Raw genomic sequence first — 57,671 nt, forward strand, 5'->3', positions numbered from 1 at the left:
TCGTGATTACCTTGAAAAGTTCCCAATAACATAAAGTCTTTTATTTTCAGTGGTTAAAGTTCGATCCCGCCCTTTCATTTCCATTGAAACGGGCACATTGCATAAACCAATACTCTTTACTTTGGTGTACTTACTGACCGCTTCGGAAACTAAACCCGCTGGGTTGGTGAAATTGAGCATCCATGCGTTTGGAGCCAACTCTTCAATGTCTTTACAGATATCAAGAATGACCGGAATGGTTCGCAGTGCTTTAGCAAAACCACCAGGGCCCGTTGTTTCTTGGCCGATGACGTCGTACTTGATTGGGATTCGCTCATCGTTAGCGCGTGCAGCAAGGCCACCAACACGAAACTGCGTCATCACAAAATCCGCATCTTTTATCGCAGCACGGCGATCGAAACCGGCTTTTATCTCAATTTTTGCTCCGGCTTTATCGACCATTCGCTGAGCCAATCCTTTGATGATCTCAAGCTTCTCAGCTCCTGACTCAATGTCCACAAAATGGATTTTCTTAACGGGTAAATATTCTAAGCGCTTAATAACCCCTTCAACCAATTCCGGGGTATAGCTACTACCACCGCCAATAATGGCAAGTTTGATCGCCTCTCTAGACATTTTCATCCCCCTTTACTTGTTCGAGATTTTTTTGTTCAGTGCGACGATTTCTACAGCCATCTCTTGAGCCAAAATCGTAGTCATCAGGTGATCTTGAGCATGCACCATCACTAACGTCATCGGGACTTTCCCTTCTCCCTGATCTTCTTCAATAAGCTGAGTCTGTATTAAGTGGGCTTTATTAATGCACTCTCTTGCTTGAGAGAGCTTCTCGTCAGCCGCTTCAAAATCTTGTTCTCGAGATAAACGCAATGCCTCGTAGCTTAAACTTCTGGCTTCACCAGCATTGCAAATGATCTCCATCACAACCAATTCTTGTTCCATCATTTTCTCTCCGAAAATCGGGCCGCGGTAATTGCGGCCCATTAAGCACAGTTAAGCAGTAACGCCTTCGCCTGACGGCTGCGTGTCACCTTTAGTTTCCTTCGTCGTTGGTAGTTCTTGCTCCAACATTTGCTTCTCAAACATTTTGAAGAATGGGAAGTAGATGATTAGATCAAGAATCAATAAACCAATGACGAGCAATACTGGCGCAAAGGTCCAACCGCTACCCCACGAAGCACCTATCAGTGCCGGTGTTGTCCAAGGTGTTGTAGCGACACCCATACCCACAAAGCCGACATGCACAGCAAAATACGCAATCGTAGCGTTGATGACTGGAGCGAAGACGAACGGGATAAACAAGGTCGGGTTCATCACAACTGGGCTACCGAAGATCACTGGTTCGTTGATTTGGAAAAAGCCAGGCACCGAACTCATTCGACCAATGCTCTTAAGGTGAACAGAACGGCTAAACGACATCAGCATAACAAGAGCAAGTGTTGCACCAGAGCCGCCAATAAAGATGTAAAAATCCCAGAACGGTTGAGTAAATACATTTGGAATCGGTTCACCTGCAACAAAGGCTTCAATGTTGGCACCAATGTTGGTCAAAAAGATTGGAGAAAGCAGTCCAACAACAATTGCAGCACCATGAATACCCGCAAACCAAAGCAGCTGGCAAAGCAATAAAGCGCCAATAATGGCAGGCAATGAGTTAGACGCACTAATTAGCGGTTTAAAGATAGCCATAACAGCATCTGGAATCAGCATGTCGTACTGGGTTTGTACGAAAAGGCTAAGTGGATATAAGGTAATGAATATCGCTAAGACTGGTAGCAATACTTCAAATGATCGCGCAATCGCCGGTGGCACCTGCTCTGGCATGCGAATCGTAATATTGTGCTTTTTCATAAAACGGTAGAGCTCCACCGAGAAAAATGCACACATCACTGCGGTGAAGATCCCGGTTCCGCCCATGTGAGACATAGACAACGCGCCATCTTTAGCTGGGGCCGCAATGAGTAAAAAAGACATTAGTGACAATACAGCACTCGTGATCCCATCCATCTTGTAAGCCTTCGCTAAACTATAAGCAACGCCCAGCGAAACAAAAATGGTCATGATCCCCATCGACATGTTGTAGGGCATCATTATGGTATCAAAATGTGTAGTGGCGAAATCGAGCCAAATTCGACCAAAAGTAAAGGTTGTATCTTCGGCAAATGGGGGGAATGCAAAAATCAAAATGAAACTACCGACAATAATAAACGGCATTGCGACAATAAAACCGTCTCTCATTGCGCGAACATGGGGCTGATTCCCCACTTTAGCTGCTATAGGGGCTATATGCTTTTCGACTGCGCCTATAATTGCGTCATAAAGCTTCATAGAATCCATCCTTATTTTAGGCAAAAGAATCCCGCATCAAATATTTATATTTGATGTACAGTTATCTTTTTAATTTAAAACTATAGTTTAGTTAATTAATTCTAATGCTTGCTCTAGTACTTCTTCTCCCTTCATCATTCCATAATGCTGAGGAGAAATAGCATCAATGTTTTTACCATGCTCTTGCGCCGTTTTTCTTAGCTCTTCTAGCTGAAAACGTACTTGAGGCCCGAGAAGACAAACATCGTACTCTTTAATTACATCTTCAAACGCATTCACTGACATTGCATCAATTTTGCACTCAATTCCTTTATTTTCAGCAGCTTGCTCCATTTTCTTAACAAGCATACTGGTTGACATCCCTGCGCTACAGCATAAAAGGATCTTTTTCATAGCCTTACTCCCGTTGTGTAAATTTCAACCTGTAAAAACTGTAGCAAAAATAACCAAGACAAAAAAGCGCAACCGGTTGCATTATTCGTGAACACAATCCCAATTTAGAAAATACCACCTATTTTTTTGTAATTATTTAGGTCTAGGATAAAAGTCATAAAATAATTTAAGACATCACATTAAGTTTCAAATTATCAATATTTTACTACTGACAACGTCGTTATTAATTTCTTAAAAGGAATAGAGAATGAAATTTAATAAATTGGCTATTGCAGCGCTTGTAAGTGCCGCACTATCACAGCACTCATTTGCTCAAACCGACTCTAAAGGCACCATTTATCTAACGTTTGATGATGGACCAATCAATGCATCTATTGACGTTATTCAAGTACTTAACCAGGAAGATATCAAAGCGACGTTTTACTTTAATGCTTGGCATTTAGATGGAATTGGTGATGAGAATGAAGACCGTTCGCTAGAAGCCTTAAAGCTCGCATTAGACACTGGTCATATTGTCGCGAACCATAGTTACGATCATATGGTTCATAATTGCGTTGATGAGTTTGGACCGAACAGTGCTGCGGAGTGTAATGCGACCGGGGACCACCAGCTTAACTCGTATCAAGACCCTGTTTACGATGCCTCAATGTTTACGGAAAACTTATCTGTGTTAGCAAAGTATTTGCCGAACATTACAAGCTACCCGAACTACAAGGCAACAGAGTTTGCTAGACTGCCCTACACCAACGGTTGGCGCGTGACGAAAGACTTCAAAGCAGATGGGTTATGTGCCACGTCTGATGACCTGAAACCTTGGGAACCAGGATATGTATGCGATACATCCAACCCATCCAACAGTGTAAAAGCAGCTATCGAGGTTCAAAATATCCTAGCGAATAACGGCTATCAAACTCACGGTTGGGATGTGGACTGGGCACCTGAAAATTGGGGCATTGAAATGCCAGCAAACAGCCTTACAGAAGCAGAAGCATTTCTTGGATATGTGGATTCCGCGTTAAACACTTGTGCACCAACAACGATTAACCCGATCAACTCCAAAGCTCAAGAGTTCCCATGTGGTACACCTTTACACGCCGATAAAGTTATCGTTTTAACTCACGAGTTCCTATTTGAAGATGGTAAGCGTGGCATGGGGGCAACGCAAAACTTACCTAAGCTCGCTAAGTTTATACAGTTAGCAAAACAAGCGGGTTATGACTTCGACACAATGGATAACTACACACCGAACTGGCAAGTTGGTCATAACTACGACGCTGGCGATTACGTCTTACACCTAGGTACTGTATACCAGGCTGTAACAAACCATACTGCACAACAAGATTGGGCACCGTCTCCAACCTCTAGCCTCTGGACAAATGCAGACCCAGCCACTAACTGGACTCAGAATGTTTCCTATAAACAAGGTGATGTGGTGACTTATCAAGGTTTGCGTTATCTAGTTGATGTACCGCACGTGTCCCAAGCAGACTGGACTCCGAACACTCAAAATACCTTGTTCACAGCTCTATAGGCTGTTCCTACTATCACCATGTAGTAGTTTGCGCGAGGCATACCCCTCGCGCTTTTTTGTTTTGAAGATCCAGATACAACAAAGCCCCGACTTTCATCGAGGCTCTGTCTTAAAATATGGTACCGGTGGACGGAGTTGATTGGACTGGCATTCCTGCCGTCACCGCGAAGGCAACGCTAACTTCCTTTTGATATTTACGAGCACCTAAAACGACGAAAGGCCGCTATAAAAGAGACCTTTCTGATATGGTACCGGTGGGCGGACTTGAACCGCCACGCCCGAAGGCAACGGATTTTGAATCCGTCGTGTATACCAATTTCACCACACCGGCATCTTTGGGCTATTGCCCTTTGATGGTTGGCATTATACGTAAGCTTTTGACCTGCGCAAGCAGAAATACCTTAAATAACTATCGTTTGCTGATAATTTCGCCACAAAGTGTGACAAAGCTGTACTCATAAGAAACGTACGCTCCATTTTCTACTACTCTTCCAGATGAAAGTGAGTATACGAAACTCTTTTTAAATTCTATTCACTGTAATATCAGAAACATAACCATTCCCAATGCTCGACAACGCATTATGGAGCATCTCTGCGGCATCTTCTGCTTGCATGAAGTAACTCGTGTCCATCGTATTGCCGCTTGTTTTCCAGAATTCCGTATCCATTCCACCAGGATAAACCGCGATAATTTTCATAGGTTTTCCTTTTAGCTCCAAACGAACCGACTCAATTAATCCTTTGACGGCCCATTTCACTGCACAATACGTAGACTCTTGCGCTTTAGGTTGTTGCGCGGCTGTGGACATGATCATGACCACTTTTATTGGATGATCTTTGTAACGCTTTACTAACTCTCTTAACACATGAATCGCAGAATTCAGGTTGTTATCAATCAACTTTTGAATCTCTTTCGGCTCCTGCTCTTCCAGTAAGCCAAAATAACCACTTCCTGCACTATGAATGACCATTTCAGGCGGCTGTTTCATCCCATCAAAGAGCTGTTTCACACCTTGATGTAATGAGAGGTTGCAAGCTTGATAGCCGACGTTATGAGAGAGTTGTTTTGCTAGTGCGGATAGTTTTTCTGTATTTCTTCCTATTACATACGTCTCTTTGCCTTCCGCATCATAACGCTTTGCTAGTTCCGCCCCTAAGCCGCTACTTGCACCTGTAATTACAATCATGCGCTACCTCTTTTCAATCACATACTTTTAATTCATCTATCAATTAAGGTAACAGAATCGTGGTAATTCACACCTCAAGAGCACCATTCTTTGAAGCAAGCAGCTTTCTTACTTTCGTGATGCATGAAATATCAAGCAGAACGACGGGCATTTAACCTATGCTTAAGCAAGAATAACTTTCTGAATTTTCTATCGACTTTCTAGTGAGAACTGAATAGGAGCAAAGAATGACTGGGTCAAAATGGCAGTGGTTACTGAAACAGATGACACGAAAACTGTGGGTCCGGACGTCACTCTACGCATTACTAGCTGTTGCTACCGCCTTAATGTCGATTGTTTTAAACCAGTTCATTACTCTGCCCCCTGCCATCAACGTCAGCAAGGATTTGTTGAACAACATATTAAATATCCTCGCAACCTCCATGCTTGCAGTGACTACATTCTCTCTCAATATTATGGTCTCAGCGTACAGTGCCGCTAGTGCAGGGGTAACGCCGCGAGCGACAAAACTGTTGATGGAAGACAGCACAACACAAAATGCCTTAGCAACCTTTCTTGGCTCTTTTCTATTTAGTTTGGTAGGAATTATCGCGCTAGGTATTGGGGCCTATCATCAACAAGCACAAATTTATCTATTCATCGTGACTATCGCCGTAATCGTGATGATCATACTCACTCTGTTACGTTGGATTCAGCACCTTTCCGTACTAGGAAGGGTCAGTGAAACCACTTCATACGTAGAGCAAGCCTTGTTAGATGCGATAAGAAAACGGGGTAAAGAGCGCTGGCTAGGTGCTCACCCGTGGAGCCACCCAGAACATAAACCCAGAGGAAGTAAACCTATTTTGAGCCAAGAAATTGGCTACTTACAGCATGTTGATATGCATCATCTCGATAGTATTGCTGAAGCAAACCAATGCACCATCTATCTTGAGCGACAACCGGGAAGTTTTGTGTACGTAGGTCAACCATTGGCTTGGGTTTGTGGAGAGTTGCCAGACGAAAGCGAAGTAACGGCAGCCTTCACGATTCGAACGGAGCGTTCATATGATCAGGACCCTCGCTTTGGTTTAGTCGTTATGGCGGAAATCGCCTCACGAGCACTATCTCCGGCTGTAAATGATAATGGCACCGCGATTGACGTTCTTGGGCGTTCTGTACGAGCACTTTCATTATGGGGAGACCTACTCAGCGAGCCGCCTACCAAAACTCGATACCCTAGACTATTTGTGCCCGCATTAAGCTGCCAGGATTTGTTCGATGATGTCTTTTTGCCGATAGCACACGATGGTGCAGCGCAACTCCAAATACAGATTCGCCTACAAAAGGCCTTGCTAGCTCTCTCTAGTATGCACCCTAAGTTATTTTTGTCACCAGCAATCAAGCTGTCAGAAAAAGCTTTAGAGCTTTCATTAAGCCAACATTATACCGAAGATGAGAAACACCAACTCTCTCAGCTATCTAATCTGGTCACAGACCAAAAAGCCAATGGTTAAGAGAGTCGAATTCAGTTGAAACATATTGCTGCACGGCCTCGTGTATCATGACATGTGCTGATAACGTAGGGCAGAAAAGTCTCTTCGTTTATACACAATTAAAGACTCTGTGCGTTAGGTCTCTTTTCTCTTGGTGAGGGAATCTATATTCTGACGCACAATTTTTAAGGTAAGTGATGGAATAATGACAACGTCTACAACTCTTCCACCTGCTGGTCTCTTTCGTCGACTTGCAGCGTTGATTTACGACACATTGATTATTATCGCAATTGAAATGATGGCCGCAGGTATTGTTATGGCCGTTGTGTTTGCACTAAATGCAGCAGGATTGTTGAGCTATGGCGAGTACGCTGATGCCGCAGATATGCTCGGAAAACACCCTGTATTGAGCCCTCTATTTACACTTTATCTTGCGGGTGTGTGGATATATTTCTTTGTGTTCTTCTGGACGCGAGCAGGACAAACTCTTGGGATGCGCGCTTGGAAACTTCGAGTTCGCAATGCCAAAGACGGAGCACCAATTACGGTAACTCAAGCTCTGATTCGTATTTCGACATCTGGCTTTGGCTTGGCAAATTTGACTGTACCGATTGATCCGAAGAGACGTGGTTTCCACGACATTTGGGCCAAAACAGAGGTTGTTGTATTACCCAAGGCAAACTAACTTGTCTAGGAACACAAAAAAGGAAGGCGTAATGCCTTCCTTTTACATTTGGTTCGGTAAAACTTGGTTTATTCGATGATGCTTCAGTTATAGCTTTCTTCGTAGTAGTGCAATCGCAATAGCTAAGAACACCAAACTCGGGGCCAAAGCACCAAACACTGGGGATATGCCATACACCAAGCTTAATGGGCCAAAGAACTCACTGGATATGTAAAAAGTAAACCCGGCAACCACGCCCGACAATACCCTTGCCCCCATGGTCACGCTTCTGAGTGGACCGAAAACAAAAGATAGCGCCATTAACATCATCACAGCAATTGAAAGCGGCTGAGTCAACTTACGCCAAAACGCCAACTCATAGCGAGATGCATCTTGTTCCGATGCTTTTAGGTAAGTCACATAATCATACAAACCGCTCAGTGACAGTTCTTCTGGCTTCACGGTCACCACAGCTAGCTTATCCGGTGCCAAAGAGGTGTGCCACTCCATCTGTTCGATGTCTTGCTTTGAAATTACGTTTTCATTTTCCATGTCCGTAATTTGTACGTAGCGCATCAGCCAGTTGTTATCTTGTTGGTAGTCGACTTCTTCGGCGAAAATAACTTTTTGTAGATTCTTATCATCATCAAAACGCCACATATTTAAAGCATAAAGCTTGTCGTCTTCGACTTTACCTATAAAGATAAAGTCGTTTGCGTCACGAGCCCACACACCTGAGCGCACAGACACAATGCTACCACCTGATATCGCAAACGCACGTAAGTCACGGGCCATCTTCTGGGCCTCAGGAGCGCCCCATTGACCTAACGCCATAACAACAATCATGAGCGGGACGGCCGTTTTGAGTACCGATAACCCGATATCCAGCTTAGAGAAACCAGCAGCTTGCATCACCACCAGCTCAGAGCTTGAAGCCAACATACCTAAGCCGATAAGGGCACCGAGTAATGCCGCCATTGGAAAGAACATTTCGATATCACGCGGCACACTGAGTAACACAAAGTACAACGCATGAGTGAGGTCGTACACACCTCGCCCTACTTTACGTAGCTGTTCTACATATTTGATGATGCCCGATAAGCCAACAAACGTCGCTAAAACCAAGGCAGTGGTAGAGATGATGGTTCTACCGATGTAAAGGTCTAAGATTTTGAACACAGCTTACGCGAGCCTCTTCTTGCGGAATTTGTCTTTTATTCGTCTAGCAGCAACGCTATCCATCATATTCGCCATGATAGCAACAATCAGCAACATCGCATTGATTGGCCACATACCAATAGCAGCCGGGATGTCACCATCTTCTAATGCAGATTTGGTTGCACTGATCGCCAAGAAATACGCTAGGTAGATCAGGATCGCAGGCCCCATTTTGGCAAACCGTCCCTGACGCGGATTCACCGCAGACAAAGGAATAACGAGCATTGTTAAGAGTGGAATGCACACAAATAACGAAATTCGCCATTGTAGCTCCGCTTGCGCCTCTGGATCTGGGTGACCTATCAAGTCAACCGTTGGGTATGCTTCCCAGTCTCGCCCTTTCTTTTTGACCTCACGTTGGCCGATAACACCTTCGTATTCATCGAATTTCGTGATCATATATTCAACGCGAGTAGGCACACCTTCATAACGCGTACCTTCTTTCATAGTGATGATCTGACGACCGTCCGAAAGCTCTTTTACTTCACCAGAAGATGAGAACATCACACTCGGTAACACTGAATCTCGAGGGCGCATCTGCGCAACAAAAACGTTGCTCAAGGTATTGTCTTTAATGTCATCGATGAACACAACCGATGAACCGTCTGGTGTACCTTGGAACTGACCTTTTTTAAGTAGGTCAACGCTGTTTTCTGACGCTACCTGCTCATAAAGCTGCTCAACGCGGTCTTGAGACCACGGCGATAGCCACAACGCATTGAAAGCCGCCACCGCTGAAGTAATCAACGCTAGGTATAAGGCCGCTTGAACCAAGAATTTATTACCAATACCTGTCGCGTTCATTACGACAATTTCGCTCTCTGCATACAGACGACCAAATGTGATCAATATGCCGATATACAGACTTAAAGGCAGCATTAACAGACCCATTGCTGGCATGTTCAAACCAACAATCGAGAAAATCAATCCAGCAGGAATATCCCCATCAGAAGCATCAGCAAGAACACTTATGAATTTCTGGCTTACAAACACCAAAAAAAGTACGAAAAAAATCGCAAATTGGCTCTTGAGTGTTTCGCGGATCAAATATCTAACAATAATCACGCTGAAATTACCTATACAAAACTTGTTTTTTTGGTCGAATCACTATAGTTTCCCGTTGAACCATTTATTTTTTTAAAAATTATAAACTAGATGTTAGTCGCTTAATCAGCTCTGCATGTAAGCCTGGAGCTAAAATTCAACAAGTAAGCGATCATTATCTAACATTTAGAGCAATTTGTCTTCAGGATGTAGGAGTACGCATGGAGTTCAGTGTAAAAAGTGGCAGTCCAGAGAAACAACGTAGCGCATGTATCGTTGTTGGTGTGTTTGAACCACGTCGCCTTTCTCCAGTAGCCGAACAACTTGATAAAATCAGTGACGGTTACATCAGTTCACTACTTCGCCGTGGTGATCTAGAGGGTAAACCTGGTCAGATGCTGCTACTGCATCAAGTACCAGGTGTTTTGTCAGAGCGCGTTTTACTTGTCGGTTGCGGCAAAGAGCGTGAACTTGGCGAGCGCCAGTACAAGGAAATCATTCAAAAGACGATCAGCACACTTAACGAGACAGGCTCAATGGAAGCGGTATGTTTCCTAACTGAACTGCATGTTAAGGGTCGTGATACATACTGGAAAGTGCGCCAGGCTGTAGAAGCGACTAAAGATGGTCTATACACATTTAATCAATTCAAGAGCGTGAAACCTGAGACTCGCCGCCCACTGCGCAAGCTTGTTTTCAACGTACCAACGCGTCGTGAATTGAACTTGGGTGAAAAAGCAATCACTCATGGTCTTGCTATCGCATCAGGTGTCAAAGCCTCAAAAGACCTTGGCAACATGCCGCCAAACGTAGCTAATCCAGCTTACCTTGCTTCTCAAGCTCGTCGTCTAGCGGACGATTACGAAACCGTAACCACCAAAATCATTGGTGAGCAAGAGATGGAAAAACTGGGTATGACCTCTTACCTAGCAGTAGGCCGTGGTTCTAAAAACGAATCTATGATGTCTATCATCGAGTACAAAGGTAACCCTGACTCAGATGCAAAACCGATTGTGCTCGTAGGTAAAGGTCTAACCTTCGACTCAGGCGGTATCTCTCTAAAGCCGGGCGAAGGTATGGATGAGATGAAGTACGACATGTGTGGTGCGGCATCGGTATTCGGTACAATGAAAGCGCTAGCGAAGCTAAACCTACCAATCAACGTTATTGGTGTTCTAGCGGGCTGTGAAAACATGCCTGGCAGCAACGCTTACCGTCCAGGTGACATCCTAACGACCATGTCTGGTCAAACTGTAGAAGTTCTGAACACGGATGCTGAAGGCCGTCTTGTTCTTTGTGACGCACTGACTTACGTAGAGCGTTTCGAACCAGACTGCGTGGTTGACGTTGCAACGCTAACTGGTGCTTGTGTTATCGCACTAGGCCACCATATCAGCGGCGTAATCTCTAACCACAACCCTCTTTCTCATGAGCTAGTAAACGCTTCTGAGCAAGCGAGTGACCGTGCATGGCGTCTACCAATGGCAGACGAGTACCACGAACAGTTGAAGAGCCCGTTTGCGGATATGGCAAACATTGGTGGTCGCCCTGGTGGCACAATTACTGCGGGTTGCTTCTTATCTAAGTTCGCGAAGAAGTACAACTGGGCACACGTCGATATCGCAGGTACCGCGTGGAAATCAGGCGCAGCGAAAGGCTCAACGGGCCGTCCTGTCTCAATGCTTGTCCAATTCCTTTTGAACCGCAGCGGCCAAGAGACAGAAGAGTAATTTCTGAACAGAATCTAAAAGGGCCGCAAGGCCCTTTTTTATTATCCTAATTTTCTAAAATGAAAGTGGGACTTAAGATGGTCTTAGGAAGAGACCCAAGGCAAGTGAGAGAATGATGCAAACTGCAACCTTCTACATCATTAACGAAGAGAGCCCGCAAGCAACGGTGGCTGGCTTTGAAGAATACATCGTGTTTTTGGCTCAGCACTTTGCTCGCCAAGGCGCTAAAGTGTATTTAAACTGCCAAGACAAACCACACGCCGAGCAGCTCGCTGAAGCCTTTTGGCAAGTTGATGCAGACAAGTTCATGGCACATAACCTCGTAGGCGAGGGACCGAAATACGCCACCAATATTGAAATCGGCCATGAAGGTGTAAAACCTAATTGGAACCGTCAGCTGGTAATTAATTTGGCGGAAAATGAGACAACCTTTGCGAACAAGTTTGCTCAAGTGGTAGACTTCGTGCCCTGCGAAGAAAAAGCTAAACAACTCGCAAGAGAAAGATATAAAATTTACCGTCAAGCAGGTTACCAGCTGCAAACGATCGAAATTCAATATCCTTAACGGTCAATCCTTATAGTTAAGGCGATCTTGTTAAGATCCCTCACTTATAAAGATTGACTAAGATTCAACCATCAACGTATCCATTAAAAGAGCGCTATGGAAAAGACATACAACCCAACTTCAATCGAACAAGCTCTGTATCAGACTTGGGAAGAGAAAGGCTACTTTAAGCCACACGGTGACACTACTAAAGAATCATACAGCATCATGATCCCGCCACCGAACGTCACTGGTAGCCTACACATGGGCCACGCGTTCCAAGATACGATCATGGATACGCTTATCCGTTGTGAACGTATGAAGGGTAAAAACACCCTTTGGCAAGTAGGTACTGACCACGCTGGTATCGCAACTCAGATGGTTGTTGAGCGTAAGATCGCTGCAGAAGAAGGCAAAACAAAACACGATTACGGTCGTGAAGCTTTCATCGACAAAATCTGGGAATGGAAAGGCGAATCTGGCGGCACTATCACTAAGCAGCTTCGTCGTCTTGGCGCATCTGTAGACTGGGATCGTGAACGCTTTACGATGGACGATGGTCTATCTAACGCCGTTCAAGAAGTCTTCGTACGTCTATACGAAGACGATCTAATCTACCGCGGTAAGCGTCTGGTTAACTGGGATCCAAAGCTACACACAGCGATTTCAGATCTAGAAGTAGAGAACAAAGACACTAAAGGCCACATGTGGCACTTCCGCTACCCACTAGCAGATGGCGCTAGAACAGCCGATGGCAAAGACTACATCGTTGTTGCAACGACTCGTCCAGAGACCGTGCTAGGCGATACGGGTGTTGCAGTTAACCCAGAAGATCCACGTTACAAAGATCTTATCGGTAAAGAAATCATCCTTCCTATCGTTGATCGTCGCATCCCAATCGTGGGCGATGAGCACGCAGATATGGAAAAAGGTACTGGCTGTGTGAAAATCACACCTGCGCACGACTTCAACGACTACGAAGTAGGTAAGCGCCACCAGCTACCAATGATCAACATTCTGACTTTCGACGCAAACATCCGTGATGCTTCTGAAGTATTCAACACCAACGGCGAAGCAAGCGACGCTTACAGCACTGAGCTACCAGCTAAATACCACGGTATGGAGCGTTTTGCCGCTCGTAAAGCTATCGTTGCTGAATTCGACGAGCTAGGCCTACTTGAAGAAGTGAAAGATCACGATCTACAAGTTCCTTACGGCGACCGTGGTGGCGTGGTTATCGAACCAATGCTAACTGACCAATGGTACGTACGTACTGCGCCTCTAGCGAAAACTGCAGTTGAAGCAGTAGAAAACGGCGACATCCAATTTGTTCCTAAGCAGTACGAAAACATGTACTTCTCTTGGATGCGTGACGTTCAAGACTGGTGTATCTCTCGTCAGCTATGGTGGGGTCACCGCATCCCAGCTTGGTACGACAACCAAGGTAATGTTTACGTAGGTCGCACTGAAGAAGAAGTTCGTAAGAACAACAACCTAGAGTCAGTCATTGAACTGCACCAAGACGAAGACGTACTGGATACGTGGTTCTCTTCTGCACTATGGACATTCGGTACTCAAGGTTGGCCAGAGCAAACTGACGACCTGAAAGTATTCCACCCTTCAGACGTTCTAGTAACTGGTTTCGACATCATCTTCTTCTGGGTTGCGCGCATGATCATGATGACCATGCACTTCGTGAAAGACGAAAACGGCAAACCACAAGTACCATTTAAGACGGTTTACGTTACTGGTCTAATCCGTGATGAAAACGGCGACAAGATGTCTAAGTCGAAAGGTAACGTACTTGACCCAATCGACATGATCGATGGTATCGACCTAGAGTCTCTAGTAGAGAAGCGTTGTGGCAACATGATGCAACCTCAGCTAGCGAAGAAGATCGAGAAGAACACTCGTAAGACGTTTGAAAACGGTATCGAAGCATACGGTACAGACGCACTACGTTTCACTCTTGCAGCAATGGCATCAACAGGTCGTGATATCAACTGGGATATGAAGCGTCTTGAGGGTTACCGTAACTTCTGTAACAAACTATGGAACGCAAGCCGTTACGTAATGATGAACACAGAAGAGCAAGATTGTGGCTTCAACGGTGGTGAGATTGAATACTCACTAGCAGACAAATGGATCGAGTCTCAGTTTGAACTTGCAGCGAAAGCGTTCAACAACCATATCGACAACTTCCGTCTAGATATGGCTGCGAACACGCTTTACGAATTCATCTGGAACCAATTCTGTGACTGGTACCTAGAGCTAACTAAACCCGTTCTATGGAAAGGTACTGAAGCGCAACAGCGTGGTACTCGCCGTACACTAATCACGGTACTTGAGAAGACTCTACGTCTGGCTCATCCTGTGATTCCTTACATCACTGAAACTATCTGGCAAAGCATCAAGCCACTAGTTGAAGGTGTAGAAGGTGAGACAATCATGCTTCAAGCACTGCCTCAATTCGACGAAGCAAACTTCAACCAAGAAGCGCTAGATGATATCGAATGGGTGAAGGCGTTCATTACCAGCATCCGTAACCTACGTGCTGAATACGACATCAACCCTGGTAAGCCGCTTGACGTTATGCTGAAAGCAGCAAATGCAGAAGATGCCTCTCGTCTAGAAGCAAGCAAGCAAGTACTGATGTCACTAGCGAAGCTAGAAGCAGTACGCGTGCTTGAAGCTGGCGAACAAACTCCTGCATGTGCGACAGCACTGGTTGGTAAGTCTGAGCTGATGATCCCAATGGCAGGTCTGATCGACAAAGATGCTGAGCTTGCTCGTCTAGATGGCGAAATCAAGAAGACTCACGGCGAAATCAAGCGTATCGAAGGCAAACTTGGCAACGAAGGCTTTGTAGCGAAAGCACCTGAAGCTGTTGTTGCTAAAGAACGTGAGAAGCTTGAAGGCTACAAAGAGACACTAGCTAAGCTAGAAGAGCAGAAGACAACGATCGCTGCACTTTAAGCCTCAGTGAAAGAGAAGAACTAACACTTCTCACTTTGAATCCAAAGGTTGGCCATCATGGTCAACCTTTTTTGTATATCTTTCACCAAAAACCATCATCAATAGCTTTCCCCTATCGCAACAATACTCATCATCCATTAGCATTAATGAGAATTATTATCGATAATGAACTCATCGAAACAAACACGATTGAGTAATTATCATGAAAAAGACACTAACTTTCGCAGCACTGCATTTTACTATCGCATTTAGTGTCGCTTACGTACTCACAGGCGACATTCTAATTGGTAGTTTAATTGCCATGATTGAGCCTTCAGTGAACACCGTAGCCTTCTACTTTCATGAAAAGGCATGGGCAAAAGTCCCAGCACTTAAAGCTCGTCAGTGGATGACCAAATTAAAAACCGCAAGCTTTGCGACCGTGCACTTCAGCGTCGCTTTTACCGTGGTTTACTTACTAACAGGTGATGCATTTGTCGGCGGCGTAATGGCGATGTTAGAGCCGAGTTTGAACACGGTGGCTTACTACTTCCACGAGAAAGTATGGATGCGTAAATCATCAGAAAAAGCTCCAGCACCGCAGTTTTGTTTACATCACCACGCTTAAACATGGAGGCTCACTACGTCTCCTAACGAGAAAAATGACATTTACCATTGACAAGGTTGCGCACCGCAATTAATTTAATTGCGGTGCGCAACTTTATTTAATTGCGGTACGCAACTTTATTTTTAGAGGTAAGTGATAATGAACGCTCGTCAACTTCGACACTACTCCCGTCAAGCCGTCCGATTGCTTGGTATGCTTGATAAACAATGCGGCGATGTCGCTCTCACTCCAGTGCAAGCGCACGCATTGGGTGAAATCCAATTGCAGCCATTGACCATCAATCAGCTGGCACAGCAGCTTAATGTCGACAAGTCCAACGCGAGCCGAACCGTTACTGGTTTGATTAAATTAGGTTTGGTCGAGAGCATCGAAAACCCAAAAGACAAACGTAGTCAACTCGTCGCGATTACAGAGCAAGGCCAACTGGCGTTATCGCAACTGGACCAACAGCAAAACCACTTCTTTGAACAACTGCTTACCCAACTCGATGACAGCGAGCAAGAGCAACTCAAACTTGGTCTAGAGACTTACCTAAAAGGGCTAACAAAAGTGTGTCAGTCTGAGGAATACGTTCTTCGACCTCTTACTAAAGCAGACAACCCGCAAGTCGCAGATGTGATTCGTAAAGTCTCTGCTGAATACGGCTTAACCGCAGACAAAGGTTATGGTGTGGCCGATCCAACGCTTGATGATATGTATTCGGTGTACAATCAAAACAGGGCCGCCTATTGGGTCATTGAACATCGCGGAGAGATCGTTGGTGGCGGTGGCTTTGCCCCTTTAGCTGGCGAGCCAAATGTGTGTGAACTACAAAAGATGTACTTCTTACCTCAAACACGAGGACACGGTTTAGCCAAACGCATCGTCGCATTGAGCTTACAATTGGCGAAACAATTTGGGTATCAGCAGTGCTATTTAGAGACAACTGAATGTCTGAGAGAAGCGGTAAGCTTGTATGAAAAGCTAGGCTTTGAGCATCTCGATGCCCCGCTTGGACAAACAGGGCATGATGCATGTGAAGTCGTAATGCTTAAGATGCTGTAATAGATAATATTATTAGACGTTAAAGCACAACATGGGTAACACAAAGCTCCTGGCTCAAGGCAACAGTGAAGTTTTGGTGCTGCCCATCCAACTCAACAGACAACTGGTAGAGATCACTTGGATCAGGATCAGTAAGATCGGCATACTTTGGCGCTTCGATCTGGAATAAAGCGCTCGCATGCTCCGCTCGGACATCAATAGGAATATGGTAAGTCATACCATTAAACTTAACCGATGCAGAGACCAGACCCGGCGCAAAAGTTTGATAGTACAAGTCTACTTTAAACTCGCAACCACCACCGTGGTGCCAAATCTGCTCGGTTGCCACGCGGTCTAAACGTACATTGCGAATGAACTGCAGATACGGCTCTTGCCATACCCCTAAGCGCTCGTCACTCTTTTGGTATTCATGATCTGCAAGTGAACACAACTCCGGTTTATCCTCATCCAACAGAAGATCTTCTTCTTCCTCAAGGAATAGGATCTCAAAACGGTTGCGCCCCATCTGCATGAACGGGCGAATGTCTTTCTTGTAGACATTTTGAGAACCGTCACAGTCAAACAATGCTACTCCGTTCAAACGCACTTCTGCATGGTAATCCACACCACCCAACACCATTTCTACCGCTGGGAATGCCATCATGGATTCGTCCACTTCAATGTCATGCATCAGGTGCCACTCTTGCTGACGAATTGCTTCTTCTGTCAGTTCAGCTGGCAATACCTGACTCAAAGGAGCAGGGAAAGTAATGTCATCCTGTGGGATAGAAAGGTCCGTCAGTGGAGAGACTTGCCATAAACCGGCGAGTGAGAGTTGCATATACACCTTGAGCTAGATCAATTTTCACGCATTATAGGGAGAAACCCCCTATAAACTCAATGTGAATTATTTATCGCCTCCACATTCGTCAGTTTTTCAAGGTATAAAAAAACCAGCGTTAAACGCTGGTTTTTCCAAAAGTAGTGAGCTTTGATTACTCGTCGTCTTCATCTTCTTCAGGGTAAAGCGCATCTTCGCCTTCGTAGTACGTACCCCAACCGTCATAGATTATGTCGTATTTTTCTGCCAAGTGAATCAATTTTTCAACTTGCGCATCAATCGCTTCTGCGTCTAGTGCGGACTCCATAGTCGCATCACAGCAAAGCAACTTGTTACCATCTTCATCTTCAGTTTCTTCTGCTTCAAGAACTTCAAAGCCCATCTTGAATGCTTCAACTACCGCTTTTTCTAGCGTGTCAAAATCTTCGGCAAACAGGTGGTGCTCAATTTCGTATAGCGAATCTGGATCGCTGCCATCTTCTAGCAATGCTGCAATGATATCGCGAGTCTCTTCCTTTTGAATCTCAATTAATTCTTCTACTGATAGATATTCATCTTCGTGAGACATGTTTTGGCTCCAGATTAGTTACTTGATGGAAACACAATACCCGATACTGAGTATGCTGATCCGGTGAAATATGGCATGGATTGCGATGAAAAGCCACAAACAAACATCATACCACTGCGATTCTTATCGGTTATTTGAATCTAAATATTAAACCGACCACACAAAGAAACAAAAAATTAACAAAGAATGGCATTTTTTAATATTCAGAACATCCTAATTGACACTTAATGTGGTTATTTTCTCTTTCTATGCGTGTTTATGATGCTTTCTTGAATACACTCACGTGTAAAACGAAGAAGCATAACGAATAAATTCACTTTAATAATGCATAATTTAGAATAAAAATGCACGTTTTATGCACTGTGCGTGTATTCTTTCTCAACGGGAAAATTAGAATAAAAACGCACGCACTCTAATTTTAGCAAAATAGCATTTATATCTAATAATAAATTTAATAAGAATCAAAATAAAAATAAAAAACTCACAAAACCAGAAACACCAGAATATAAACAAAGCTTGATAACTTGCATCTTTCTAGGAAGCTTGTCATAACTAATGGCTGGAAAATTTGTAAGGATACAAAATGAGCAAGCTGTACGTTGGATCAGAAGTTGGTCAACTTCGACGAGTTCTATTAAATCGCCCTGAACGCGCCCTAACCCACTTAACTCCGTCAAACTGTCATGAGTTGCTATTTGATGACGTTCTTGCTGTAGAAGCGGCAGGTGAAGAGCACGATGCATTCGCACGTACGCTGCGCGAGCAAGACGTTGAAGTGCTTCTCCTCCACGATTTACTGGTCGAAACCCTCGCCGTTCCAGAAGCAAAACAATGGCTGCTGAACACTCAGATTTCTGACTTTCGTTACGGGCCAACCTTTGCGCGAGACCTACGCCAATACTTTTCAGAAATGGATGATGAACACCTTGCCTGCATCTTTTTAGGTGGCTTAGCTTACTCAGAGCTACCGATCTCCTCATCTTCTATGCTGCCAAAAATGAAGCGTCCTCTCGACTTTGTTATTGAGCCACTGCCTAATCACCTCTTTACTCGTGATACCTCATGCTGGGTTTATGGTGGTGTATCGCTCAACCCAATGATGATGCCTGCACGCCAACGTGAAACAAACCACTTACGTGCGATTTATCGTTGGCACCCAATTTTTGCTGGCCAAGATTTTATCAAATACTTCGGTGACGATGATCTGCATTATGATAATGCGAATGTCGAAGGCGGTGATGTGTTGGTTATTGGTAAAGGTGCAGTTCTTATCGGTATGTCTGAGCGTACGACTGCTCAAGGTGTAGAGAACCTTGCAGCGAGCCTATTTAAAGCAGGCCAAGCTACCGAAGTTATTGCAATTGATCTGCCTAAACACCGTTCATGTATGCATTTAGACACTGTGATGACCCATATGGATGTAGATACTTTCTCTGTCTACCCAGAGATCATGCGCAAAGATCTCGACACATGGCGCTTAACACCAAAAGGCAACGGTGAAATGCATGTTGAAGCCTCACATAACTATCTGCACGCGATTGAGTCCGCTCTTGGCTTAGATCAGCTGAAAATCATCACCACGGGTGGTGACAGCTATGAAGCGGAACGCGAACAATGGAATGATGCCAATAACGTTCTAACTGTAAAACCGGGCGTAGTAATTGGTTACGAACGCAATGTATACACCAACGAAAAATACGATAAAGCTGGCATCAAAGTACTGACAGTACCTGGTAACGAGCTTGGTCGTGGTCGCGGTGGCGCTCGCTGTATGAGCTGTCCAATAGAACGAGACGATATATAACTTACTCGTCCCTTTACATTAGGTGAATCAAAACTAAGGTTGATGTGAATACATCAACCTTTTTTAGCTTTAATTAAAAATAATTATTCACAATAAAAGCATTTATATGTTTTAATGAATTCTATTAATCTAATCACATGTACTAAGGGACGAGCTATGGCTTTCAATTTACGTAACCGCAACTTTTTGAAGCTATTGGACTTCTCAACCAAAGAAATCCAGTTTTTGCTCGAACTGTCTGCAGAGCTAAAAAAAGCTAAATATGCAGGAACAGAGCAGAAGAAACTTCAAGGTAAAAACATCGCACTAATCTTTGAGAAATCTTCGACTCGTACCCGATGTGCGTTTGAAGTCGCTGCCTTTGACCAAGGTGCTCAAGTCTCTTACATCGGCCCTTCTGGCTCGCAAATCGGTCATAAGGAATCGATGAAAGACACCGCTCGCGTCCTTGGTCGTATGTATGACGGGATTGAATACCGAGGCTTTGGCCAATCCATTGTTGAAGAGCTTGGTACTTATGCTGGTGTTCCAGTGTGGAATGGTTTAACGGATGAGTTCCACCCAACCCAGATCCTTGCTGACTTCCTGACCATGCAAGAGCACGGCCGTGGTAAACAGCTACATGAAGTAACCTTCGCTTACCTAGGTGATGCGCGCAACAACATGGGTAACTCACTTATGGTGGGCGCAGCGAAAATGGGCATGGATATTCGCCTTGTCGCGCCAAAAGCGTTCTGGCCTGAAGAAGATCTCGTGGCAACTTGTCAAACTATCGCGCAACAAACCGGTGCAAAAATCACGTTAACAGAAAGCGTTGAGGAAGGTGTGAAAGGTTGTGACTTCCTATACACCGACGTTTGGGTGTCTATGGGTGAGTCTGCCGAGGCATGGGATGAACGTGTAGCGTTAATGACACCTTATCAAATCAATATGGACGTGATTAAGCAAACGGGTAATCCACATGTGAAATTCATGCACTGCCTTCCAGCTTTCCACAATGATGAAACCACCGTCGGCAAAGAAGTCGCTGAAAAATACGGTATGAAAGGCCTTGAAGTAACAGAAGAGGTATTTGAATCGGAATACTCCATCGTATTCGACGAAGCTGAAAACCGTATGCATACCATCAAAGCCGTGATGGTTGCGACGCTAGGAAGCTAAACCAGCGCGCAAAAACAGCCGATAAAAACCATGATGTAATCGCTTGCGCTCACGAAAGTTAAGCGTATAATGCTCGGCAATTTGTCTGAGGATTAAGAAATGACCACGCTGATTGCTGACGTAAAAACGCGATTTGCTCTCGCTAAGCGACTACGCTTACGTGGTGTTATTTTCGTTAATTCTATTGAATTTTAAAACCTCCCCATTGGGGAGGTTTTTTTATGTCCAAAATTCCTTTCGGTTATTTGGATGTAGTCATCAATGTTATAGGGAAGAAGATCATGGCGAACTCGCTTTACCAGAAGCACATCATCTCTATTCCAGAGCTTTCACGCGAAGAACTGGAACTTATCGTAGAAACAGCAGGTAGCCTTAAAAAAGCACCTCGACCAGAACTGATTAAAAACAAAGTCGTTGCAAGTTGTTTCTTTGAACCATCAACACGTACACGTTTATCGTTTGAAACAGCGATTCAGCGCATTGGTGGTGACGTGATTGGCTTTGATAATGATGGTAATACCTCTCTGGCGAAGAAAGGCGAAACACTCGCAGATTCAGTACAAGTCATCTCTTCTTACGTCGATGCCTTTGTGATGCGTCATCCACAAGAAGGCGCCGCTCGCTTGGCATCTGAATTTTCAAATGGCGTGCCAGTGATCAACGCGGGCGACGGTGCAAACCAACACCCAACTCAAACGCTACTCGACCTATACACCATCGCGGAAACACAAGGGCGTCTAGACAACCTGAACGTCGCATTCGTAGGTGACCTAAAATATGGCCGCACAGTGCACTCACTGACTCAAGCCTTAGCAAAGTTTAACAACATCCGCTTCTTCTTTGTTGCACCAGATGCGCTGGCAATGCCAGATTACATCTGCGAAGAACTAGACGAAGCTGGCATTCAATATAGCCTACACACAGACATGGAAAGTGTGATTCCTGAACTGGATATTCTGTACATGACACGCGTACAGAAAGAACGCTTTGACGAATCGGAATACGCACATATTAAGTCGGCTTACATCCTAACGGCGGCACTACTAGAAGGCGCGCGTGAGAACTTGAAAGTACTGCACCCACTACCACGTGTGGATGAAATCACAACTGATGTTGATAAAACGCCTCATGCTTACTTCTTCCAGCAAGCTCAAAATGGCGTGTATGCTCGCCAAGCATTGCTGGCGCTTGTTCTAAACGAAACACTGTAATCGAGGGGAAAAATCATGGCTAAAGAAACTCAATTGCAGGTAGAAGCAATCAAAAATGGTACGGTCATCGACCACATCCCTGCGCAAATCGGCATCAAAGTATTAAGACTGTTCGATATGCACAATTCATCACAACGCGTAACGATTGGACTGAACTTGCCATCATCAGCACTCGGTCATAAAGATCTACTCAAAATCGAAAATGTGTTTATCAATGAAGAGCAAGCGAGCAAGCTAGCGTTGTATGCTCCTCACGCGACCGTGAATCAAATCGAGAATTATGAAGTGGTGAAAAAGCTCGCGTTAGAGCTTCCTGAGCGCATCAATGATGTATTTGAATGCCCGAATTCAAACTGTATTTCTCATAATGAACCAGTAGAAAGCAGCTTTAGCGTGTTCGAGAAGAAACAAGAAATCCGCCTAAAGTGTAAATACTGCGAGAAAGTGTTCTCACGCGAGATCGTAACCGAGCGATAAACACGCCGCACGACTAGGCTGTGATACGTTTAAAATACCCTGCAATGTCAGGGTATTTTGCTCTTTACCTACCGAGGGTTTAGAGGCAAACTGAGAATCTTTATTCCCTACAACTGATGGAAAAATCAAATGACGAAAGTACTTCACGCTGAGTCTGCACCAGCAGCAATCGGTCCTTACGTTCAAGGCGTAGATCTAGGTAACATGGTTCTTACTTCAGGCCAAATCCCAGTAAACCCAGCGACAGGTGAAGTGTCTGCTGATATCGCAGAACAAGCTCGTCAGTCTCTAGAAAACGTAAAGGCTGTAGTTGAATCTTCAGGTCTTAAAGTATCTGATATTGTAAAGCTAACGGTTTTTGTTAAAGACCTAAATGACTTTGGCACAGTGAACGAAGTTTACGGCAAATTCTTTGATGAGCACGGCGTAGCAAACTACCCTGCACGCTCTTGTGTAGAAGTGGCTCGCCTACCAAAAGATGTTGGCATCGAGATTGAAGCAATCGCTGTTCGCAAATAATTGCACTTGCTGACAAACATAAAAAAACGGATAGCTCAGGCTACCCGTTTTTTTATTGTCTTTTCGTGATGATATCGCAGTAAAACTTAAGCAGCGTTGCGCTGTTTGACTTCTTCATCTAACGATTCAAGCTTCTCTTTCATCTGTTCACGACAGATATTCGCTAACTCGCGAATGCCCTCTTTACCATAGCCTTCAGTGCTGATTGGAGGTAGCATTTCAACAATCACATGACCATTGTTCCAACGGTTCAGCTTAATTTTATTCGTCGAGCTACATACGATAGGAATGATTGGCACACCTGCACCAATTGCCGCATGAAAAGCACCTGTTTTGAATGGCAGCAAACCACGCCCACGAGAACGCGTGCCTTCTGGGAACATCCACACCGAAACATCACTTTCTTTCATGCTGCTCACGACCTGATCGATAGTCCCTTTTGCTTTAGAGCGATTCGCTCGGTCAATCAGAATGTTACCCGTAAGCCAGTAAAGCTGACCAAACAGTGGCATCCAAGCCAAGCTCTTTTTACCTACTGTCACAACTTTCGGAGTCACAGCCGCAGAAACAGTAAACATGTCCCAGTTGTTCTGGTGGTTAGCAATGTAAACATGTTGGCCGCGTGAATACGCATCTTCAGGGATACGCAACTCTAACTTAATCCCAAACACACGAGACATCTTGGCAAACAAACGGCCAAAAGTGAAAACGTGCTTAGGGTTTCTAGGGCTTAATAGGCAGTAACCACAACCACCAATAAACATAACAATCGCAAAGATAGCGACAGCAAATACACGTAACAGTGCAATCATTCTTGTTCTCCAGGAACCGGCTTTTGCCAGATACAGCTATTAATATCTCTCTTTCCATAAAGGGAAAATATGGTCATGAGAGTGATATAAAAAAGCCGAAACTCAGGTTTCGGCTCTCTTGATATCCAAGTTACCTGCGGTGCAGTTTAACTTGCCTAGCTCACTCGCTCAATATTTGCGCCAAGTGCAGCCAGTTTATTTTCGATTTTGTCGTAACCACGGTCGATATGGTAAATACGATCAACGACGGTTTCGCCTTTAGCAATGCAACCTGCAATAACCAAACTAGCCGAAGCTCGTAGATCGGTTGCCATCACTTGCGCACCGCTGAGTGACTCAACATCACCACAGATAACCGTATTGCCTTCGATCTCAGCTTTAGCGCCCATACGCATGAGTTCTGGTACGTGCATAAAGCGGTTTTCAAAGATAGTCTCAGTGATTACGCCTCCACCTTTCGCCATCATGTTCAGTAGCGTAAATTGAGCTTGCATATCCGTCGGGAAACCAGGATGTGGCGCAGTACGTACACTTACCGCTTTTAGCTCGCGGTCGGTCATATCAACGGAGATCCAATCTTCACCCGTTTCGACAAACGCGCCAGCTTCTTCCAGCTTGGCGAGAACCGCTTCAAGCAAATGAGCATTAGTGTTGCGACATACCACTTTACCGCCAGATACTGCTGCTGCGACAAGGAATGTTCCCGTCTCAATACGGTCAGCAACCACGTTGTGTTTACAACCGCCTAGGCGCTCAACACCTTCAATCGTAATGGTATCTGTGCCAGCGCCAGAGATTTTTGCGCCAAGCTTATTTAGGAAATCAGCGGTATCGACGATTTCAGGCTCACGCGCAGCGTTATCTAGTGTTGTTGTGCCTTCCGCCAGCGCTGCGGCACACATGATGGTGATCGTCGCGCCTACGCTGACTTTATCCATCACGATGTGCGCGCCTTTTAGACGACCATCCACTTCTGCTTTCACATAACCATCTTCTAATGTAATGGTTGCGCCAAGCTGCTCTAAACCAGAAATATGTAGATCCACAGGACGAGCGCCAATAGCACAACCGCCTGGTAAAGAAACCTGACCTTGACCAAAGCGCGCCACCAAAGGACCCAAAGCCCAAATAGAAGCACGCATGGTTTTCACCAAGTCATAAGGCGCACAGTATTCTGTAATACTGCTTGGATCAACATGAACAGAGCCATTGCGGCTTACTTTCGCGCCTAAACGCTTAAGCAATTCCATGGTTGTATCGATATCACGAAGGTGTGGTACGTTTGCCACTTCTACTGGCTCTTCCGCCAAGATAGACGCAAATAAAATCGGCAGTGCTGCGTTTTTTGCACCTGAAATGGTCACTTCACCAACTAGTGGTTTATCTGACCCAATAACTCGAAACTTTTCCATCAATAAACCTTAAAGCGACATCAATTTCTTATCACGAGCCCACTCTTCTGGTGTGAACGCTTTGATTGATAATGCGTGAATGTCGTTACGCTGGATGTATTCCATCAGAGGAGCATAAATTAGCTGCTGCTTCTTAACGCGGCTCATTCCATCGAAACAAGCATCAACAGCAACCACTTCATAGTGGCTACCTTCACCTTTCACATGCACTTCTTGAAGGTTTAGTGCTTCTTCTAATAACTGTTGTACTTTTGCGCTATCCACAATTTACCCCTGATAATTCTGTATGTGTTTGGCCACTAAAGATTCAACATTGCTCAGTTGAAACAAAGTGCGCAGTTGCGCCGGCACGAAACTGAGCATTATATGACAGTTTTGCTTTTTTGCATGCTCTAATAAGTGGATTAACATCACCATTCCTGCAGAGTCGACGCGCTCTATCTCTTTTAGCGAGCATTCCAGCTCCGATTGAGCAGGTTGCCATTGCTGTGCATACGCCCACAATGAAGGCACTGTATCTCTATCAAGTGCCCCTGTTAGCTTAAGAATGTTTTGATCCAATTGCCACTGAGCGGGAGTCTGGGCCATTATTTCTTAGCCTCGAAGCGGATCGGTTCTGCGGCCAATTTTTCTAGGTCTTTAGCAACAGATAGAATACCTTCTTGACGAATTTTACTGTTCCATTCGGATTGTTTACTAGAAAGCAAACTAATGCCCTCTGCAATCATATCGAATGCTTCCCACTCACCAGACTGGTTGTCTTTACGCAGTTTAAACTCAAGTTTGATGTTTGGACGCGGAGTATCGATGATATCAACTTTAATGCTTGTAATACGCTTAGAGTCATCAATGCTAGGCTCAGGACCAAACTCAATTTTTTGGTCAGAGTATTGCGTCAACACTTGTGCATAAGACGCAATCAGGTACGCACGAAATGCATCGATAAACTCAAGTACATCTTCACGCTTAGCACCTTTTAAGTTTGGACCAAGAAGTTTTAACCCTGCATAGCGGTAGTTGACGTAAGGCATTAGCTCTTCTTCAACGATCACTTTAAGTAAATTTGGATCTTGTTTGATTTTCGGCTGTTCGGCTTTCAATCTTTCGAACGTGACTTCAGCTACCTGCTTCATCATCTTATAAGGTTCAGTTTTATCCACCTCTGCTGCTGTTGCTCCAAAGACGCTAAACACAGCACAAACTGAAAGTAGTAATCTCGCTAACATAGTTATTCCTTACTTGAGTCGTCTGAACCACCTACGCTGTATAGTACTTGACCAATTAAGTCTTCAAGCACAAGCGCCGATTTGGTGTCTTCGATGGTATCACCATCCACCAGCATGACTTCATCATCAAAAACGAAGCCAGGTACTAAACCAATGTATTGCTCACCAATCAGGCCAGATGTCAAAATTTGTACGCTCGACGTTTCTGGGAACTGATTGTATTTGCTATTGATAGATAGTGTTACAACTGGCAATAAGTTGTCTGGGTTAAGCGAAATACTACTTACTCGACCAATCACAACGCCCCCCACTTTTACGGGAGAACGAACTTTTAAACTGCCAATATTATCGAACTCGGCTTTGAGGGTATAAGTATCACCAGAGCCAATGCTTTTTACGTCAGCAACTTGAAAAATCATCACAAGAATCGCGCAAATTCCCGCTAATACAAAGCTGCCAACCCATAATTCAGTTTTACGTGTTTGTTGCATGATTAATTCCCAAACATCAATGCGGTCAGTACAAAGTCTAATCCTAGTACTGCTAAAGAAGAATGCACAACAGTGCGCGTAGTTGCTCGGCTGATCCCTTCCGATGTTGGAATAGCATCATAACCGTTAAATAGAGCGACCCAAGTAACCGTAATTGCAAACGCAAAACATTTGATCATACTGTTACCAATGTCTTGCCCTAGCTCAACAGAGGACTGCATCGCTGACCAAAAACTGCCGTGATCAACGCCTTTCCAGTCAACACCAACAAGCTGAGCGCCCCAAATTCCCACAGCCATGAAAATCATAGCCAGTAAAGGCATTGAGATAACCCCAGCCCAAAACCGTGGTGCAATCACTCGTTTCAATGGGTCTACCGCCATCATTTCAAGGCTAGACAGTTGTTCCGTTGCTTTCATTAGACCTATCTCTGCGGTTAACGCAGAACCGGCACGACCAGCAAACAAAAGTGCAGTAACAACGGGTCCTAATTCACGGAGTAACGAAAGCGCTACCATTTGCCCCAAACTGCCTTCTGCGCCGTAATCCACCAACACAACATAGCCTTGTAGACTCAAAACCATTCCAATGAACAGACCAGATACGACGATGATCGCCAGCGACTGAACACCAACAGAATAAAGTTGCTTAACAAGCAGAGGAAAGCTTCTGATCGGTTGTGGCTTAGAAAATAGCGCCCCAATCAACATGAAAGTCGCACGACCAAATGCTCCGCAAATAGAAAGCGTGCGTCGACCCAGCGAGGCGACAAAGTGAATGAAGTTATCGACCATCAAATAAGTCCTTTTCGATACTTTGAGAAGGGAAACGAAACGGTACAGGACCGTCGGCATCACCTTGTAAGAACTGCTGGACACGAGGATCAGAGTTTTGAGTCAGCTCTTCTGGCGTACCATAGGCGATGATTTTTCCATCGGCCATCAGGTATACCCAGTCAGCAATACTCATGACTTCAGGTACGTCGTGAGAAACCACAATAGAGGTCAAACCTAACGCTTGGTTTAGATTGCTAATTAGCTCAACCAAAACGCCCATAGTGATTGGGTCTTGCCCCACAAACGGCTCATCGTACATGATCAGGTCAGGATCAAGTGCGATTGCACGAGCCAAAGCAGCGCGTCTTGCCATACCACCTGAAAGCTCACTCGGCATTAATTGCGCCGCGCCGCGTAGACCGACAGCTTCGAGCTTGAGTAACACCATGGTGCGAATCAAATCTTCCGATAAATCGGTATGCTCTCTCAATGGAAAGGCGACATTATCAAAAACATTCAAATCAGTGAATAAAGCCCCTGACTGGAACAACATGCTCATTTTCTTTCGAGCATGGTAGAGTTTTTTACGCGAGAGAGAGGGAATATTGTCGCCATCAAACCAGATCTCTCCTTGCTCGGGATACAACTGACCACCAATCAAACGCAGCAGTGTTGTTTTACCAATTCCCGATGGTCCCATAATGGCCGTCACTTTGCCCTCAGGAACATGCAGATCAATATCATCAAAGATCATGCGTTCTCCCCGTGAAAAAGTGAGGTTGTTCACGGTGACTAAATCGTTGTTCGACATATCATCTCTTCTACTGTAGGAGCGTTGCAACTCACGGAATCATCAAGCAGATACTCATCGGAGTTGAATTCTACGTTTAATAAAGTAACGTCGGTACATTTATTAGGCTGCAATCATAAGCACATTGGCGTTGAATTTAAAGCACTGTTCAATTAAATAAAGTCGAGTATATCCCTGCAATTTCTCATGGTTTATGACCTAATTAGCACGAAGTGTTTAAATCCTAGACCAGAATTGCTCATTTAAATGAGTGAGATTTACATACATTTTCGTTACTAACCTTTAATTTATTCTTCGTTTATCTTCCATTTTAGGCCGCAAAAGGTCAAAATTAGCGGTTATTCATTTTACTTATTTAATACTTAGGAATTCTCATGCTCGAAGCCGTTGCGTTGCTTATAGTCGGTCTTGTTTTGCTTGTTTGGAGTGCAGATAAACTTGTTTTTGGCTCTGCAGCGATAGCCCGCAACGTCGGTATTTCCCCGCTTGTCATCGGCATGACAATCCTTGCGATGGGCTCATCCGCCCCTGAGATGATGGTATCTGCAACCGCCGCTTGGGATGGCAAAACAGATACAGCGGTGGGTAACGTATTAGGCTCAAACATAGCGAACATTGCGTTAATCCTAGGTATTACAGCGCTGATCAAGCCTTTGTCGATTAGCTCCGCCGTCATCCGCCGAGAACTTCCACTCATGATAGCCGTAACCGTACTCGCTGGTATTCTGCTTTGGAATAGCCATCTCGGTTTTTATGAGGGTGTCTTATTGTTTGTACTCTTTGGGGCATTTTTATTTGCTATGTTGCAAATCAGCCGCAAAGAGCAAAAATCAGGTGATGTTTTTCTTGATGACCAAGAGTCAGAGATCCCAGAAGGCGTCAGTAACCCTAAAGCAATCATGTGGGTGGTTATTGGCTTGATACTGCTTCCTTTGGCAGCCAGCATGCTGGTTGATAACGCGGTAATTATTGCTAAACACTTTGGTATGAGCGACCTTGTTATCGGTCTAACTATTATCGCCATTGGCACTAGCCTGCCTGAACTGGCCGCATCACTTGCGGGAGTTTTAAAAGGTGAAGACGACATGGCTGTCGGTAACATTATCGGTTCGAATGTGTTTAACATTCTGGCGGTAATGGGGATTCCTGGCATCATTAATCCATCGGTGCTCAGTGAGTACGCGATGGGACGTGACTTCTGGGTCATGTTAGGCGTTTCATTGTTACTTGTCGCGATGTGTTTGGGTAAATCACGCAGTATTAACCGTATTGAAGGTGCCATCTTGTTTGTGTGCTTCTTAGGTTACCAAGTGTACTTATTCGCAAACATGACCGCTTAATTACCACGATCAATAAGTAGAGATCTGATATGTCCAATCAATTTGATTTTCGCGCTGCTGCTAAACAAGTTCTTGATATCGAAGTTGCTGCTCTGCAAGAGCTAGATACCTACTTTGATGATCAATTTGAAAAAGCGTGTGAACTTATCCTTTCCAACAACGGCAAAGTTGTCGTTATGGGTATTGGCAAGTCAGGCCATATTGGTAACAAGATTGCCGCCACTCTGGCAAGCACTGGGACTTCGGCGTTTTTCGTTCATCCAGGCGAAGCCGCACATGGTGACTTGGGTATGATCAGCCCTGGTGACATCGTGCTGGCAATTTCTAACTCTGGTGAATCAAACGAAATTCTGTCTCTATTTCCAGTATTAAAGCGCCTAAATATTAAGATCATCAGCATGACAGGTAAGCCAGAATCAAATATGGCCAAGCTGTCTGACTTACACCTGCAAATTACGGTACCTCAAGAAGCTTGTCCGTTAGGCCTGGCGCCAACTAGCAGTACGACTGCCACATTAGTGATGGGAGATGCATTAGCCGTAGCTCTGCTTCAAGCTCGTGGTTTTTCTGCCGAAGATTTTGCCCTATCTCACCCAGGTGGTGCACTGGGGAGAAAACTGCTACTTAAGTTGTCTGATATTATGCACTTTGGAGAAGCGTTACCTAAAGTTTCTCCTGACGCATTAATTCGCGATGCCCTGCTTGAAATTTCAGAAAAGGGGTTAGGCATGACAGCCATCGTCGATGAGCACGATGCTATGCTTGGTATATTCACCGATGGTGATTTACGTCGTACCTTAGACAAGCGTATCGATATTCATACGACGGCAATTGGCGAGGTCATGACGACAAACCCAACCACAGCACACCCTGATATGCTGGCGGTTGAAGGTTTGAACTTGATGCAGAATAAAAACATTAACGCTCTGATTTTATGTAAAGACGAAAAAATTGTGGGTGCACTGAACATGCACGATTTACTAAAAGCTGGCGTGATGTAATATCAGCACAAACATTTAAATCATTTATTAGACGAATAAAGGCAATGGTCAGGGAAGTACTGAGCTAAACGATAGGCCTTCATTATATGAGTTTTACTCGCCTTATTTATTTGCTCTTGATCTTCGTTGTAGCGTGGTGCGGTTATTACCTACTAACCCCTAAAGGCAACGACGCAATTCAAGTAGCACCAGATTCTGAACTGCCCATGTTCAGTGGTTCTGGATTAGAAAACATCACCTACGGTGAAGATGGTGTCCGCAGTTACATCATTCGCTCCACTAACTTAGACCATTATGCTAAGAGTGGAGATACTATTTTTAATAACCCGACTTTGATGGTTTACCGTGAAGGTAGCGTCATTGAATGGAAGGTGACTGCCACAAGAGCAGTGTTAGATGAAGACCAAGTTTTGACTTTATATGACAAAGTCTTAATGCAAAATCTTCTGCCTGGTGCGAGTTTTGATACCATGGCAACAGACAAATTGGTCATTAATCTAACCAATCGTGATTTTAAAGCTGACCAACAAGTGATGTTGGTTGGACCACAATTTGAAACTACTGGAGGCGCAATGCAAGGCAACTTAAAACAGCATACTGCGACTCTGACAGATGAAGTTCAAGGTCGATATGAAACCGTTACACCTTAGCCTACTGGCACTGGTATTGGCGGCGCCTCAAGCGCTGGCACTCAAGTCGGATACTCAACAGCCGGTTTACATAAACTCTGACACCCAACAGGTTGATATGAAGAGTAACCAGGTTGTTTTTGAAGGCGATGTATCTCTTAAGCAAGGGAGCATCAATATCGATGCTGATAGAATCGTGGTAACTCGCGATCCTAAAACCGAAGCAATTAAACAGATTCAAGCATTTGGTAAACCTGCGAAGTTTTCTCAGCTGATGGACGATGGTAAAACACTTAGTGGTCAAGCTACGGAGTTGGATTACCGTATTTCTACAGACGAACTGACCATGAAAGGTCAAGCGCAGCTGGCACAAGACAACAACACCATCAAAGGTTCTTCGATTCGTTACCAAATTGGTAAACAAAAGTTAGTCGCAGATAGCTCTAAGGAAGAGCGCGTTACGACCATTTTGCAACCCAATCAGATAGAGAACTAATATGGCAGTACTGAGTGCGAAAAACTTGGCGAAAAGCTACAAAAAACGCAAAGTCGTCACTGATGTTAGCTTAGAAGTTGAATCTGGTCAGATTGTTGGGCTACTCGGTCCAAACGGTGCGGGTAAAACCACCTCGTTTTACATGATTGTCGGCTTAGTACCTCGCGATGAAGGCACCATTACCATTGACGACAATGACATCAGTATTTTGCCGATGCATAGCCGTTCACGACTTGGCATTGGCTATCTTCCGCAAGAAGCGTCGATTTTCCGTAAGCTTTCAGTAGAAGATAACATCATGGCCGTACTTGAAACTCGTCAAGAAATGACGAGGGAAGAGCGCCAAGATAAACTGGAAGATTTGTTGGAAGAATTCCACATCCAGCACATCAGAACCAGTGCTGGTATGGCACTATCAGGGGGTGAGCGACGCAGGGTGGAAATCGCTCGAGCTTTAGCGGCCAACCCTCAGTTCATTTTATTGGATGAACCTTTCGCTGGTGTTGACCCAATTTCGGTTAATGACATCAAGAAAATCATTGAGCATCTGCGCGATCGTGGTCTCGGAGTGTTAATCACTGACCATAATGTACGTGAAACACTGGACGTATGTGAAAAAGCCTATATCGTGAGCCAAGGGCACCTAATTGCATCGGGAACTCCGGCAGAAGTTCTCAATAATGAACAGGTGAAACAAGTTTATCTCGGCGAACAATTCCGTCTATGATTATATTAGGAACGGTAAGATTCTGAGCATTACAAGGTAAGTAACACTGAATGAAACCTTCATTACAACTCAAGCTAGGTCAGCAGTTAGCCATGACGCCACAGTTGCAGCAAGCGATTCGCTTATTGCAATTGTCGACACTCGATCTTCAACAAGAAATCCAAGAAGCGTTGGACTCAAACCCATTATTGGAAGTTGAAGAAGGCCAAGACGAGCCTCTAGCAAACGGTGAAGATAAGTCAGCGGTCGAGGCTGCTGATAGCAACAGTGCTAGCGAACCAACAGAAATTGACGTTCCAGATAGCTCCGATGTGATAGAGAAATCAGAAATTAGCTCTGAACTTGAAATCGACACGACTTGGGATGACGTCTACAGCGCGAATACTGGTAGCACTGGCTTAGCTCTTGATGATGATATGCCCGTCTACCAAGGCGAAACCACTGAATCATTACATGATTACCTCATGTGGCAGCTTGACCTAACACCATTCAGTGAAACCGACCGCACGATTGCATTAGCGATTATTGACGCTGTTGACGACTACGGCTATTTAACTTTGTCGCCTGAAGAGATTCATGAGAGCTTCGATAATGAAGAGATAGAGTTAGACGAAGTAGAAGCCGTTCGTAAACGCATTCAACAATTCGATCCTCTTGGCGTTGCATCGCGTAACTTACAAGAATGTTTGTTACTGCAACTGACGACCTTCCCAGAAGACACGCCATGGCTTGCTGAAGCCAAAATGATACTTGCGGATCATATTAATCACCTAGGCAACCGTGACTACAAGCTCGTCATCAAAGAGACTAAGCTGAAAGAAGCCGATCTGCGTGAAGTCTTAAAGCTTATCCAACAGTTAGATCCTCGTCCAGGTAGTCGCATCACTCCTGATGATACCGAGTACGTAATTCCAGACGTATCCGTTTTTAAAGACAATGGCAAATGGACCGTTTCTATAAACCCGGATAGCGTGCCAAAATTAAAAGTAAATCAACAATATGCTCAGTTAGGCAAAGGTAATAGCGCGGATAGCCAGTACATCCGCAGCAATTTGCAAGAGGCAAAATGGTTAATTAAGAGCTTAGAGAGTAGAAACGAGACGCTACTCAAAGTTGCAAGATGTATTGTTGAACATCAACAAGATTTCTTCGAGTATGGTGAGGAAGCCATGAAGCCAATGGTACTCAATGATGTCGCTTTGGCTGTGGACATGCATGAATCCACGATTTCTCGTGTAACAACGCAAAAATTTATGCATACACCACGTGGTATTTTTGAATTGAAGTACTTCTTCTCTAGCCATGTTAGTACTGACAATGGCGGAGAATGTTCGTCAACAGCAATTCGTGCACTCATTAAAAAACTGGTCGCAGCAGAGAATACTGCCAAACCACTGAGTGATAGCAAGATTGCTGCTCTTCTGGCTGACCAAGGGATTCAGGTCGCAAGACGTACGATAGCCAAATATCGCGAATCCTTGGGAATTGCCCCTTCAAGTCAGCGTAAACGCCTATTATAAGGCACTAACTGAAAAGGAAAGTCTATGCAAATCAATATTCAAGGCCATCACGTTGATCTTACCGATTCAATGCAAGACTATGTAAATTCTAAGTTTCAGAAGCTCGAAAGGTTCTTCGACCATATCAATCAAGTGCATGTTGTACTAAAAGTTGAAAAAATTACTCAAATCGCGGAAGCTACGCTTCACATAAATCAAGGCGAAATCCACGCATCAGCCGATGACGAAAATATGTATGCCGCGATCGATTCGCTGGTAGATAAATTGGTTCGCCAACTTAATAAGCACAAAGAAAAACTAAACAGTCATTAATCATGCAACTGAGCGAAATACTGTCATTGGACTGCACCAAAAGTGCGGTCCACTGCACGAGTAAAAAACGCGCCCTTGAAATGATCAGCCGTATCGTGGCTGATCAAACGGGCCAAGATTCTACCGAGCTGTTCGAATGCATGCTCAATAGAGAAAAAATGGGCAGTACCGGTATCGGAAACGGTATTGCGATCCCTCACGCGAGAATGCAATCAAGCGACAAGGCCATTGCTGTCTTACTGCAATGTGATGAAGCAATCGAATTTGATGCGATTGACAATCGACCTGTCGATCTTCTTTTTGCGCTCCTTGTACCAGAAGAACAGTGCAAAGAGCACCTCAAGACTCTATCCTCTATGGCAGAACGTCTGAGCGATAAGCAAGTATTAAAACTACTGCGTAATGCTCAGAGTGATGAAGAACTTTACGACATCATGATTCACCAATAAGCAGGACTAACTCCATGCGACTAATCGTTGTTAGCGGGCACTCAGGTGCCGGTAAAAGTATTGCGCTTCGTGTACTGGAAGACTTAGGTTACTACTGTGTTGATAACCTGCCAGTTAACTTGCTGGACGCATTTGTTCATTCTGTTGCTGACAGCAAACAGAATGTTGCAGTCAGCATTGATATTCGTAATATTCCTAAAAAGCTAAAAGAACTGACGAGTACACTAGAACAGTTAAAAACTGAGCTTGATGTGACCGTGCTTTTCTTGGACGCTAATAAAGAAACGCTACTCAAACGCTACAGCGAAACACGCCGAATTCACCCGTTATCTTTAGGTGGCACCTCCCTCTCGCTCGATCAAGCCATCGAGCGTGAGAAGCAAATTTTGACGCCACTCAAAGCGCATGCAGATCTGGTCCTAAATAGTAGTGGGCAGTCTTTGCATGAATTGAGTGAAACCGTGCGTATGCGCGTTGAAGGCAGAGATCGCAAAGGGCTCGTTATGGTATTTGAGTCTTTTGGTTTTAAATACGGCCTGCCTTCCGATGCCGATTACGTATTCGACGTTCGCTTCTTACCTAACCCACATTGGGAACCAGCACTACGCCCGCTTACAGGTCTGGATGCTCCTATCGCCGCATTTTTAGAGCAACACCAATCGGTGTTAAGTTTGAAATATCAAATTGAAAGCTTTATAGAGAATTGGTTACCTCTGCTTGAGAAAAACAACCGCAGCTACCTGACCGTTGCAATCGGTTGTACTGGTGGTAAGCACCGCTCGGTGTACTTAACTCAGCAAATCGGTGAATACTTCTCCAACAAAGGACACCAAGTACAAATTCGCCATACCTCACTAGAGAAAAACGCTAAGGAGTAGCCGTGGAGTTAAGTCGTAAAGTATTGATTCAAAACCGCCTTGGCTTACATGCTCGTGCAGCAGTCAAACTGGTCGAACTGGCACAGAGCTTTGAAGCGGTCATCACCATCGACAATGAAGAAGACAAAACCGCCACAGCAGACAGCGTAATGGGCCTGTTAATGCTAGAGTCCGCTCAAGGACAATACGTCACGATCCACGCAACGGGTGGGCAAGCGGAAGAAGCACTGGATGCCGTTTGCCACTTGATCGAAGATAAATTTGATGAAGGCGAGTAGTTTACTCGCTTTTTTCTTACCTCCCATTATCTTTCTCTTCCCTGACCTAATAAATAAATTTGCTTAGTATCATAAGTTGTTATTAAAAGGCGCCTAGAATTAAGTTATTATTCAACGCATTGTAAATATCAGGAATTGGGAGGAATGAATGGCAGAGCAAATTGAATTCGACCAAGCTCACCAAGCCCTCCAAGAAGTCACAGAAGCGCTAGAAAATGGCCGCTTCGTCCATGTTCGTCGTCAATTACAGGACATGGAACCTGAGGATATCGCTCACCTTTTAGAAGCCTCCCCACGTAAGAGCCGTGAAGTTCTTTGGCAACTCACCGACCCTGAAGATTATGGTGAAATCCTTGACGAGCTGAACGAAGACGTCAAAGACAGCCTCGTATCCAAAATGGCACCAGAAGCGCTTGCAGAAGCGACAGAAGGCATGGATACCGATGACGTGGCTTACGTACTGCGTAGCTTGCCTGACAACCTGTCACGCGAAGTCCTGTCGCAAATGGACTCATCTGACCGCCTACGGGTCGAAACCGCCCTATCCTACCCAGAAGACACCGCGGGTGGACTGATGAACACCGACGTCATCACAATTCGTGGTGACGTAGATGTGGACGTAGTTTTGCGTTATCTACGTATGAAAGGCGAGCTTCCAGAAGCTACAGATGCCCTGTATGTGATCGATGAAGAGAGTAAGCTCATCGGTGAACTGCCGATCACGACGCTTATTACCACTCAGCCAGACGTAAAAATCATTGATGTAATGGAAGACGCGGACGAGGCCATCACCGTCGATACTAGCGACTCAGATGTTGCGAGTCTGTTCGAACGCCGTAATTGGGTATCTGCACCTGTTGTTGATGAAAACTTGCATTTGGTCGGTCGTATCACCATCGATGACGTGGTTGACGTTATTCGTGAAGACGCGGAACACTCGATGATGAGTATGGCGGGTATGGACGATGACGAAGATACTTTCGCGCCTGTTGTAAAATCAGCTCGCAAACGCAGTATCTGGCTTGGCGCTAACGTATTAGCCGCCCTTGCTGCTGCTTCCGTTTCTAATATGTTTGAGGCCACATTAGATCAAATGGCGGCCATTGCGGTATTGATGACGATTGTTCCGTCCATGGGTGGTGTCGCTGGTAACCAAACTGTCGCACTAGTGATTCGTGGTCTTGCTCTTGGTCATATCGGTGACTCAAACAAACGCGAACTGTTAATGAAAGAAGCCTCGATCGGCTTACTCAACGGTATCATGTGGGCGCTGATTATTGGTGGTATTGTTGTTGCTTGGAAAGGTAACTGGATGCTCGGAGGAATCATTTCCGCCGCCATGCTGACCAACTTATTGGTCGCAGGTATTGCCGGAGTAACGATTCCAATCCTATTGAAAAAAATGAACATCGATCCTGCTTTAGCTGGTGGTATGGCATTAACAACGGTGACGGATGTGATTGGTTTATCTGTCTTCTTAGGGCTTGCCACAATACTGATTACCTAACAGAAAAAACGAAAAAGCCTGATGAACACATCAGGCTTTTTTGATTCTGAATTGCTAGAAAAGCTTATTCACCCGCCACTTTCATGGTATCCAGTAGGATAGAGCCTGTTTGGATTTGTGAGCGCGTTTCAATATCACTACCAACCGCTACAATCTTGGTGAACATGTCTTTTAGATTACCTGCGATGGTAATTTCTGATACTGGGTATTGGATCTCGCCGTTCTCAACCCAGAAGCCTGCGGCACCGCGAGAGTAATCACCCGTTACCACGTTCACACCTTGTCCCATGACTTCTGTCACTAGAAGACCAGTACCGAGCTCTTTAAGCATTTGTTCGAAGTTTTGGCCTGTCGACTTCACGTACCAGTTATGAATCCCACCAGCGTGACCTGTCGGCGTCATCTTCATTTTACGTGCGGCATAACTGGTTAACAGATAAGTTGCTAGCACACCGTCGGTAATGATCTCACGGTCTTGAGTGTACACACCTTCACTATCGAATGGACTTGATGCCAAACCACGCAATACATGCGGACGTTCTGAGATATTGAACCATTCCGGAAGCACTTGTTTGCCTAGATGGTCAAGTAAGAAAGAAGATTTTCGGTACAGGTTACCACCGCTGATCGCCATAACGAGATGGCCAATCAAGCCTGTCGCAACATCAGCCGCAAACATGATTGGGTATTGACCTGTTTTTAGACGCTGCGCATCTAAGCGGTTAACCGTATTCTCTGCCGCCTTACGACCCACCGTTTCTGGGGTCCATAAGTCATCACGATGACGTGCCACGGTGTAGCTGTAATCACGTTCCATCTCGCCGTTTTGACCAACGCCAATTACACAACAGCTAGTACTATGGCGGCTAGACGCATAACTAGCTAATAAGCCATGGCTATTGCCATACACTTTCACGCCGTAATGACTATCATAACTCGCGCCATCACTTTGCTTGATTGCATTGTTATAACTTAGCGCCTCTTTTTCTGCTGCAATCGCCACATTGGCAGCATAGTCTGGATCGGGTGCGTCTGGGTGGAAAAGATCAAGCTCAGGTATCTCTTGCACCATGTATTCTTTTGCTGCAGGGCCTGCAAATGGGTCTTCAGATGTGTAATGTGCAATATCTAGCGCCGCTATAACGGTTTGCTCGATTGCAGCTTCACTTAAATCAGACGTGGAAGCACTGCCTTTGCGTTGACCTCGGTAAACGGTAATGCCCAGCGCACCATCGCTGTTGAACTCGACATTTTCTACTTCACCCATACGAGTTGAAACACTTAAACCAGTGCTTTTAGTAATTGCGACTTCGGCGGCGTCAGATTTTGCCGATGCAAGCTTTAAAGCTCTTGCGACGGCTTGCTCTAGCTCGGTACGTTGCTCAGCAACCTGCTGTTTAATATCCATTGTCTTTCACATCTTGTCTTTGATGAACAATAGGATAACAAGAATTTCGCTTTCTCCCCATGATTCTTGTTAAAATAGTCATAATATTAATCAAAACACAGGCAACTGAAATGGCACGTAAGAATCAAAAAGCGCCATGGGAACCAGAAGAAGAGATCATCTGGGTAAGTAAATCCGAGATGAAGCGAGACATGGAAGAACTGCAAAAGCTAGGTGAGGAGCTTGTCGGCCTCAAACCTTCAGTTCTAGAAAAGTTTCCATTGAGCGAAGATTTGCGAGAAGCAATTGCTGACGCGCAACGCTTTAAAAATGAAGCGCGTCGTCGCCAATTACAACGTATCGGTAAATTGATGCGTTACGAAGATCCAGAGCCAATCCAAGCCGCACTGGATAAAATTCGTAATAAGCACTCTCAATTAACGGCGGTATTCCACAAACTTGAAGCGTTGCGTGATCGCGTAGTGGAAGAAGGTGACAAAGCCATTGATGACGTAATGGAAATGTACCCAGAAGCGGATCGTCAGCGTCTACGCCAACTTGCTCGCCAAGCAGCGAAAGAGAAAAAAGCTGGGAAACCAGCAAAAGCGTACCGCGAAATCTTTCAGATCCTTAAAGGTCTAAACGAAGAAGAGTTTTAATTCGACGGCTCAAGCAATGAGCATTCGATTTAAACGCAAAAAGCAGACGTCAATGTCTGCTTTTTTTATCTTTGATTTTACAGTCAGCGTTACACTAAGCGATTAACGCGGTCTCCGCGCTCGAAAGCGTTAATGTTCTCAATCAGGATTTCCGCTAAACGTTGGATAGATGAGTCGCTGCCCCATGCAACATGCGGTGTCAGTAACAAATTAGGTAAACTCATATTGGCAATCAGCGGATTGCTCTCATCTGCCGGTTCTTGTGTAAAAACATCAAAACCAGCCGCTGCAATTTCTTGCTGTTTTAAGGCATCCACCAGCGCGCTCTCATCCACCAAACCTCCACGCCCTGTATTAATCAAAATGGCGTTGGACTTCATTTGTTGCAACTCTGCTTGACCAATTAAATTCTGAGTATGATCGTTGAGCGAGCAATGCAAGGTCAGCGCATCGGAGCGTTTTAATACTTCCTCAAACGACACATAACCTGGTCTACATTCTGCCGCCCCTTTACGCTCAGAAAACAACACGGTCATTCCTAACGCTTGAGCCAGATTCGCCGTCGCTTGCCCTAGTGCCCCACTACCAACAACACCTAACGTGCTACCACCAATATCCCCGATTGGGTGAGTAAAAAAACAAAACTGCTGGTTACGCTGCCACTCACCTGCGGCAATATCTTGGTGGTACCCAAATAAATTCCGTCTTAAAGCGAATAACATTGCCATCACGTGCTCGGGCACCGAACGCGTCGCATAACCACGTACATTAGCAACCGCAATATCATGATTAGCACAGTAGTTCACATCGACGTTGTTAAAACCAGTTGCGGCAACCGCGATCATTCGTAATTTTGGTAGTTGCTCTAATACATGTTGGTCAAGCAGGACTTTATTGCTAATCACGATATCGGCATCTGCTAACCTTTCTATTACCTGCCCAGGCGCAGTTAGGTCGTACTCACGCCAGTGGTGCGGAAAGCTAGGTCGTGGGATCTCAATATGTTCTGGGATGGTCGCTCGATCTAAAAATACGATGCTTGGCAAAGACATAACAACTCCTTGTTCACGGCTGAAAGACAGGATACATCAACCACAGTAACGAAATAGCCAAAAATAGCGAACTAGAAAGAACCGCTGTTGAGTGCAATTGGCATTAAGGGTGTGGCAACGTTTTATAATCAGGCAATGTACGCTCTGGCGAAAAATAGTTAAAGATCATCGCCTCGGCTTCAGAATAAAAGTCACAGGGTACAAAAATACTGCTCAGCTGATCCGTAGCTGGATGATAAAAACTTAGCTCCGCAGCGTGCAACTCTAAACGTTCTGAAAACTGATACGCCTCTTCGCTTGCATAAAACTCATCACCCACAATCGCATGACCAATCGCCATCAAATGCACGCGTAACTGATGCGATCGACCAGTAATGGGGAGTAACCGCACAAAGGTCGTATGGGCGCCATCAGGGTGCACTTCACGCTTCACCACTTGGAATAAAGTTTGAGATGGCTTGCCGTCGTCGAAGCATACTTTTTGTCGTGGACGATTTGGCCAATCACAAATTAATGGAAGATCAATATTCCCTTCTTGCGGCTCAACATGCCCCCAAACACGTGCGTAATACACCTTGTGAGTGAGGCGATATTGGAACTGCTTTTTTAATGCTCGCTCCGCGGGTTTGTTTTTCGCCAGCAACATCAACCCTGATGTCGACATATCCAAGCGATGCACAACTTGAATTTCTGGATGCAACTCTTTGAGGCGGCTCCACATGCTGTCGTAATGCTCTGCAAGGCGACCAGGGACAGACAGCAGCCCTGATGGCTTATTCACTGCCAGAATGTCGTCATCCTCAAAAACGATATCAACCCAAGGGTCGGTGGGAGGGGTATATTCAAGCATTGCCATGGGAGATCTCTACAAAATAAAAACGCCGCGATTATATACCCAAATAGCACCCAGATGCAGGATTCTGAAGAAAAGTTCAACCCAATAAAACAAAGTCAATCCTTTAGCATGAAAACTAAAAATAGCACGTTGTAAATTTAGTTTGACAACAAGACGCATAACTGAATAGAGTGCTAGATGCACACAGCATGATATTCGCAAATAATACTTAAAATAAATACATCAAAACACAGCATTTAAAAGACATTACCGTTGCGCAGTATAGGGCGAGCGCTCAGTTTGTCATGTACTGCGGTATGTATCTCTTTAGAAAGATACATAAGATAAAAAGGACAATAAGCAATGGACTCCGCCGTTATAGATAAACCCCAATCCAAACTTTCCTTATTTTTTCGTTCGCTAGGCCCCGGCATATTAATGGCATCTGCTGCGGTCGGTGGCTCTCACCTCGTGGCATCAACCAAGGCTGGTGCGATTTATGGTTGGCAATTGGCTGCACTGATTCTGCTCGTAAACCTGTTTAAATACCCTTTTTTCCGAGCGGGCGTACAGTACACCATGGGGACAGGGCTCACCTTGGTTGAGGGCTACGCGAAATTAGGTCGGCCTTATCTATGGCTATTTCTATTTCTTAGCGTGGTATCGGCCGTCATCAATACCGCCGCTTTGTTGATGTTTAGCGCTAGCTTGCTGGGCTACTTCATTCCGTTTTCACTATCAATGGCATCACTCAGCATCATTGTGATTGTCACCTGCCTGATCATATTATTTGCTGGCCATTACAAAGCGCTCGATACGCTATCTAAGGTGATCATGTCGGTGTTAACCATCGCGACTTTACTCGCTGTTTCTATCGCCTTTGGTAACCCTGTTGAGCAAGTAGCCAACTTCGAGCCGCCGTCACCTTGGTCTATTGCGGCTATTGGTTTTATCGTTGTGACAATGGGGTGGATGCCTGCACCGATAGAGATCTCCTGTTTAACCTCAGCATGGCTAAAACGCCAATCAAGCCAGCAAGAAGTAACATACCGCTCTGCTCTATTTGACTTTAATGTCGGTTATATTGGCACGGCGTTTCTTGCCATTATCTTTGTATCGCTAGGCTCTTTGATGCTTTATGGATCTGGCGTTGCGCTTGAAAGCTCTGGTGTTGGCTTCTCCCACCAATTGGTTGGCTTATATGCGGCAACGATTGGCGAATGGTCTCGTTACTTGATCGCGGTAATTGCGTTTTTCTGTATCTTTGGCAGCACGATTACCGTTATTGATGGCTACTCGCGCGTTATTTCGGATTCTCAACGCCTACTGCGCTCGCAACCAGACACTAACCCTAAAACCACTTCAGCGATCATGCTGGTAGTCTCCTTACTTGCATTGGGTATTGTGGTTTTCTGGGCTTCTGCGTTATTGCCTATGCTGAACTTTGCGATGATCCTCGCCTTTATGACCACGCCATTCTTTGCTCTGCTAAATTACACCTTAGTGAGCAAAACTGAGTTACCTGAGCCTTTGGCTGCTGGACCTAAACTAAAGTGGTTGTCGATTGCAGGCCTGATTTACTTGTTTGGCTTCTTGGCTGTATTTATCTGGTGGAAGTGGTTGATGTAAATGAGATAGCTATCAGTGATTAATGCATTCCGCATAAAGAAACTAAACCGTAAATAAAGAAAAAGGTCTTCAACTGAAGACCTTTTTTTAATGAGCAATAAATACTTACTTAGTTGTGGCTCACCACAATCAAACGCAGCGAGTCGAGCTGAACCTGAGCTTGGTTGATATAACCAGTAAGCTCTTTAATTTGTGCGTCGATAGCTTCAATTTCTTCGTCACGAATATTTGGGTTCACCGCTTTCAGTGCTTGCAAACGCTCAAGCTCTGCATTCAAACTGTGCTGCATATCTTGATGAGCTTGTTTGCGTACTTCTTCGACCTTCTCTTCAATAAGAACATCACCGGCTTCAATTAAGCGGTGTACGTCTTTCTGTACCGACGTAACCAACTTGCTACCTAAGTGACGGTTTACAGGGCTGAGCTGGCGGTTAAAGCTTTCAAACTCCACTTGAGCAGACAAATCATTACCACGCGAGTCCATCATTAAACGGATTGGCGTTTTCGGTAAGAAGCGCGCGATACCACTGCGTTTTGGCGCTTGCGCATCTACCGCGTAAATCAACTCAAGAAGAATAGTCCCGACTGGTAACGCTTTGTTTTTCAATAGAGATACCGCAGACGTCCCCACCCCTTCACTCATAAGAAGATCGATACCACCCTGGATCATTGGGTGTTCCCAACTGATAAAGTGCATATCTTCACGAGATAACGCTGTATCACGATCAAACGTGATCGTCGCTCCTTCGTATGGCAGACCTGGGTAGCTTGGCACCATCATGTGCTCAGATGGGGTCACAATCAGGGCGTTTTCACCTTTATCGTCTTGATTCAAGCCAATCGTGTCAAAAAGAGAAAGTGCGAAGGTGACCAGATTGGTATCGCCGTCAGTTGATTCAATTTTCTCAACGATTTGTTGTGCTTTTTCCCCGCCATTTGAATGCATTTCTAATAGGCGATCACGGCCTTGCTCCAATTGGGATTTCAGCTCTTTATTCATTTTTGCTGACGCTTCAATGATCTCATCTAGCGTGCTGGTATCACCAGAGGCAAGAATTTCAATCAGATCATCGGAGTACTTATCGTAAACAGCACGGCCTGTTGGGCAGGTTTCCGCAAAAGCGTTCAGGCCTTCATCGAACCAACGTGCTAAGATCGCTTGCGATGTGCCTTTCAGGTAAGGAACATGAATGTCGATATCGCGATTTTGACCGATACGGTCCAAACGACCAATACGTTGCTCAAGCAAGTCTGGGTTGAATGGCAAGTCGAACATGACAAGTTGGTTGGCAAACTGGAAGTTACGACCTTCAGAGCCGATTTCGCTACAGATAAGAACTTGTGCTCCACCTTCTTCTTGCGCAAAGTAAGCCGCCGCTTTATCACGTTCAAGAATCGACATACCTTCGTGGAAAACGGTGGCGCGGATACCTTCACGCTCACGCAGTGCTTGCTCCAATTGCAGCGCGGTACTCGCACGAGAAGCAATCACGAGGATTTTCTCGCTGCGCTTCTCTTTTACTTTTTCAAGCAACCAATTCACACGCGAGTCAAACTGCCACCAGCTTGCGTCATCGCCTTCAAATTCTTGGAAAATTTCTTCCGGGTAAAGGTTCTTCATCGCACGTGCTTCAGAACTCATCTTACCGCCAATCATCCCAGCAACACGCATTGATGTAGTGTATTGCGGTGGAATATCCATTGGCATCAGATGCACGTTACGCGTAGGGAAGCCTTTGATGGCCGCGCGCGTGTTACGGAACAGAACACGCCCTGTACCATGACGATCCATCAAGTTATCGATCAGCTCTTGGCGTGCCGACGCTTTAGCTTCTTCGTCCGCTTCACTTTCGATAATACGGAAAAGTGGTTCTACGTCTTGTTCAGACAACAACTCAGTGATCTGGTTTTTTGCTTCATTAGGTAGCTTTTCACCGGAAAAGAGTGAAGTAATCGCATCTGCTACGGGCGCGTATTGCTCTTCTTCCTCAACGAATGCTTCGTAATCATAGAAGCGGTCTGGATCCAACAAACGCAGACGAGCAAAGTGACTCTCACGACCAAGCTGCTCTGGCGTTGCAGTCAGTAGCAACACACCAGGAGTACGTTCAGCCAAACCTTCTACCACTTGGTATTCGCGACTTGGTTTGTCTTGGCTCCACTCTAGGTGGTGCGCTTCATCGACAACCAGTAGGTCCCATTCACCTTCCAGTGCTTGTTCAAAACGCTTGCGGCTCTTGCGTAGGAAATCCAAAGAACACAGCACATATTGCTGAGTATCAAATGGGTTTTCTGCATCCGCAAACGCTTCGATACAGCGCTCTTCGTCAAAGATAGAGAAATGCAGATTGAAACGACGCATCATCTCAACCAGCCATTGATGCTGCAGTGTTTCAGGCACCACAATCAAAATGCGTTCGGCACGACCAGACAGAACTTGTTGGTGGATGATCATGCCCGCTTCGATGGTTTTACCCAAACCTACCTCATCCGCCAACAAGACGCGTGGCGCGTGACGACGGCCAACTTCGTGCGCGATGTAAAGCTGATGAGGGATCAAACCTGCACGCATACCACATAGGCCACGCATTGGGCTCTTATGCTGCTCAAACTGGTTGGTTAGCGCACGGTAACGCAGAACAAAGTTGTCCATACGGTCGATTTGACCAGCGTACAACTTATCTTGAGGTTTGTTAAAACGAATTTGGTTGCTAAGAAAAATCTCACGCAGAACAACAGCGGTTTCTTGCGTGTCTTCACGAGTACCGAAATAGGTGTAAAGACCTTCATCTTCCAGTACTTCTTCTACTTTTAGAGACCAACCTTCTTGGCAATCGATGACATCCCCAACATTAAAGGTGACTCGGGTAACAGGTGCATCGTTACGTGCGTAAACTCGGTTTTCCTCTGACGCTGCAAACATCAATGTCACAGTACGAGCATCCATTGCTACAACGGTACCTAAACCTAAATCGCTTTCCGTATCGCTAATCCAGCGCTGCCCCAAAGCAAATGTCATGAATTGACTACCTCGTTATTAGTTCTTGATTCGTATTTCTTGTTGGTCTACTCATGCCCGTGGGCATGGATAATAGTTTAGATCTGATTCTGGCTTCTGCTATGCCGATAGCATTCGTCATTTCAGTATGAACTGAGTATTTTTTAAGCCAGCTCAACATGATAAATCGGACGTAGCCTATACGCAGAAAAAGGTCGCTAATCTTACTTGAAGCTGTGATTTAGGTCACGCCGAAACCGCACCAAGCAGAAACTTTTTTTCCCAAACTCTAAATGCAATCAAATTGTAAAATACTCATGCCAATTATTAAGTTGTAGAACGTAAATATTACGTATACTTCTAATGAGGGGCGTTTAAAACCATTGCATATGATTTAAGCGCGTTAGTACACGATTAGGATCAACACGGGTTTGCAGTAAGTTGTCTTGCTACTCGGTTGCACACTAGCCGACATCAGCCCGACAACCTCTATTGCAAGCAATCAGAGTTAGGTCACTTCACACTTATTTGGAAACGACCTAACAACTCGCATGCAGAGCCGTACTACGGCAAGGAGACGCTATGGGCGATACCGATCGGAAACTGTTTGTACTCGATACCAACATTCTTCTTCATGAACCCTTTGCCATCTTCTCTTTCCAAGAACACGATGTCGTTATCCCCATGACCGTGTTGGAAGAACTCGACCGAATCAAAGACAGTAAGCGCGACGTTGCAAGAGATGCGCGCGTGGCTATTCGCACCTTGGAAGATTTGTTTAAAGAAGCAACGCCAGATGAAATCTCTGAAGGCATTCCTGTTTCTAAAGACAACCCCGACCAGGGTACCATTTCCATTTTGGCGGATTTTGAACTGCAGGAAACCGTCAAAGCCTTCGCCGACAAAGCCGGTGACAACCGTATTCTCAACGCGGTGCTTTATCTGCAAAATAAACGTGCACCACGTGAAGTGGTACTGATCACGAAAGACATCAACATGCGTCTGCGAGCCAAAGGGGCTGGTGTGCGTTTTGTTGAGGACTATAGAACCGACCAACTAATTGATGACATTCAATACCTAACCAAAGGCTTTCAATTGCGTGAAGGTGATTTCTGGAGCGGTATTGAGGAAGTAGAAAGCTATGCACTGGGCGGAAAAACTTACCACAAACTCAGTCGCGAGCCCTTCGACCCAACCTTTATCAACCAATACGTCATTGATGAAGACAGTGACTTTGCTGGTCGCGTAGAAACCATCAATGAAGACAAGTTAACGCTTCTCGACCTGAGCCGCGAACGTCTAATGCATCGCAAGGCTTGGGACATCACACCTAAAAATATCTACCAGGGAATGGCGTTAGATGCCTTACTCGATCCAGAAATTGACTTGGTGATTCTAACGGGTGCGGCGGGTAGTGGTAAGACATTACTGGCAATGGCTGCAGCATTGGAACAAACCATTGAAAAAAGCATGTTCGATAAAATTATCGTAACACGTAACACGCCAGATATCGGTGAATCCATCGGCTTCTTACCCGGCTCCGAAGAGGAGAAAATGATGCCGTGGTTAGCGGCGGTGACCGATACCTTGGAAGCACTACATAAACACGATCACTGCACTGAAGGCTCATTGAAGTACATCTGCGATAAAGCCAACATTCAATTTAAATCGATCAACTTTATGCGTGGCCGTTCGATTCAAAATGCGTTTGTACTGCTTGATGAGTGTCAAAACCTCACTGCATCACAAATCAAAACCATCATTACCCGCTGTGGTGAAGGAACCAAAATCGTCTGCTCCGGTAACTTGGCGCAGATTGACTCTCATTACCTCACCCCAGTGACATCAGGATTGACGTACATGGTTGAGCGCTTCAAAAACTTTGAAGGCAGCGCAAATATTCACCTCAATGGCGTGGTTCGTAGCCGCTTGGCGGAATTTGCTGAAGAAAATCTATAATCGACACCGACTCACAAAGCAAAAGAGCGCTCTAATGAGCGCTCTTTTTATAACGATTCGACTGAGTTACTCAGTGCCACCCACTGTCAGTGAGTCCAGCTTCAAGGTCGGCTGACCAACACCAACTGGCACACTTTGACCTGCTTTACCACATACGCCAACGCCCTTGTCGATACTTAGGTCGTTACCGACCATAGACACTTGCTGCATTGCTTCGATACCTGATCCAATCAACGTCGCACCTTTAACAGGGCGCGTAATTTTACCGTTTTCAATCAAGTATGCTTCCGATGCAGAGAACACAAACTTACCCGAAGTAATGTCCACCTGGCCGCCACCAAAGTTTGGCGCATACAACCCTTTCTCGACCGTCGAGATGATTTCTTCTGGCGTATGTTCACCTGGAAGCATGTAGGTGTTGGTCATACGAGGCATTGGCAAGTGTGCATACGATTCACGACGACCGTTACCCGTTGGATTTACACCCATTAGCCGCGCGTTTAGCTTGTCTTGCATATAGCCTTTCAGCACACCATTCTCGATAAGCGTGTTGTACTGACCGTTTACCCCTTCATCATCCACATTCAGTGAACCACGAAGGTCTTTTAACGTGCCGTCATCTACGATGGTACACAGTGAAGACGTCACTTGTTGACCCATTTTTCCAGAGAACACTGACGACTCTTTGCGGTTAAAGTCACCTTCTAGTCCATGACCTACCGCTTCGTGTAGCAACACGCCAGGCCAGCCAGAACCCAATACCACTGGCATCATGCCTGCTGGTGCTGCTTCTGCTTCAAGGTTGATTAACGCCATGCGAATCGCTTCGTCTGCATAATGGAAAGCTTGTTTCACACCATTGCTTTCCGTTAAAAAGAAATCGTAACCGAAACGGCCGCCGCCACCAGCGCTACCGCGTTCACGTCGTTCGCCTTTTTGTGCGAGCACGCTAATAGACAAACGCACCAAAGGACGAATATCGCCTGCATAAGTACCGTCTGTTGCCGCAACAAGCATCTGCTCATGCACACCGCTGATGCTGATCGAGACTTCTTTAATCAATGGTTCTTTAGTGCGGATGTAAGCATCTAGAGATTTGAGCAATTCTGTTTTTTGCTGCTTTTCCCATTCAGCTAGTGGATTCACAGCGGCGTAGTACGCTTGGTTTTCGGTGCGTTTAAACGCTTTGACTTTACCATTCTGCCCTTGCTGAGCAATACCGCGCGCCGCCATTGCACTCTGCTTCAGGCCTTCAGGCTGGATTTGATCAGAGTAGGCAAAGCCTGTTTTCTCGCCAGTTACTGCACGGACACCAACACCACAATCAATGTTAAAAGAGCCATCTTTGATGATGCTGTCTTCTAGAACCAGAGACTCATGCCAGCTGGACTGAAAGTAAATGTCCGCATAATCGATCTGGCGCGTCGCAATGCTGGCAAGCGTGTCAGCAATGTCTTGTTCTGTCAGACCATTTGGGGCAAGGAGTGCCTGTTCTATTTGGTTTGTGCTCATAGTTAGCTCTTTTATTTCCGTCTCAATTCATTTTGAAAGCGACTGTGTTGAGTCAGCGGCATATTCTGCCTTACTTGTTGGCTTTGTGACAAATCTATCTCAGTCACCAATAAACCTACTTCATCCTGAAGCTGTTTATGGATACGTCCCCAAGGGTCAACGACCATTGAGTGTCCCCATGTTTTTCGTCCACATGGATGCGTTCCAGTTTGTCCGCTTGCCAAAATCCAACATTGTGTCTCAATCGCTCTAGCTCGCAATAATACTTCCCAGTGAGCTTGCCCCGTCACAGCGGTAAACGCAGCGGGCACCACAATGATATCCGCCCCTTCTTGACGCAATACTTTATAAAGTTCTGGGAAACGTAAATCATAACAAATACTCAATCCAACACTGCCGATATCAGTTTCCGCAACGACTATTTGATTACCCGCCATAAACGTATCCGACTCACGATAACTACCATAACCATCGGCTACGTCGACATCAAACATATGCAGTTTGTCATAGTGAGCAATGCATTTACCGTGCGGCGGAAATACAAGTGTTGTGGTGGTGACACCTTTTGCGGTTTGAATGGGCATGCTTCCGACAATTAGCGTTAACTGGTTCTTTCTAGCGATTTCACAGAGCCGCTGTTGAATCATGCCACTGCCAAGTGGCTCTGCATGTTGATGATAAGCTTCGCGACTGGAAAATAGCACTGTATTTTCAGGAGTAAGAACAAGTTTGGCACCTTGCTTGCTCGCTAAAGCACACTGTTTTTCAATGAAGTCCAAATTCGCGTTAATATCCGGACCCGAAGTCATTTGAATAATGCCAACACGCTCCATGTGTTTCCTCCCTATTCCATTATATTCGGTGAGTTATTTGGCCTGTTCACGCAGTTTTTCTGGCAGCTTGTATTCACCTTTACTTCGCGAAATTTCTTTCACCGTTGGTGAATCTAGTGGGCCTTTCACTTCATAATTGACTTGAGTGAAGACCTCAACCACCGGAGATATCACCGTAGAGATGGCCAAGACATACAAAGCAGTTTGAGGCGCAACGGCAAACGCGGTCAGCATTGGTAGGCCTGATGTGATGTCTGGTGTGAATTTCACTTCCGCATCAACCATTCTGCTGTTCATATTAGCGATGCCGCGGATTTGCATTTCCCCTGCTAACGCATCCATTACGATATCATTGGTGATAAACACACCGTCTTGGATTTTGCCCGTTCCCGTGATCGAGTTGAATGCCATGCCTTTATCGAATACGTCGGTAAAGTCGAGCTGCATCTTACGGATGATAGAATCCAAGCTAAACAAGCCTAACAAGCGTGCCGCACCACTAACTTCACTGATCACGCCTTTACCAAATTCCGTTGAGACGTTTCCTTGCAAGGTTTGTGTCTTCATTGACCAAGGTGCGCCGTCCCATTCCATATTGGCATTGATCTCAAATGGTGCTTGTTGAATGCCTGATGTAATACCAAAGCGCTCCATAAGATCGGTGTTGTTATCACCTTTCATTTTCATGGTTAAGTTGGAATGACTACTCTCTTTCGTCAGGCCCCACCAACCACTCATATCAATGCGGTTTTTGCCGCTACTAAAGGTGATATTTTTCCACTCCAAGCGGTTCTCGCGACGCTGCAAATCAACATTAACTTTGCCCACTTTGTAACCTTGCAGCCAAAAATCATCGATGTTCAAAGTTAAGTTTGGCATCTCTGCGTGAAACTTGCGGTCAAAATTGGTAATCAAAGGTGCGTTTTGATCTTCACTCGCAAAGATTGAACTGCGCTCTTTGGTCATCTCTTCAAACCCTGGGATGTACAGATGCAAGTGCTCTAGAGAGACCGATAGATCATAGGGTTTCAGATAGTTAGCTTTCCCTTTAACCTCTTGACTGTCCACATCGAGTTGCCAACTCAAATTTTTCTTGCTTGCTGAAAAATCCACATCATGAAACTCAATCCCACCGAGCTGTAAGTTTGGCGTTTCAACTTCAATGCGTGTCGGCAATGGAATGGTCGGCGTTTTCATGCTTGCCAAAACAGACGATGAAGGCTTGCTCTCAGAGACCTGCGCAAGCTCCGCCCATTGGTCTAAATTCAGTTCTTCGACACGCACCGAAGCATCGTGCCCGACAATAGGACTAATCCGGAAGCCACCTTTGCCAACCATTAAATGAGTCGCAGTCAGAACCGGGACATCGCCAGCGATATCTATCTCAGTTTGATACTTCACATTTGGGATCTGTAGTCGTGCTGAAATACTCTCTTGGTTGCCGGATGCTTGCAGTTTCGCTTGCCCAGACTCACCAATTTTTTTCGCTAAAGGATAAGGATATTGACTAGCCAGACGATTTAGCTGCGCCAGCACTTCAAGCTGATAAGTGAAACCAACATCATTGAGTTGCAAGTCAATATCCATTTGCCACGGCGCATGGCCAGAAACAAGGTTTAACCAACGCTCACCGACATAGGGTTTGAGCGGCTCGACATCCCAATCTCCTAGTGTATTAATTGTCACGTTGTAGCCTTGCTCCGCACTCTCTCCATGGAAATCAAGAGAGATAGGCTGTTGTAATAATTCGGCCGACAAACCCGATGTGGTAACCACATCATTGTCGAAGGTGATACGCCCTGTGGCGTTTTCAAGCGTCATTGGCGGCGCTTCAATATCAACACGATTTTCTGTTAAATCTGCATAACCCCAAGCGCGAGACTCTTTCTCAAAATCAAACGGTATATTGAGTTGAAACTCAGAGTAAACGGGACCACTCACTTGCAGCGCTGTCAATGCGGCACCGACTGAATCCACTAATGGCGTCGCCATCATGTAGTCACGGACTTCATTACCCGGCGCGCTTGCTTTCGCTTCAATCTCGATGTGTCCACCTTCTGCCAACTCAGGGATTCGCCCAGTGATACGCTTAGCATGAACGCCATTTAGTGTGGCTGATTTTGAATCCAAATACATGGCATCATTTTCAAACAGCAAGTCTAGCTGCAAATCCGTGATGGTTGGCCATGCCGTATCAAAGCTAAATTTCGCGTCTTTTAATCCAACCCAAGCTTGGAACATGCCATTATGTTCTTTGTAAGGAAAATCACCTAACTCGCCATACCACAACAATTTCGCTGTATTCACTTTTCCGCCCTGAATCGCGGTCGAAAGATAGTCGGTCAAGTCTTGTCCAAGTGCCAGAGTCGGTAGATAGCGCCATGTTTCACCCGCGTTGTAGAGATCCGCTTCGGCATAGAACGATAAAAATGGGCTTTGTTCTTTTGGAAAATCAAGACGGAATGCCCCCAAGACTTGAAGATCAGGCGTTGCTGCCGTCACTTTATCCGACCACAAGCGCCAGCCGCTCTCATCTTGCTGCCAGATAATATCGACTTCACCTTGTTTGATATTCAGCGGAGATTGGAATACATCGCCGTACGGAAAGACATCATCAATGACGGTGACTTTTGCTTTAGCTTGATTCACATCCCCCGATACGCTGCCCTGTACGTGATTAAACCCGGGTAGGAGCTCCCATTGTGTCATCGCGAGTTCATCCAGTTCAGCCGAGTAGCGTAAGGTGTCTAAACCACCGTTCATTGACAATCGGACATCTTCGACCCGACCTTTCGGTGCTAGTTTGTTAATAAGGTCACTGGTCGACTCTGACTCTGGAGCCAGCTTAATGAGCGGAATGAGTGCTTCAATGTCGAGTTGAGAGAGATTAAGCATCCAGCCGTTTGGTTGCCAATCAAACGCGACGTCTAGCTCTGGCCAAGGGGTATTATCGGTTCTGATCTGAAGTGAGTGGCCATTTACTTTCCAGCCTTGTTTATCTGGTCGAAGATTGAAAATTCCAGACTCAATAAACAGCTCATGATGTCCATCTTCATTCCACTCCAACTCGGAAGGCAGCAATTCAACATAAGCATCATGCGGTTGGCTATGTTTGAGCGTTAGCCAAGTATTTAAGCTGACTTTACCCGACTCTGCTCCTGACTCTTCTTGCATGTAAGTGGTCAGCCAAGGTGTGACCGAGACATCTTGAGCACTCACGTAAAACTCACCAGATACATCGCGCAACGAGCCATGATCTTTAAAGTTAGCGCTTACTAACAATGAGTTCAGGCGAACATCGGCAATGCTAACCGTGCCTTCGGCTACGTGACGTTTCCCTTGATTGCTCCAACGAAGCTGCTCAATATCTAAACGGCGAGTTTCACCAGACACCGACTTATACCAAATCCGTGAATCGCTAATAGTGAAGTCTTCGAACTGACGTAAAAGAAGTGAGTCGAGTTGGTCAATGAGTTTCACTTCGCTCTTATCCACTTCAGGCTTCGGATCTTGACGATGAGAAGTCGGCAGAATGTCTACCGTGTGAATGTCTAAAGCGAGGTTATGAATGGTAAGGTCTGCAACTACAGGTTTAAGTTGAAAAAGAGATTGAATAAGGTCGAACTCAATTTGGACTTCTTCAACAGCGAAGCGTGCATCTTGCACGTTTGGTAGATTTGCCTCTAAACCCAGTAACGCAATTGAGGGATGATTATTGCGCCACGTCCCTGCGACATTAGCAATAGAAACGTCAAAACCTGTGCCTTGTTTGACCCAGGTTTTGATCTCATCTTGGAAATGGTTAAGTTGCGGCAGTGTGACGCGAAGCGTGGTTACTAATATGGCTAATAACACCAATACAGTAACTAAACTCCACGCACAAAAACGCCCAAAACGGTTAACACCAGAATTCACAAATGTCCCAAATTACATCATTACGACGTCAAACTGTTCCTGAATGTACAGGGGTTCAGCCTGAACTCGCACTTGCTTGCCAATAAATACTTCGAGCTCTGCCAACGCATGAGACTCATCGCCCAATAGCGCTTCAGCAACAAACGGCGATGCGTACACGACAAAATTATCGGCGTCGTAAGCACGGTTCACACGAGTAATCTCGCGTAATATCTCAAAGCATACGGTTTCGACCGTTTTCACGCTGCCACGGCCTTCACAAGTAGGACAGCCAGAACACAAGATATGTTCAATACTTTCTCGTGTGCGCTTGCGCGTCATTTCAACTAAGCCAAGCTGGGTAAAGCCGTTGATGTTGGTTTTTACTCGGTCTTTCGCCAGCGCCGTTTCCAGTGAGGTAAGTACTCGCTGACGATGCTCTTCGGATGCCATATCGATAAAATCAATAATGATGATACCGCCGAGGTTACGTAAACGTAGCTGACGCGCAATAGCTTGCGTTGCCTCTATATTGGTATTGAAGATAGTCTCTTCGAGATTACGACGACCAACAAATGCACCCGTGTTGATGTCGATGGTGGTCATGGCTTCGGTTTGATCGATGATCAAATAGCCGCCCGATTTTAGCTCGACCTTGCGCTCTAAAGAACGCTGAATTTCGTTTTCGGTGTCGTACATGTCAAAGATTGGCTTGTCACCTTCGTAAAGCTCAAGCTTATCTGTTAACTCCGGTACATACTCAGAAGTGAATTCTTTCAGGTTCTCGTATTCAAGGCGGGAGTCGACCATGATCTTATCGAGCTCTGTGCCAACAAAGTCACGCAGAATGCGTTGAGCTAAGCCGAGTTCACCGTAAAGTGTTGAACGCGTTTTGTATTTTGAGCGACGCTCCATGACTTTTAGCCACAAACGCTTTAGAAATGCCGCATCTTGAGATAGCTCTTTTTCATCAGCGCCTTCTGCCGCGGTACGAATGATAAAACCACCGTGCTCATCGCAGTAATGGTTCACCACCTTTTTCAAACGCTCGCGCTCTTTTTCACTTTCAATACGCTGCGAAACACCGACATGGCTGGCCCCCGGCATAAAAACAAGATAACGCGAAGGTAAGGTGATATCCGTCGTTAAACGCGCACCTTTTGTGCCGAGCGGATCTTTGACCACTTGCACAACAATGTCTTGTCCCTGGCGTACCAGCTCAGAGATATCACGGACTTGAAACTGCTGTTTTTCGTTTTCTGCCACACATTCGGTATGAGGAACAATATCTGACGCATGTAAAAATGCCGCTTTATCTAAACCAATGTCGACGAAAGCCGCCTGCATACCTGGTAACACTCGGCTTACTTTGCCTTTGTATATATTGCCCACAATACCGCGACGCGATTCGCGCTCGATATGTATTTCTTGTAGTACTCCACCTTCAATCATGGCCACACGAGTTTCACTCGGGGTCACGTTAAGCAGCAATTCTGCACTCATGTGCACACCTCAAAACAATTATAAAAATTCTTGAATTAGCTGATCGGTTTCGAACAAAGGTAAGCCTACTACAGCGTGATAACTGCCTTCGATTCGGGTGACAAATCGCCCTCCGAGTCCCTGAATACCATAACTTCCAGCTTTATCGCATGGCTCTCCTGACTGCCAATATTGTTCGATTTCTTCGTGAGTCAGTGGTTTGAACCACACGTCAGTGGTAACGACCACTGAATGTTGTTGTTCCGATGATACAACGCTCACCGCAGTCATCACTTGATGACGACGACCCGATAAGTCAGTAAGCATACGCTTTGAATCTTCAAAACTTTTTGGTTTTTCTAGCACACGGTCATCGCATACTACGACCGTATCAGAGCCCAATACAACGGAATCAGGCTTAGCCAACGCTAAGCCTGCCTGAGCTTTTTCCAAAGAAAGACGCAACACGTAATCTCGTGCTTGCTCATGAGCCTGTTTGGCTTCCTCAACATCAGGCAATACGATCTCAAAATCATAACCCAGTTGAGCAAGCAGCTCTTTTCTTCTCGGAGAACCCGATGCGAGAACGAGAGATAAGCTTTTCTTCACCGCTTTACCTTACGTGCCATGCACGACGAACTCGTCGCATTAATAAAAACATCCATGGCCAAAGTATACAGTTTATTGCCGCCGTCCACAGAGATAATGGATTAAATACTACGTCCTGGTTCAAATATTCCCCACAGAATATCAAAACTTCCAATAACGCAGTAAAAAAGGCAATTAAAATCGACTGTTGCCACAAAGCCATGTTGCGAATCAACAGGAAATTCAGCGCCACAAGGTAGATAACGATCGACATCATCATGCCACGAATTCCAAGCGTTGAGCCGATCAAGATATCCCACAATAAGCCCAACACTAGCGCAGTTCCGACGTTCACTCGGTGCGGTAGTGCCAACACCCAATAACACGTGACAAGGAACAACCATGACGGACGTAACACATCTAATACACCTGGCCATGGAATGGTTTGCAGTACCAGCGCAACGAAGAAACTGACGCCAATCACCATTCGGCTACTCAATACATTATTGGCCATCGGTTACCTCTTGTTCTTGCTCTAACCCTTCATCTACATTGGACCGCAGTACTTTGTGTTGACGGTCTTCATTCGGCCAAATCAGCAGTAGGTAGCGTAAGCGATCAAACTCCACAACCGGCTCAGCCTTGATTGAGGCGAACTCTTGACGCGTATCGTGATCCACATTGGTAACCGTCGCGACTGGATATCCTTCAGGGTAAATACCACCTAAACCGGATGTCACCAATAAATCACCAACCTGAATATCTGTGCTGGTTGGAATGTGCTCCAGTTGGATTTCATCCATTTCACCATTGCCCGATGCGATCACTCGGATATCATTGCGGATCACCTGGACAGGAATTGCATTTTTCGCGTCCGTTA

General features: G+C 45.3%; 55 protein-coding genes, 1 tRNA gene and 1 pseudogene (1 of these 57 running past the window's edge). 28 read left to right on the plus strand and 29 right to left on the minus strand.

All coding sequences use genetic code 11. The annotated features are described in order from the left end of the window. Positions 1-75 precede the first annotated feature (75 nt). The 4 genes and pseudogenes from R7Q39_RS21530 to R7Q39_RS21545 form a co-directional block, all read right to left on the minus strand. Positions 76-615, minus strand: a pseudogene (locus R7Q39_RS21530) (6-phospho-beta-glucosidase); the annotation flags it as partial. Positions 616-627: 12 nt separating this feature from the next. Then, entirely contained in the window at positions 628-939 is a 312-nt protein-coding gene (locus R7Q39_RS21535) for a PTS lactose/cellobiose transporter subunit IIA (RefSeq protein ID WP_031777269.1), read from the minus strand. Between the two features lie 51 nt (positions 940-990). Then, positions 991-2,325, minus strand: coding sequence for a PTS sugar transporter subunit IIC (locus tag R7Q39_RS21540; RefSeq protein ID WP_017821840.1), 1,335 nt, complete (start codon positions 2,323-2,325; stop codon positions 991-993). Between the two features lie 87 nt (positions 2,326-2,412). Further along, positions 2,413-2,718 carry a PTS sugar transporter subunit IIB gene (locus tag R7Q39_RS21545; protein ID WP_020480920.1) on the minus strand — a complete coding sequence of 102 codons (306 nt, stop codon included), beginning with the start codon at positions 2,716-2,718 and terminating at the stop codon, positions 2,413-2,415. A 247-nt stretch (positions 2,719-2,965) separates the two neighbouring features. Here R7Q39_RS21545 and R7Q39_RS21550 point away from each other — a divergent pair, with 247 nt between their 5' ends. Further along, positions 2,966-4,249 carry a carbohydrate-binding protein gene (locus R7Q39_RS21550; RefSeq protein WP_017821842.1) on the plus strand — a complete coding sequence of 428 codons (1,284 nt, stop codon included), beginning with the start codon at positions 2,966-2,968 and terminating at the stop codon, positions 4,247-4,249. A 246-nt stretch (positions 4,250-4,495) separates the two neighbouring features. Here R7Q39_RS21550 and R7Q39_RS21555 read toward each other — a convergent pair. Then, positions 4,496-4,580, minus strand: a tRNA-Leu gene (locus tag R7Q39_RS21555). Between the two features lie 190 nt (positions 4,581-4,770). Next, positions 4,771-5,436 carry an SDR family NAD(P)-dependent oxidoreductase gene (locus R7Q39_RS21560; protein ID WP_042523470.1) on the minus strand — a complete coding sequence of 222 codons (666 nt, stop codon included), beginning with the start codon at positions 5,434-5,436 and terminating at the stop codon, positions 4,771-4,773. A 227-nt stretch (positions 5,437-5,663) separates the two neighbouring features. Between R7Q39_RS21560 and R7Q39_RS21565 the strand changes: the two genes are divergently transcribed. Together R7Q39_RS21565 and R7Q39_RS21570 are read left to right on the plus strand one after the other, a co-directional pair. Further along, on the plus strand, positions 5,664-6,932 hold the full coding sequence (locus R7Q39_RS21565) for a DUF2254 domain-containing protein (protein ID WP_005385537.1): 1,269 nt from the start codon (positions 5,664-5,666) through the stop codon (positions 6,930-6,932). Positions 6,933-7,116: 184 nt separating this feature from the next. Beyond that, positions 7,117-7,596: an RDD family protein gene (locus R7Q39_RS21570; RefSeq protein WP_042523472.1), complete on the plus strand. Its 480-nt coding sequence runs from the start codon at positions 7,117-7,119 to the stop codon at positions 7,594-7,596. Positions 7,597-7,683: 87 nt separating this feature from the next. Here R7Q39_RS21570 and lptG read toward each other — a convergent pair whose 3' ends face one another. Both lptG and lptF read right to left on the minus strand, forming a co-directional pair. Continuing rightward, positions 7,684-8,754: an LPS export ABC transporter permease LptG gene (gene lptG / locus R7Q39_RS21575; protein WP_005381071.1), complete on the minus strand. Its 1,071-nt coding sequence runs from the start codon at positions 8,752-8,754 to the stop codon at positions 7,684-7,686. A gap of 3 nt (positions 8,755-8,757) precedes the next feature. Continuing rightward, entirely contained in the window at positions 8,758-9,858 is a 1,101-nt protein-coding gene (gene lptF / locus R7Q39_RS21580) for an LPS export ABC transporter permease LptF (protein WP_005381072.1), read from the minus strand. A gap of 200 nt (positions 9,859-10,058) precedes the next feature. Between lptF and pepA the strand changes: the two genes are divergently transcribed. The 5 genes from pepA (at position 10,059) to R7Q39_RS21605 (ending at position 16,738) form a co-directional block, all read left to right on the plus strand. Next, positions 10,059-11,567 carry a leucyl aminopeptidase gene (pepA, locus tag R7Q39_RS21585; protein WP_005381073.1) on the plus strand — a complete coding sequence of 503 codons (1,509 nt, stop codon included), beginning with the start codon at positions 10,059-10,061 and terminating at the stop codon, positions 11,565-11,567. Positions 11,568-11,682: 115 nt separating this feature from the next. Then, on the plus strand, positions 11,683-12,132 hold the full coding sequence (locus R7Q39_RS21590; RefSeq protein ID WP_031777270.1) for a DNA polymerase III subunit chi: 450 nt from the start codon (positions 11,683-11,685) through the stop codon (positions 12,130-12,132). Between the two features lie 96 nt (positions 12,133-12,228). Continuing rightward, a complete protein-coding gene (locus R7Q39_RS21595) occupies positions 12,229-15,087 on the plus strand; it encodes a valine--tRNA ligase (RefSeq protein WP_047103615.1) in 2,859 nt (952 codons plus the stop codon). A 202-nt stretch (positions 15,088-15,289) separates the two neighbouring features. Continuing rightward, positions 15,290-15,694, plus strand: a complete 405-nt coding sequence (locus R7Q39_RS21600) for a DUF2061 domain-containing protein (RefSeq protein WP_005381078.1) — start codon at positions 15,290-15,292, stop codon at positions 15,692-15,694. Between the two features lie 138 nt (positions 15,695-15,832). Beyond that, positions 15,833-16,738, plus strand: a complete 906-nt coding sequence (locus R7Q39_RS21605; protein WP_080960120.1) for a bifunctional helix-turn-helix transcriptional regulator/GNAT family N-acetyltransferase — start codon at positions 15,833-15,835, stop codon at positions 16,736-16,738. Positions 16,739-16,757: 19 nt separating this feature from the next. Here the strand turns inward: R7Q39_RS21605 and R7Q39_RS21610 are convergent, their stop codons facing one another. Then, complete coding sequence (locus R7Q39_RS21610; protein WP_104975633.1) at positions 16,758-17,558, minus strand: glycosyl hydrolase 2 galactose-binding domain-containing protein; 801 nt, start codon at positions 17,556-17,558, stop codon at positions 16,758-16,760. Positions 17,559-17,712: 154 nt separating this feature from the next. After that, positions 17,713-18,126, minus strand: coding sequence for a ribonuclease E inhibitor RraB (gene rraB / locus R7Q39_RS21615; protein WP_005381081.1), 414 nt, complete (start codon positions 18,124-18,126; stop codon positions 17,713-17,715). Between the two features lie 583 nt (positions 18,127-18,709). Here rraB and arcA point away from each other — a divergent pair. From arcA to R7Q39_RS21645, 6 genes are all read left to right on the plus strand, one after another. After that, on the plus strand, positions 18,710-19,930 hold the full coding sequence (gene arcA, locus R7Q39_RS21620) for an arginine deiminase (RefSeq protein ID WP_005381082.1): 1,221 nt from the start codon (positions 18,710-18,712) through the stop codon (positions 19,928-19,930). Between the two features lie 156 nt (positions 19,931-20,086). Next, a complete protein-coding gene (locus R7Q39_RS21625) occupies positions 20,087-21,091 on the plus strand; it encodes an ornithine carbamoyltransferase (RefSeq protein ID WP_042523477.1) in 1,005 nt (334 codons plus the stop codon). A 99-nt stretch (positions 21,092-21,190) separates the two neighbouring features. Next, positions 21,191-21,286, plus strand: coding sequence for a hypothetical protein (locus R7Q39_RS21630; protein WP_005381084.1), 96 nt, complete (start codon positions 21,191-21,193; stop codon positions 21,284-21,286). A gap of 86 nt (positions 21,287-21,372) precedes the next feature. Next, positions 21,373-22,302 carry an aspartate carbamoyltransferase gene (pyrB, locus tag R7Q39_RS21635; protein ID WP_005381085.1) on the plus strand — a complete coding sequence of 310 codons (930 nt, stop codon included), beginning with the start codon at positions 21,373-21,375 and terminating at the stop codon, positions 22,300-22,302. Positions 22,303-22,317: 15 nt separating this feature from the next. After that, on the plus strand, positions 22,318-22,779 hold the full coding sequence (gene pyrI, locus R7Q39_RS21640) for an aspartate carbamoyltransferase regulatory subunit (protein ID WP_005381086.1): 462 nt from the start codon (positions 22,318-22,320) through the stop codon (positions 22,777-22,779). Positions 22,780-22,908: 129 nt separating this feature from the next. Then, the gene (locus tag R7Q39_RS21645) at positions 22,909-23,298 is read left to right on the plus strand and encodes a RidA family protein (RefSeq protein ID WP_318076807.1); all 390 of its coding nucleotides are present in this window, start codon (positions 22,909-22,911) and stop codon (positions 23,296-23,298) included. An 86-nt stretch (positions 23,299-23,384) separates the two neighbouring features. On the opposite strand, the gene R7Q39_RS21650 is transcribed toward R7Q39_RS21645, so the two are convergent. The 8 genes from R7Q39_RS21650 to mlaF all read right to left on the minus strand — a co-directional run bounded on the left by R7Q39_RS21650 (position 23,385) and on the right by mlaF (position 28,826). Further along, complete coding sequence (locus R7Q39_RS21650; RefSeq protein WP_005381088.1) at positions 23,385-24,110, minus strand: 1-acylglycerol-3-phosphate O-acyltransferase; 726 nt, start codon at positions 24,108-24,110, stop codon at positions 23,385-23,387. Between the two features lie 155 nt (positions 24,111-24,265). Beyond that, positions 24,266-25,522 carry a UDP-N-acetylglucosamine 1-carboxyvinyltransferase gene (murA, locus tag R7Q39_RS21655; RefSeq protein WP_170894147.1) on the minus strand — a complete coding sequence of 419 codons (1,257 nt, stop codon included), beginning with the start codon at positions 25,520-25,522 and terminating at the stop codon, positions 24,266-24,268. A 9-nt stretch (positions 25,523-25,531) separates the two neighbouring features. Then, positions 25,532-25,786, minus strand: a complete 255-nt coding sequence (gene ibaG / locus R7Q39_RS21660) for a BolA family iron metabolism protein IbaG (RefSeq protein WP_005381092.1) — start codon at positions 25,784-25,786, stop codon at positions 25,532-25,534. A 3-nt stretch (positions 25,787-25,789) separates the two neighbouring features. Then, positions 25,790-26,110, minus strand: a complete 321-nt coding sequence (locus R7Q39_RS21665) for a lipid asymmetry maintenance protein MlaB (RefSeq protein ID WP_005381093.1) — start codon at positions 26,108-26,110, stop codon at positions 25,790-25,792. Further along, a complete protein-coding gene (gene mlaC / locus R7Q39_RS21670) occupies positions 26,110-26,748 on the minus strand; it encodes a phospholipid-binding protein MlaC (RefSeq protein ID WP_005381098.1) in 639 nt (212 codons plus the stop codon). The genes R7Q39_RS21665 and mlaC overlap by 1 nt, the downstream gene beginning before the upstream one ends. Before the next feature lie 2 nt (positions 26,749-26,750). Then, positions 26,751-27,239, minus strand: a complete 489-nt coding sequence (gene mlaD / locus R7Q39_RS21675) for an outer membrane lipid asymmetry maintenance protein MlaD (protein ID WP_005381099.1) — start codon at positions 27,237-27,239, stop codon at positions 26,751-26,753. A 2-nt stretch (positions 27,240-27,241) separates the two neighbouring features. Then, on the minus strand, positions 27,242-28,033 hold the full coding sequence (gene mlaE / locus R7Q39_RS21680) for a lipid asymmetry maintenance ABC transporter permease subunit MlaE (RefSeq protein ID WP_005381100.1): 792 nt from the start codon (positions 28,031-28,033) through the stop codon (positions 27,242-27,244). Further along, positions 28,023-28,826 (minus strand): phospholipid ABC transporter ATP-binding protein MlaF, encoded by an 804-nt coding sequence (mlaF, locus tag R7Q39_RS21685; RefSeq protein ID WP_005388422.1) that lies wholly within the window; start codon positions 28,824-28,826, stop codon positions 28,023-28,025. The genes mlaE and mlaF overlap by 11 nt, the downstream gene beginning before the upstream one ends. Positions 28,827-29,200: 374 nt before the next feature. Here mlaF and R7Q39_RS21690 point away from each other — a divergent pair, with 374 nt between their 5' ends. From R7Q39_RS21690 to mgtE, 11 genes are all read left to right on the plus strand, one after another. Continuing rightward, entirely contained in the window at positions 29,201-30,166 is a 966-nt protein-coding gene (locus R7Q39_RS21690; RefSeq protein WP_005381102.1) for a calcium/sodium antiporter, read from the plus strand. A gap of 29 nt (positions 30,167-30,195) precedes the next feature. Beyond that, positions 30,196-31,167, plus strand: a complete 972-nt coding sequence (gene kdsD, locus R7Q39_RS21695; RefSeq protein ID WP_005381104.1) for an arabinose-5-phosphate isomerase KdsD — start codon at positions 30,196-30,198, stop codon at positions 31,165-31,167. 86 nt (positions 31,168-31,253) lie between these two features. After that, positions 31,254-31,817: an LPS export ABC transporter periplasmic protein LptC gene (gene lptC / locus R7Q39_RS21700; RefSeq protein ID WP_005381106.1), complete on the plus strand. Its 564-nt coding sequence runs from the start codon at positions 31,254-31,256 to the stop codon at positions 31,815-31,817. Then, positions 31,798-32,292, plus strand: a complete 495-nt coding sequence (gene lptA, locus R7Q39_RS21705) for a lipopolysaccharide transport periplasmic protein LptA (RefSeq protein WP_005381109.1) — start codon at positions 31,798-31,800, stop codon at positions 32,290-32,292. The genes lptC and lptA overlap by 20 nt, the downstream gene beginning before the upstream one ends. 1 nt (position 32,293) lies before the next feature. Then, positions 32,294-33,019, plus strand: coding sequence for an LPS export ABC transporter ATP-binding protein (gene lptB / locus R7Q39_RS21710; protein WP_005381111.1), 726 nt, complete (start codon positions 32,294-32,296; stop codon positions 33,017-33,019). A gap of 50 nt (positions 33,020-33,069) precedes the next feature. Further along, positions 33,070-34,539, plus strand: a complete 1,470-nt coding sequence (locus tag R7Q39_RS21715; protein WP_318076808.1) for an RNA polymerase factor sigma-54 — start codon at positions 33,070-33,072, stop codon at positions 34,537-34,539. Between the two features lie 24 nt (positions 34,540-34,563). After that, positions 34,564-34,851, plus strand: a complete 288-nt coding sequence (hpf, locus tag R7Q39_RS21720) for a ribosome hibernation promoting factor (RefSeq protein WP_005381114.1) — start codon at positions 34,564-34,566, stop codon at positions 34,849-34,851. 2 nt (positions 34,852-34,853) lie between these two features. Continuing rightward, complete coding sequence (gene ptsN, locus R7Q39_RS21725) at positions 34,854-35,300, plus strand: PTS IIA-like nitrogen regulatory protein PtsN (protein ID WP_005381116.1); 447 nt, start codon at positions 34,854-34,856, stop codon at positions 35,298-35,300. Between the two features lie 14 nt (positions 35,301-35,314). Beyond that, entirely contained in the window at positions 35,315-36,178 is an 864-nt protein-coding gene (gene rapZ / locus R7Q39_RS21730) for an RNase adapter RapZ (protein WP_054577138.1), read from the plus strand. A gap of 2 nt (positions 36,179-36,180) precedes the next feature. Beyond that, on the plus strand, positions 36,181-36,456 hold the full coding sequence (locus R7Q39_RS21735) for an HPr family phosphocarrier protein (RefSeq protein WP_005381120.1): 276 nt from the start codon (positions 36,181-36,183) through the stop codon (positions 36,454-36,456). Positions 36,457-36,604: 148 nt separating this feature from the next. After that, positions 36,605-37,963 (plus strand): magnesium transporter, encoded by a 1,359-nt coding sequence (gene mgtE, locus R7Q39_RS21740; protein WP_005381121.1) that lies wholly within the window; start codon positions 36,605-36,607, stop codon positions 37,961-37,963. A 64-nt stretch (positions 37,964-38,027) separates the two neighbouring features. On the opposite strand, the gene pmbA is transcribed toward mgtE, so the two are convergent. Next, entirely contained in the window at positions 38,028-39,371 is a 1,344-nt protein-coding gene (pmbA, locus tag R7Q39_RS21745) for a metalloprotease PmbA (protein WP_054577139.1), read from the minus strand. 110 nt (positions 39,372-39,481) lie between these two features. Here pmbA and yjgA point away from each other — a divergent pair, with 110 nt between their 5' ends. Next, positions 39,482-40,009, plus strand: a complete 528-nt coding sequence (yjgA, locus tag R7Q39_RS21750; RefSeq protein ID WP_005381124.1) for a ribosome biogenesis factor YjgA — start codon at positions 39,482-39,484, stop codon at positions 40,007-40,009. Positions 40,010-40,098: 89 nt separating this feature from the next. Here yjgA and R7Q39_RS21755 read toward each other — a convergent pair whose 3' ends face one another. Together R7Q39_RS21755 and R7Q39_RS21760 are read right to left on the minus strand one after the other, a co-directional pair. Beyond that, positions 40,099-41,061 (minus strand): D-2-hydroxyacid dehydrogenase, encoded by a 963-nt coding sequence (locus R7Q39_RS21755; protein ID WP_170894148.1) that lies wholly within the window; start codon positions 41,059-41,061, stop codon positions 40,099-40,101. Positions 41,062-41,164: 103 nt separating this feature from the next. After that, entirely contained in the window at positions 41,165-41,917 is a 753-nt protein-coding gene (locus R7Q39_RS21760; RefSeq protein ID WP_158156917.1) for a pseudouridine synthase, read from the minus strand. 342 nt (positions 41,918-42,259) lie between these two features. Between R7Q39_RS21760 and R7Q39_RS21765 the strand changes: the two genes are divergently transcribed. After that, positions 42,260-43,525 (plus strand): NRAMP family divalent metal transporter, encoded by a 1,266-nt coding sequence (locus R7Q39_RS21765; RefSeq protein WP_318076809.1) that lies wholly within the window; start codon positions 42,260-42,262, stop codon positions 43,523-43,525. A 109-nt stretch (positions 43,526-43,634) separates the two neighbouring features. On the opposite strand, the gene rapA is transcribed toward R7Q39_RS21765, so the two are convergent. Further along, complete coding sequence (rapA, locus tag R7Q39_RS21770; RefSeq protein ID WP_005388434.1) at positions 43,635-46,544, minus strand: RNA polymerase-associated protein RapA; 2,910 nt, start codon at positions 46,542-46,544, stop codon at positions 43,635-43,637. 561 nt (positions 46,545-47,105) lie between these two features. Between rapA and R7Q39_RS21775 the strand changes: the two genes are divergently transcribed. After that, positions 47,106-48,482, plus strand: a complete 1,377-nt coding sequence (locus R7Q39_RS21775) for a PhoH family protein (RefSeq protein ID WP_005381133.1) — start codon at positions 47,106-47,108, stop codon at positions 48,480-48,482. Positions 48,483-48,548: 66 nt separating this feature from the next. On the opposite strand, the gene tldD is transcribed toward R7Q39_RS21775, so the two are convergent. The 7 genes in view from tldD to mreC are tightly spaced (at most 33 nt apart) and all read right to left on the minus strand, a layout consistent with a single transcriptional unit that may run on beyond the window. Then, positions 48,549-49,994 (minus strand): metalloprotease TldD, encoded by a 1,446-nt coding sequence (gene tldD / locus R7Q39_RS21780; protein WP_258476048.1) that lies wholly within the window; start codon positions 49,992-49,994, stop codon positions 48,549-48,551. An 11-nt stretch (positions 49,995-50,005) separates the two neighbouring features. Next, positions 50,006-50,827, minus strand: a complete 822-nt coding sequence (locus R7Q39_RS21785; RefSeq protein WP_005381136.1) for a carbon-nitrogen hydrolase family protein — start codon at positions 50,825-50,827, stop codon at positions 50,006-50,008. 33 nt (positions 50,828-50,860) lie between these two features. Next, positions 50,861-54,742 carry a YhdP family protein gene (locus R7Q39_RS21790; protein ID WP_318076810.1) on the minus strand — a complete coding sequence of 1,294 codons (3,882 nt, stop codon included), beginning with the start codon at positions 54,740-54,742 and terminating at the stop codon, positions 50,861-50,863. A 12-nt stretch (positions 54,743-54,754) separates the two neighbouring features. After that, complete coding sequence (rng, locus tag R7Q39_RS21795; RefSeq protein WP_005381138.1) at positions 54,755-56,224, minus strand: ribonuclease G; 1,470 nt, start codon at positions 56,222-56,224, stop codon at positions 54,755-54,757. Positions 56,225-56,242: 18 nt separating this feature from the next. Then, entirely contained in the window at positions 56,243-56,812 is a 570-nt protein-coding gene (locus R7Q39_RS21800) for a Maf family protein (RefSeq protein ID WP_017821310.1), read from the minus strand. 4 nt (positions 56,813-56,816) lie between these two features. Next, positions 56,817-57,305 (minus strand): rod shape-determining protein MreD, encoded by a 489-nt coding sequence (mreD, locus tag R7Q39_RS21805; RefSeq protein ID WP_005381141.1) that lies wholly within the window; start codon positions 57,303-57,305, stop codon positions 56,817-56,819. After that, positions 57,295-57,671: the end of a rod shape-determining protein MreC gene (gene mreC, locus R7Q39_RS21810; protein WP_005381142.1), read on the minus strand. It continues 520 nt past the right edge of the window; 377 of the gene's 897 nt are visible here — the last part of the coding sequence; its start codon lies beyond the right edge, outside the window — the gene reads right to left on this strand; its stop codon occupies positions 57,295-57,297. Before mreC ends, mreD begins: the two co-directional genes overlap by 11 nt.

The sequence above is a fragment of the Vibrio sp. 947 genome (assembly GCF_033339115.1).
GTDB classification, from domain to species: domain Bacteria; phylum Pseudomonadota; class Gammaproteobacteria; order Enterobacterales; family Vibrionaceae; genus Vibrio; species Vibrio alginolyticus.

Excerpts from the sequence above, each read along its gene's own strand:
- murA (WP_170894147.1), bottom strand. The coding sequence starts at position 25,522 with ATGGAAAAGTTTCGAGTTATTGGGTCAGATAAACCACTAGTTGGTGAA.
- R7Q39_RS21590 (WP_031777270.1), top strand. The coding sequence starts at position 11,683 with ATGCAAACTGCAACCTTCTACATCATTAACGAAGAGAGCCCGCAAGCA.
- R7Q39_RS21775 (WP_005381133.1), top strand. The coding sequence starts at position 47,106 with ATGGGCGATACCGATCGGAAACTGTTTGTACTCGATACCAACATTCTT.
- R7Q39_RS21570 (WP_042523472.1), top strand. The coding sequence starts at position 7,117 with ATGACAACGTCTACAACTCTTCCACCTGCTGGTCTCTTTCGTCGACTT.
- R7Q39_RS21785 (WP_005381136.1), bottom strand. The coding sequence starts at position 50,827 with ATGGAGCGTGTTGGCATTATTCAAATGACTTCGGGTCCGGATATTAAC.
- lptC (WP_005381106.1), top strand. The coding sequence starts at position 31,254 with ATGAGTTTTACTCGCCTTATTTATTTGCTCTTGATCTTCGTTGTAGCG.
- rapA (WP_005388434.1), bottom strand. The coding sequence starts at position 46,544 with ATGACATTTGCTTTGGGGCAGCGCTGGATTAGCGATACGGAAAGCGAT.
- lptB (WP_005381111.1), top strand. The coding sequence starts at position 32,294 with ATGGCAGTACTGAGTGCGAAAAACTTGGCGAAAAGCTACAAAAAACGC.
- R7Q39_RS21550 (WP_017821842.1), top strand. The coding sequence starts at position 2,966 with ATGAAATTTAATAAATTGGCTATTGCAGCGCTTGTAAGTGCCGCACTA.
- kdsD (WP_005381104.1), top strand. The coding sequence starts at position 30,196 with ATGTCCAATCAATTTGATTTTCGCGCTGCTGCTAAACAAGTTCTTGAT.
- rapZ (WP_054577138.1), top strand. The coding sequence starts at position 35,315 with ATGCGACTAATCGTTGTTAGCGGGCACTCAGGTGCCGGTAAAAGTATT.
- ptsN (WP_005381116.1), top strand. The coding sequence starts at position 34,854 with ATGCAACTGAGCGAAATACTGTCATTGGACTGCACCAAAAGTGCGGTC.
- R7Q39_RS21535 (WP_031777269.1), bottom strand. The coding sequence starts at position 939 with ATGGAACAAGAATTGGTTGTGATGGAGATCATTTGCAATGCTGGTGAA.
- R7Q39_RS21560 (WP_042523470.1), bottom strand. The coding sequence starts at position 5,436 with ATGATTGTAATTACAGGTGCAAGTAGCGGCTTAGGGGCGGAACTAGCA.
- mlaD (WP_005381099.1), bottom strand. The coding sequence starts at position 27,239 with ATGCAACAAACACGTAAAACTGAATTATGGGTTGGCAGCTTTGTATTA.
- R7Q39_RS21540 (WP_017821840.1), bottom strand. The coding sequence starts at position 2,325 with ATGAAGCTTTATGACGCAATTATAGGCGCAGTCGAAAAGCATATAGCC.
- R7Q39_RS21565 (WP_005385537.1), top strand. The coding sequence starts at position 5,664 with ATGACTGGGTCAAAATGGCAGTGGTTACTGAAACAGATGACACGAAAA.
- R7Q39_RS21760 (WP_158156917.1), bottom strand. The coding sequence starts at position 41,917 with ATGGCAATGCTTGAATATACCCCTCCCACCGACCCTTGGGTTGATATC.
- rng (WP_005381138.1), bottom strand. The coding sequence starts at position 56,224 with ATGAGTGCAGAATTGCTGCTTAACGTGACCCCGAGTGAAACTCGTGTG.
- mlaC (WP_005381098.1), bottom strand. The coding sequence starts at position 26,748 with ATGTTAGCGAGATTACTACTTTCAGTTTGTGCTGTGTTTAGCGTCTTT.
- mlaF (WP_005388422.1), bottom strand. The coding sequence starts at position 28,826 with ATGTCGAACAACGATTTAGTCACCGTGAACAACCTCACTTTTTCACGG.
- R7Q39_RS21755 (WP_170894148.1), bottom strand. The coding sequence starts at position 41,061 with ATGTCTTTGCCAAGCATCGTATTTTTAGATCGAGCGACCATCCCAGAA.
- lptA (WP_005381109.1), top strand. The coding sequence starts at position 31,798 with ATGAAACCGTTACACCTTAGCCTACTGGCACTGGTATTGGCGGCGCCT.
- arcA (WP_005381082.1), top strand. The coding sequence starts at position 18,710 with ATGAGCAAGCTGTACGTTGGATCAGAAGTTGGTCAACTTCGACGAGTT.
- pmbA (WP_054577139.1), bottom strand. The coding sequence starts at position 39,371 with ATGGATATTAAACAGCAGGTTGCTGAGCAACGTACCGAGCTAGAGCAA.
- pyrB (WP_005381085.1), top strand. The coding sequence starts at position 21,373 with ATGGCGAACTCGCTTTACCAGAAGCACATCATCTCTATTCCAGAGCTT.
- pyrI (WP_005381086.1), top strand. The coding sequence starts at position 22,318 with ATGGCTAAAGAAACTCAATTGCAGGTAGAAGCAATCAAAAATGGTACG.
- R7Q39_RS21665 (WP_005381093.1), bottom strand. The coding sequence starts at position 26,110 with ATGGCCCAGACTCCCGCTCAGTGGCAATTGGATCAAAACATTCTTAAG.
- R7Q39_RS21595 (WP_047103615.1), top strand. The coding sequence starts at position 12,229 with ATGGAAAAGACATACAACCCAACTTCAATCGAACAAGCTCTGTATCAG.
- tldD (WP_258476048.1), bottom strand. The coding sequence starts at position 49,994 with ATGAGCACAAACCAAATAGAACAGGCACTCCTTGCCCCAAATGGTCTG.
- R7Q39_RS21625 (WP_042523477.1), top strand. The coding sequence starts at position 20,087 with ATGGCTTTCAATTTACGTAACCGCAACTTTTTGAAGCTATTGGACTTC.
- hpf (WP_005381114.1), top strand. The coding sequence starts at position 34,564 with ATGCAAATCAATATTCAAGGCCATCACGTTGATCTTACCGATTCAATG.
- R7Q39_RS21765 (WP_318076809.1), top strand. The coding sequence starts at position 42,260 with ATGGACTCCGCCGTTATAGATAAACCCCAATCCAAACTTTCCTTATTT.
- R7Q39_RS21715 (WP_318076808.1), top strand. The coding sequence starts at position 33,070 with ATGAAACCTTCATTACAACTCAAGCTAGGTCAGCAGTTAGCCATGACG.
- R7Q39_RS21630 (WP_005381084.1), top strand. The coding sequence starts at position 21,191 with ATGACCACGCTGATTGCTGACGTAAAAACGCGATTTGCTCTCGCTAAG.
- R7Q39_RS21645 (WP_318076807.1), top strand. The coding sequence starts at position 22,909 with ATGACGAAAGTACTTCACGCTGAGTCTGCACCAGCAGCAATCGGTCCT.
- yjgA (WP_005381124.1), top strand. The coding sequence starts at position 39,482 with ATGGCACGTAAGAATCAAAAAGCGCCATGGGAACCAGAAGAAGAGATC.
- R7Q39_RS21610 (WP_104975633.1), bottom strand. The coding sequence starts at position 17,558 with ATGCAACTCTCACTCGCCGGTTTATGGCAAGTCTCTCCACTGACGGAC.
- mgtE (WP_005381121.1), top strand. The coding sequence starts at position 36,605 with ATGGCAGAGCAAATTGAATTCGACCAAGCTCACCAAGCCCTCCAAGAA.
- R7Q39_RS21600 (WP_005381078.1), top strand. The coding sequence starts at position 15,290 with ATGAAAAAGACACTAACTTTCGCAGCACTGCATTTTACTATCGCATTT.
- mreD (WP_005381141.1), bottom strand. The coding sequence starts at position 57,305 with ATGGCCAATAATGTATTGAGTAGCCGAATGGTGATTGGCGTCAGTTTC.
- rraB (WP_005381081.1), bottom strand. The coding sequence starts at position 18,126 with ATGTCTCACGAAGATGAATATCTATCAGTAGAAGAATTAATTGAGATT.
- mlaE (WP_005381100.1), bottom strand. The coding sequence starts at position 28,033 with ATGGTCGATAACTTCATTCACTTTGTCGCCTCGCTGGGTCGACGCACG.
- R7Q39_RS21650 (WP_005381088.1), bottom strand. The coding sequence starts at position 24,110 with ATGATTGCACTGTTACGTGTATTTGCTGTCGCTATCTTTGCGATTGTT.
- R7Q39_RS21605 (WP_080960120.1), top strand. The coding sequence starts at position 15,833 with ATGAACGCTCGTCAACTTCGACACTACTCCCGTCAAGCCGTCCGATTG.
- R7Q39_RS21545 (WP_020480920.1), bottom strand. The coding sequence starts at position 2,718 with ATGAAAAAGATCCTTTTATGCTGTAGCGCAGGGATGTCAACCAGTATG.
- pepA (WP_005381073.1), top strand. The coding sequence starts at position 10,059 with ATGGAGTTCAGTGTAAAAAGTGGCAGTCCAGAGAAACAACGTAGCGCA.
- R7Q39_RS21690 (WP_005381102.1), top strand. The coding sequence starts at position 29,201 with ATGCTCGAAGCCGTTGCGTTGCTTATAGTCGGTCTTGTTTTGCTTGTT.